This window comes from Clostridium sp. AM43-3BH (genome assembly GCF_003479985.1).
Classification (GTDB): Bacteria; Bacillota; Clostridia; order Lachnospirales; family Lachnospiraceae; genus Otoolea; species Otoolea fessa.
On record NZ_QUIH01000001.1, the window covers coordinates 403701 to 461371 of the forward strand.

Below are 57671 nucleotides of genomic sequence, written 5' to 3' on the forward strand. Positions count from 1 at the left end.
CCTTTACGGCAAGTTTGGTCAGCTCTTTTGCTTCCACGGGGATTATCCTCCTCATTATTTTATTTAAATCCTGTTAATGTGTCTATTGATGAACATGACGTTCATGATAGTATTCCCAGGTCTGTTCGGTTGTATCATCCTCTGCCGTGCCCGTTTCCTTTAAATAATTGCGGGTGCTGTCCAGAATCTGATACAGCGCTTCGTCCAGATCTTCAAATGCAAGACGGCGGAGCTTCGGCAGATTTGGCGCCTTATCACGGCGCGGTTCGATGTAATCGGCTACGTACAGGATCTTGTCTAACAGGGACATCGCCGGTTTTCCGGTCGTATGGCAGGCGATTGCAGATAAGACCTCTGGATCGGTAATACCATACTTGTGTTCTGCCATCCATGCGCCTAATTTTGCATGAATCACAGCCGGAGCCCGCAGTTCACCTTCAGTCAGTTCAATGCCATGCTCCTGGCATTTGCAGATGATAGTCGCATCATCATAGCGCTTTGCACAGTCGTGGAGAAGTCCAGCCATCTCCGCCTGATCCAGATTGGCACTGTAACGCATTGCCAGAGCCATACATGTGTATGAAACACCCAGCGTATGTTCATAGCGCATCGGGTTCAATTTCTTTTTCAAATGCTTCCGTATCTCTGTAATTCTTTCGTCCATTACACATTTACCTCCTGATACAAGCCGTGCTGTTCGATATATTGACAGACTTCCTTCGGCACCAGGGAACGAACGTCTGCTGCGTGTCCTGCCCGGAAAGCCGCGCGGATCTCCGCCGAAGCGACATCCATTTCACGGCAGTGAAGACGCAGAATATGCGCCTGATATTTCTGGTTTAAATAGGAAATCTGCTCATCCAGCGAACGATCCGCCTCCTCATGCTCTCTTGCTGCCGCCAAAAATGTGACGGCTGGAAGAACATATTCGGGATGATACCATTTTTCAATGTCCATAATTGAGTCTGCGCCCGCGATAAAGAAAAATTCAACATCCGGATATTCTTCTTTCAATAAGCGAAGCGTGTCTGCTGTGTAGGTATTTCCGCCGGTTCTGCGAAGTTCAAAATCAGACAGCTTAAAATAAGGATACGGCGCGATCGCAGCTGCAGTCATTGCCAAACGGTCCTTTGCCGCTGTGATCGTATGATCCTTTTTATGCGGCGGGATCCTGGAGGGCATATACCAGATGCAGTCAAGATCATATTCTTCATACGCCTGTCTTCCCAACATGATATGTCCATTATGGATCGGGTCAAATGTTCCCCCCATAATACCGATCTTTTTCATCGTCATCCGTATCCTTTCTGTCAGAGATTCATTCGCAGAATGCAGCTCCTTTATTTTGGCAGAACGATCTTACGTTTCTTCTCGTCCTTTGCCTCTTTATAAAGAACAATTTTCTTGCCGATTACCTGTACTACCTGTGCGTGGGTACGCTCAGCCAGAACGGCTGCCAGCTCATTGCCGTCATCGACGCAGTTCTTCAGAATATTCAGTTTAATTAACTCGCGGGCCTCCAGCGCCTCTGCCACAGCAGCGGTCAGTTCTGGCGTCAGGCTGGATTTGCCGATCTGGAAGATCGGATCCATGGTCATCGCGAGACCTTTTAAATAAGCTCTCTGTTTGCTTGTCATAAAATCTATCTCCTGTTAAAATTCAAACTCAGATCCAGTGTGGATTTCTGAGTTTGAAATATTGTAAATGTGTAACTATTCAGTAGATCTGCGCATTTACTGCGCTGACCGTACGAAAACATGGGCCAGCAGGCAAAAATCCCATTGCCGTAGGCAATTTTTAATGGATTTTTGCTCGTGACTGTGAAGGTACTGAACAGTTACGTAAATGTCAATTATTTATAGTAATCAAATTCAAGACCATACATACGAACTGTATCGCCCTCTTCGATGCCAGCTTCTTCCAGCTCAGCCAGAATACCGCTGTCCTTTAAGAATTTCTGGAAGAACTGGAAGCCCTTCTCAGAATCAAGGTTTGTGTAACCGAGCATCTTCTCGATCTTCGGTCCTTCTACCACATAAATACCATCTTCATTGCGTTCCACGGTATACGGAAGATTCTCGCCCTGATACTGGTATTCAAATTCTTTTTCGAAAATAACTGGCTTGCGGTCAACCGTTTTCAGCAGATCATTTACATGGTAAAGGAGCTCTTTTACACCCTGCCCGGTAACTGCAGAAATGGCAAATACCTGGATGCCTTCCGGCTCAAATTCGCGTTTTAAGCGCTCTACCGGGTCTTCCCAGTCCTCTTCGCCAGTATTGTAAATCGAATCTACCTTGTTGGCAGCAATCACCTGCGGACGCTCTAAAAGCGACGGATTATATGCTTTTAACTCCGCATTGATGGTGCGGATATCCTCAACCGGATCACGCCCCTCGACGGATGCCGCATCCACAACATGCACGAGAACCTTGGTTCTCTCGATATGGCGCAGGAAATCATGTCCCAGACCGATTCCTTGGGAAGCACCCTCGATGAGTCCCGGAATATCTGCCATGACAAAGCCTTGTCCATCCTGTAGATCAACCACACCAAGATGCGGGTTCAGCGTCGTGAAATGGTAATTGGCGATCTTCGGACGCGCATTGGAAACGCGTGAAAGCAAGGTCGATTTACCGACGTTCGGGAAACCAACCAGACCAACATCGGCAATTACCTTTAATTCCAGCTGTACCCAGAGTTCCTGTGCCGGCTGTCCCGGCTGTGCATACTTCGGAACCTGCATCGTCGAGGTCGCAAAGTGCATATTTCCAAGACCGCCCTTGCCGCCTTTTAAAATCACTTCTCGGCGGTTCTCGCCGGACATATCCGCGACTACCTTACCGGATTCAAAATCCTTGATAACGGTTCCTTCCGGAACCTTGACAATCAGATCCTCGCCGTCTGCTCCGTGACAGCGGCGCTTTCCGCCCTGCTCTCCGTCGCCAGCCACATATTTGCGGACATGACGGAAATCGGTCAGGGTATTCAGTCCGTCGTCCACTTCAAAAATGACATCGCCGCCGCGACCGCCATCGCCGCCGTCCGGACCGCCAGCAGCTACGAAAAGTTCCCGGCGGAAGCTGACATGACCGTCGCCGCCTTTTCCGGATCTGATATAAATTTTTGCACTGTCGGCAAACATAAATACCTCCTTCTGATCTGAAAAAAGCTCCATACAATCCGTATGGAGCTTCTTTATAATTATTCGTTAATTGTTCTCGGGTAAACAGAAACCTGCTTTTTGTCTCTGCCCTTTCTTTCAAACTTTACGACGCCGTCAACCATAGCGAATAATGTATCATCTCCACCGCGTCCTACGTTCACACCTGGATGAATCTTGGTTCCGCGCTGTCTGTAAAGAATGTTGCCAGCTAATACGAACTGTCCGTCTGCTCTCTTCGCACCAAGTCTCTTGGACTCAGAATCACGACCGTTCTTTGTGGAACCAACACCTTTTTTATGAGCGAATAACTGAAGGTTCATTTTAAACATGCGTTACACCTCCCTGAATCGAATTTTAATGTATTTATCTCCATAACTCTCCGCGATATCGGTAAGTCCAAGTATCAGCGAATCCATCAGGAGTTTTGATTCCGCACTTACAGTACCGGTAAAATGAAAAATAAACTGACCTGTCTTTTCATCCACACTGCCCTTAAAACCGTCATCGGTAAATTTCTCCACCGAATTAGCCATATTGACAGTCAGAACGGATACAGCTGCACAGACAATATCTTTGCCGTACTCATCATATCCAGCATGTCCCTTTACTTCCACTCCCGTGGTACATCCCTTGGAATCGGAGTATACGTCTACTTGAATCATTTCAATTAAGCGTTGATCTTTTCGATCTTAACTTCTGTAAAGAGCTGTCTGTGACCATTTTTCTTATGGTAGCCAGTTTTTCTCTTATACTTGTAAACGATAACTTTTTTGCCTTTGCCTTCTTTAACAACTGTTGCGGATACAGTAGCACCCTCTACAGTCGGGCATCCGATCTTCATCTCACCGTTGTTAACAGCCAGAACCTGATCGAAAGTAACAGCTTCACCTGCAGCAGCACCGAGTCTCTCAACTTTGATTACATCGCCCTCGGCAACCTTATACTGCTTACCACCTGTTGCAATAATCGCGTACATCTGATGGCACCTCCTATTATCATTACTCGCCAGCTATGGCGGCTTGCGCACTTTTAGCCTCGCTGTGCGGCACACTTAGATATTCTATCATCGGAATATGGATCTGTCAACGGTTTTTTCTTGAATTTGGGAGAAAATTTCAAACCAGTGTTACGGATAAAGCTGCTTTTTCCAAGTCCTCATAAGTACCGCCAAATTGTTCAACCCTTTTGCCTCTGTAAAATAAGCAGAAAAAAAGCTGGAAGTCCTGATCAACTTCATTTTTCAGTATTTACCAGAAAGAATGGTGAGGATCTCCTTTTACTATTTATTTCACTCAGCCAGAGCTGCAAACTGCTTTCCAATCTCCACCAGTATCTCCGCCGTCTTCTGAAGCGAATCCACCGGAATAAATTCATATTTTCCATGATAGTTATATCCGCCGGTGCAGAGATTCGGGCACGGGAGCCCCATGTAGGAGAGGCGGGCGCCGTCGGTGCCGCCGCGGATCGGAACGACCTCCGGCTCGATGCCGCAGGCTGCCATCGCCTCTTTGGCGGTATCGATCAGGTACATGCACGGCTCAATTTTTTCTTTCATGTTGTAGTAGCTGTCCGTTACTTCGGCGATCACGGTGCCCTTACCGTATTTGCGGTTCAGAAAATCGGCGGCTTCGGCGAAAAATTTCTTTTTCTGTTCAAATTTTTCATGGTCGTGATCGCGGATGATATAATTTAACTGCGCCTCTTCTACATTTCCGCTCATTTCATCCAGATGATAGAATCCCTCGTAACCCTCTGTGTACATCGGATTTTCGAAGACCGGCAGCAGGCTTTGAAATTCCATTCCGATGAGAATGGCATTTTTCATCTTGAGCTTCGCATCGCCCGGATGGATGCTGGCTCCCTGAATCCGGACTTTGCCGGAAGCGGCGTTGAAATTTTCATATTCGATCTCGCCGATCGGACCGCCGTCTACCGTATAAGCAACCGCTGCACCGAAGTCTTTCACATCGAAACGATCCGCGCCGCGTCCGATCTCCTCGTCCGGCGTAAATCCAATGCAGATCTCGCCGTGCGGGATCTCCGGGTGGCTCAGGAAATATTCTGCCATCGTCATGATCTCCGCCACGCCTGCCTTATCGTCGGCGCCCAGAAGCGTGGTTCCATCGGTTACGATCAGATCCTGACCTTTTAAGTCGGCTAAAAACGGAAATTCTGAAACTTTCATGACAATTTGTTTTTCTGCATTTAATACGATATCTTTGCCGTCATATGCCTGGACGATGCGCGGCTTTACGTTTGTTCCGGTTAAGGACGGCGCGGTGTCCATGTGGGAAATGAAGCCAAGTGCCGGGATGGTAGCTTTCTGCCCAACGTCGGATGCACCGTGAGCAGACGCAGTGCTAAAAGAAGCTTCCGCTTCTTGCGGTGCAGAGGTACTGTCAGTATTATCCGGAATGCGTGCAAACAAGTATCCGTACTTGCTCATCCGCACATCGGATGCACCCATTTCTTCCAGCTCGCGTTTCAGCTCATTGGCTAACAGAAGCTGTTTTTTTGTGCTCGGGCAGGTGTCATATGCCTCGTCTGACTGCGTATCATATGATACATATTTCAAAAAACGTTCTACGGCTGTTGTCATGAAAAATCATCCTCTCTTTCTCCTAAATCCCGGCTCAGCGGTTCCAGATAATGGACTAATATATCCCGGTGGCTTTTGATGCGCCACGTTTTATCCATTTCCTCATATGTAAAACTCTTTCGTCCGCCCTGCTGCATCCGCTCCCAGTATGCGTCCAGATGGAAAAATGGCAGGTAGTAAAGTTCATCCCTCTGTGAAAAATATATAATTAAGAAAGCAATCCCGCCCTGCTCTTCAAATTCCCGCATAAATGCGACCTGATGCGGATGGACGTTCTGCAGTGGAAATGTATCTGCCGCGCATTCTTTCGCATCAAAGCAGACCGGGACGCCCTGAATCGCGCCGATGTAATCGACGGTACTCTTCTGGTCGAAATACGCCAGCGTGATATGGCGGCTGGTTTTATCGATCGAAACGGGTGTGATCGGCGTCGGGATTTTCTGGATCAATGCCAGCTTTTTCTCACGGTAAAGATCGTTTGTGTGGTTTATCATATCCTCCAGGGTTGAACCACGAAGTCCCCGGCTGTTCCAAGTCCCCATGTTGTTGCTCCTCCACTTATTTTTTTGATTTTTCGCACAATTTAAAATTTACAGGCGATGATTGGCTGGGCGTTTTGGAGCTGATTTCATCATCTCTTCCATCCGTTTCATCTCCGCCGGCATAGGCGCGGTAAATTCTTTGCCCGCCAGATATGAAAGCGGCTCGGAGATCGTTTCCGGCATTACCAGCCGCCACGCATGAAGCATCTGCGAACGGACGCCGAAGCGTTTCTTCACTTCCTCATTGACCCGGGGATCGCCGTACTTCGGATCCCCGGCGATCGGGTGTCCGATGGAAGCCAGGTGGGCGCGGATCTGGTGGGAGCGTCCGGTGATCAGATGAACCTCCAGAAGGGTATATCCATTTCCAGATACCAGCGGTCTGTATGCAGTCCGGATCGGCAGACTTCCAGGGGTCTCCTCTTTTCGGATCGACACCTGATTCGTCTTTTCATTTTTCGTCAGCCATCCCTCGATCCGGGCTTCGCCTTTTACGATTCCCCGCACGACGCAGACATAATATTTTCCCAGACTCCGGTCCTTGATGACCTCAGACATGATCTGCAGTCCCGGCAGGGAACGTCCAGCTGCCACGATGCCGCTTGTGTTGCGGTCGAGGCGGTTGCAGACGGACGGGCGGAAGCACGCCAGTTCCTCTTTCTTTAATTTGCCGGAATCCAGCAGATAGTCAATCAGGTATTCAACCAGCGATTCATCCGTCTCTTTCGCTTTCTGGGACAGCATTCCAGATGGCTTATTGATCAGTAAAATATGTTCGTCCTCGTAGACGATATCGAGCTTTTTCTTTTGAACCTTCTGAATCTTCACTTCCGAAAATTTCTCGATCGTCTCCTCTGCCAGAAACAGCTTGATCTCATCGCCCTCGGTCAGATGTTCGGAACCGTCGCATTTTTTTCCGTTCAGGGTAATATTTTTCTTCCGCATCATTTTATAAATGAAGCTTTTTCCCGCCAGATTCAGATATTTTGCCAGCAGCTTGTCCAGGCGCTGCCCCGCCTCATTTTTAGATACTGTCAGCATCCGCATGGCTGCCGCCTCCCTTTTTTACATCGATAATCCTTTTATTACGCGCACACCGTACTCTACAGTTCCATCGTCCTCATACTCTGACGCCGGTTTCAGGCTGTGAATCCGCTTGTCAAAGGTGCTGCGTGAGGTCACGATTTTCAGGTTCGGATCCAGTTTGTTAGCCTTTAACAGTTCATTTAAACCTGCCTCCGCGCGCTTTACATTCAGCTTTGGATTAATGCAGTACACATAGATGCCGGTCGGGTGAACGACGGTCACATCGGACGGAATCACATCTTCCGGTGTCGTCAGAACCAGATCATAGAGAACTTCAAATTTTTCCTCATACGGCATATATGCCTCATGAAACGCCTGCTCCGGTGTATGGTATTTGAAAATGGCAATCAGCGGGGAAGCGAGATTCGCCGCCGGAAGTACCGTGACGATCGCCATGACCGTCAGAATTTTTTTGACGGAATCATTGTCTGTAAAAGACCGTCCAACCAGCTGTGCGATGATAAATAATGCCAGAAGTGCGATGATAAAAAGCTGTTTCCGCTTGAAATGATTGCGGTAGCCGTAATCGCCTTTTTTTATCTTTTTCACGGTGTAAAAATCCTTTCTATCATGTTTTTATTGAATGATACTAGCTTTTTGTCTGATTTAATGGTTTAACGCCTGCATCGCGCGCAGAATCCACTCATGCGGAACTATCTTGCAGAGCACAAAGAATGCCTTCATCCATACGCCGTAAATCGACACGCTTTTTCCCGCCATACAGTCGCGGATGGCAAGTTTTACAACTTTGTGCGGATCTGCCATCACCAGACGCTTATAAAGAGGAATCTCCCCGGTTGTCTCGGCAATGTCGAAAAATTCGGTTTTGACCGGTCCGGGGCAGACCGCCGTCACGCCGATTCTGCGCGGGCGGAGTTCTTCCCGCAGGGCGCGGCTGTAGCTTAAGACAAATGCCTTGGTTGCCGCATAGATGGCAAATCCCGGCTGCGGCAGAAAGGAGGCTGCTGACGCGAACTGGAGAATCCGGCTGTTTTCGCTCATATAGGGAAGCACCATATGCGTGACCGCGCACAGCGCCTCGCAGTTGAGCTCTACCATTCCCGTTTCATCGTCAAGCGGCAGGTTCCCGACCGTTCCGATTTTACCAAAGCCGGAAGCATTTACTAAAAGCTTTACGTTGGGCTTGCGCGCCGCCAGCTCGTTTTCCAGCGTCTCCCGCTGGGATGCATCCGTCAGATCGATGGCGAAACACCGCGCCGGGATCGGCAGCGTCCGTTCCAGCTCCTGCATCCGGTCCATCCGGCGGGCAATCAGCCAGACTTCCTGAAGTCCCGAAAAGCGATCCGCCAGCTGTCTGGCTGCCTCGCGCCCCATGCCGGAAGAGGCACCTGTAATTATCGCAATTTTCATGAGAAATTCCTCCCGTCTCAAGTATGTACGCTCGGAGTCGTTCCTGCATTCCGAGCGTACATACGTTTTATTTCTTCTTGTGCACGTTCCGGATGGTTTTTTTCTTTCCGCTTCCGCTGCTCTTTCCACCTACAGCGCCGCCAAATCCCCCCGCATTTCGTCCATTTTCATTTACGCCGGTCTGTTTGTGCCCGGTCATACCGCCCACAGCCGGTCTTTTGGCGTCTTTTGCACGATTGGCAGCAGCCGGTTTTGCCGTCTGGGTGCCATGATGCGCCCCTTTATATCCGCCAGCCGCGAAATCGCGGCCTTTGATCTGCCGCGGACGGATCAGGCATTTCTTATCAAAACCGATCAGATCCGTTCTGCCTGCCAGACGGAGTGCTTCCAGCACCAGATCATAGTTTTTCGGATTGCGGTACTGGATTAACGCACGCTGCATCGCTTTCTCATGCGGGTTGGTCGGCACGTACACTTTTTCCATCGTGCGCGGATCATATCCCGTGTAATACATACACGTAGACAGTGTGGATGGTGTCGGATAGAAATCCTGCACCTGCTCCGGCATGTAGCCGAGGTCCCGCAGATATTCTGCCAGTTCGATCGCCTCCTTGAGCGTGGAACCCGGATGGGAGGACATCAGGTACGGAACGAGGTACTGCTTCATTCCCAGCGAGTCATTCATCGCTGCATATTCCTTCATGAACTGGCGGTAAACCTTATTCTCCGGTTTTCCCATCCGCTTTAATACATTATCCGATATATGTTCCGGCGCTACCTTGAGCTGTCCGCTGACATGGTACTGACAAAGCTCCCGCAAGAATGCCCTGTTTTTCTCCGCCAGCAGATAATCGAAACGGATACCCGAACGGATGAAAACTTTTTTTACCTTCGGAATCGCCCGCAGCTTCTTTAACAGGGAAATATAGTCGCTGTGATCGGCATTCATGTTTTTACACGGCTGCGGGAACAGGCACTGTTTGTGCGGACAGGCGCCGTAGGTCATCTGTTTTTCGCATGCCGGATGACGGAAGTTTGCGGTCGGACCGCCGACATCGTGGATGTACCCCTTGAAATCTGGTTCCTGGGTCAAAAGTTCTGCTTCCTGAATAATTGATTCATGGCTGCGGGTCTGCACGATGCGTCCCTGATGGAAGGTCAGCGCACAGAAGCTGCATCCGCCGAAGCATCCGCGGTTGCTGATGAGGCTGAATTTTACTTCCGTGATCGCTGGAATACCACCCGCTGCATCGTAACACGGATGCCAGGTTCTCATGTATGGAAGTGCGTAGACATCGTCCATCTCTTCCTGGGTCAGCGGTTTCGCCGCCGGATTCTGCACCACATAGAGGCGGTCGCTGTACGGCTCAACGAGGCGTTTTCCCGAAAATGGATCGGTGTTGCTGTACTGGGTGTAAAAGCTCTCCGCATACGTCTTTTTATCGGAGGAAACCTCGCGGTAAGACGGCAGACGGATTTCGTCGTAAACAGAATCCAGGTTTTCCGCCTTATAAACAGTTCCCTCGATGAAGGTGATATCCTTTGCCTCGATGCCGCTGGCCAGTGCATCCGCGATCTCCACGATCGAGCGCTCGCCCATTCCGTAGGAAATCAGATCTGCCTGGGAATCCAGCAGAATGGACCGTTTCATTTTTCCAGACCAGTAATCATAATGTGCCAGACGCCGCAGGCTGGCTTCGATACCGCCGAGAATGATTGGCTTTTTCGACCAGGTGCGGATCAGGTTAGAATAGACGATCGTCGCATAATCCGGACGTTTTCCCATCTCGCCGCCCGGTGTGTAGGAATCCTTTGCGCGGCGCTTTTTCGAAACCGAATAATGGTTTACCATAGAGTCCATATTTCCGGCGCTCACAAGCCATCCGAGACGCGGTTCGCCCAGAATCTGAATGGATTTCTGATTCTTCCAGTCCGGCTGGGCGATGATGCCTACTTTATAGCCGTGCGCTTCGAGCATACGGCTGATGATCGCGTGGCCGAATGACGGGTGATCGACATACGCATCCCCGCACACGTAGACAAAATCGCAGCTCTCCCAGCCGCGCTTGTCCATATCCGCCCGGCAGATCGGTAAAAAATCATGTATCATTTTATCTTGCCCCCTGTATCAGTTCCCGGTAGTCCCGGATATAAAAATCAGCTAATTCTTTCTTTTCTTCGGTCATGGAAAGTGAAAATACGTCCTCGACCGCGCCAACGCGCATACCAGCCCGTTTTCCAGCCAGAATCCCCGCCGGGACGTCCTCAAATACCAGACATTTTTCCGGCTGTACGCCCAGATCCGCCGCTACTTTCAGATAGATATCCGGCGCCGGTTTTCCTGCTGCCACCTCACAGGCAGTTGCCACCACACCGAAATAGGAACGGATATCCAGAGAATCCAGCACGGCTGCTACCATATCCTGTGCGTTGCTCGTTGCAATTCCCATGCGGATTCCTTTTTTCTTTAAAAATGAAAGAAATTCCGCAACACCCGATTTCAGCGGTACCTCATGGCGGTATTTATCGATCGACATTTCAATCCAGATGGCCTTTATCTCATCCAGGGTCATCGGCAGCTGGAAGCGATCTTTAAAATAGATTGCTGTCTCGGAAAAGCTCATGCCCTCGATCACCTTCTCAAGATCTTCCGGACAGTCATAGCCGTAACGCTTTAAAAATTCCACATCGATCGCTTTCCACATCCACATGGAATCGACCAGGGTGCCGTCGAGATCGAAGAGGACGGCGTCTACTGTGTTCCAGTTGATTTCAGGAGGTGTGTTATTTGGGGTGTCTGACAAATTTTCGTCATTTGATACACAATTTTGTGAGGTTAGCGTTCTTTCTTTTAATGCTCTAATTTCATCTTCCCTCAGCGCCCGGTACTCTCCCGTCGCCAGTGCCTCATCCAGGGCAAGCGGTCCCATCGAAAGGCGTTTCAGGTAAATAACTTCGCCGCCCTCTGCCTCAAACATCCGCTTTACCTGATGAAATTTTCCTTCATGGATGGTCAGGCGCGCCTCGCAGAGGTCTTCTCCTGCGTCGTTCCATTTTTTCTCGATCACAAGCTCTGCCGGCCGTACCGGTGTGCCATCCGTCAGCGTCAGTCCCGCCTGAAAGCGCGCTTCGATTCCTTCTTTCAGTGTTCCCTTTACGCGTGCAAAATAGACCTTATCCACGTGTTTTTTCGGTGCCAGAAGCTCATGCGCCAGCGCACCGTCGTTCGTGATGAGAAGCAGTCCTTCCGTATCAATATCGAGGCGTCCGACCGGGAAGAGGTCTTTTCGCTTTGCTTCATCAATAAGGTCAATGACAGTCTGATAGCGCCCGTCTTCCGTTGCGGAAACGACGCCCTGCGGTTTATTTAACATATAATATTCCGTGTCTGCCCAGCCAACCGGCTGTCCATCCAGTGTAACCCGGGTTTCGTCCGGGAATATTTTCCGGTCAGACTCGCGGCAGACGGTTCCATCGACCAGAACCCGCCCTTTGCGGATCATCTCTTTTACCTGACTGCGCGTTCCCTGCTTCATCTCTGCCAGGAAACGGTCTAAACGTATACTTTTACCCTGTCCCATCACTGCCACCTCCATCCGGGATTGTATTTATTTTTAAGCTGACCGCCCCGTTTCTGCGCCCAGCCAAGTGGAAATCCATCCACACAGATTAGTACAAGACCATCTGCTGCCTCTTCCTCTGCGGCTGTCAATGTCTCGCCCTTTAAATAGCGGATCGTGCGCTCATCCGAGGCATTAAAATTTAAGTAATTTACAAATTCCTGCATCCGCAGGTTCATTGCCAGCGCCTGGGATGGTTCAAACCGCCCTTTTTTCAGTTCTCCGAGCAGAAGTCCGGTACGCAGACAGCGGAGCGGCTTAAAATAACGTGTATTGTCGCCTGCCAGCGCTGCCGGGAGGTAATAGATGCGCTCGCCGTCACGGTAGAATTGCTCCGGATTCCAGGTTCTTACCGGAAGCTGGCGCAGAAGCTCAAACAGGGGGGAAAAATCCTCGGCGGTCTGGTTTTGCGCCACGTTTTTTCCCTTTCCAAACATTTTCCATTTCGCTTTTCCGGAAACCATCTGTCTGGACTTACCGTCTTCCGCCACACGGCACAACCGCGCTTCTATTTCCTCTACCAAAAGTGGATCGCTCAATGCTTTCTCACCGGCATTTTCCAAATCCTTGACATTTGCGTCTGGTTTCTCCGTCCGCTTCTCCAACAGCGCAACAAAATGTCCTTCGCCCTCCAGACGGTGCGGAAACAATCTCAGACAGCCCTCAATGCCACGGCTTCCCTCAAAGCCATATTCCGGTTTCTGCGGCACGACCGCCATCTGCGGATATTTCTCCAGAATATACTCGATCGTTCCCTCGTCCTCGTCCCTGTCAAAGGTACAAGTCGAATAAACCAGTTTCCCGCCCGGCGCAAGCATCTGCACGGCACAGTCGAGAATCTGGCGCTGCAGCGGCGCATAATAATCGGGACCTTTTTCGTTCCAGCTCTTTACCATCGACGGATCGCGGCGGAACATACCTTCGCCGGAGCACGGCGCATCGACCAGAATTTTATCAAAAAACTCCGGCAGGATACCAGCCATTTTTTCCGGTGCCTCGCTCGTTACACAGATATTTCCCGCTCCGAACATTTCCAGATTTTTAAGAAGCGCTTTTGCGCGCGAATTGCTGATATCATTGGAAAACAGGACACCTGTACCGGTTAATTTCGCCGCCAGTTCCGTACTTTTACCGCCCGGTGCCGCGCACAAATCCAGAACCCGGTCGCCCGGCTTGATCGGCAGCCATGCCGCCGGTGCCATCGCACTCGGTTCCTGCAAATAGTAGAGTCCCGCGTAGTACCACGGATGCCTGGATGGGCGTTCGCCCTGATAATAAAAACCGTTCTTCGTCCACGGCACTGGTTTCAAATTCCAGTCCGCCGTCTGTGCCATCTCTAAAAACTGTTCCGGTGTCAGCCTGCCCGTGTTGACGCGCAGCCCTGAACGCGGCTCTTCCTCATACGAAGCCAGATACTCCGGGTATTCCTCCCCCAGAAATTGTTTCATTTTTTCAAGAAATTCTTCCGGCAGTTCTCGGTAATCCAATCGTTTTCCTCCTGTTTTTGTCTATTGCTCTGTATATCCATTTATAATCGTGATTCTAAAGACTTTTTCTTGGCGCTCATTCGTTCTTTCTTTGTTCGGTATGCCGGTTTTCAGGCTTCCAAAAGGAATGAGCCATTTTCTGTCTACATATATATAATCTATCTTTATATTACTTTTTAATGATAGAAAGGCGCTCCCATGCCATATATAAAAAAAATATTATCCGCCCTGTTCCCAGCACTTATCCTGGCGCTTCTGCTCTCGCATCCGCGTCTCTCTGCGGATGGGGCACAGAAAGGACTTCTTTTATGGTTCAATACGGTCTTTCCGACGTTATTTCCCTTTATGCTCTTCTCAAAGCTTTTAGCTGAACACGGCGGCGTCCGGCTGCTTCTAGCGCCATTTCACCCGGTTTTGAAACATCTTGGGATGTCTGTCTACAGCGGCTATGCCCTGCTTGCCGGGCTGCTCTGCGGTTACCCGATGGGAATGAAAACTGCCGCCGATTTTAACCGGAAATCGCTGCTTTCGGCACATGAAAAACGGCTTCTGACCGCCATCAGCGCTTCGCCAAGCCCCATGTTTATCGCCGGATATGCTGCACCTAGGCTGAACCCGGCAGTTCCGCCAAACTATCTGGTTCTGGCACTATATACGCCGCTTTTATTGGTTGGAAGTCTCCTATGCATTTATAATAAAGTAACTTCTTTTACCCTTCAAAACCGATTTTTTTCGAAACAAACCGGCTCTGTCAAGCCCGCCCGCACAAAATCCACATCCGTTTCCGTTCCCGCTTCCTTCGACACCATCCTGATGGACTGCATCGAACTGCAGGTCCGCATCGGCGGTTTGATCATGCTGTATTCGATCCTCGCTGCCTTTGCCGACGCCTTCTGTTCCGGCACGCTGCGTCTGGTTCTGATCGGGACGGCTGAAATGACAACCGGCATCGATGCGATCGCCCGTTCTGGTGCCATATTCAGTATCCCGGTTCAATCCGGCGCGATGGCGGCATGTGCTGCGTTCGGCGGGTTATCCGGGATCGCCCAGACAAATTCAGTCATACGGGACAGCCGAAAAGACAGAGAAAAAAATGCCGGACTTTCCATCCGGCATTATGTACTGTGGAAACTGGTTCACGCCAGTCTCTCGTTCGTTCTCTTTATTCTGCTGCTTCGCCGGATGCCGCCTGTGTAGCGGCCACTGCTGCCTCGGCGCCTGTGTTCTCCTCCGGCTCGGTCACGACACTGCCAGCCAGCTCATTACGGTTGGAAGATACGACATCGTAGCTGGACTGCATCGAACTCATGTAAGACTCGAAACGGCTCTGCGCGCCCTCCATCGAATGCTTGATGATGGTCTGCAGGCTGCGGAGCATGTCGTCCGTGTACTGAACGGAACCCTGGCGGATATTGTTTGCCTCTGTGACAGCGTTGTCCACGATCTGCTGTGCCTGTGCATTTGCCTGCTCAATAATGCTGTTTGCTTCTGCATATGCACGCTGCATGATCTCATGCTCATTAACCAGCTCATTGGTCTGGGCGGTCGCCTCGGCTACCATCGCGTCTGCCTGGGAACGTGCCTCCTGCAGAATCGCATCCTGGTTGCTGATGATCTTCTGATATTTCTTGATCTCCTCCGGAATGCGAAGACGCAGTTCCACGAGCAGTTCTTCAATCTCTTCTTTATTTACTAAAATCTTCGTGTTGGACAGCGGCTGAAACTTGCAGCTGTCGATATAATCTTCAATTTCTGTGATGATCTGTTCAATTCTGCTCATAGCTTTTCTCCTTACTTACATTCCCTGTCTTCCTGAAGCGCCTGGTATTTCTCCTGTACTTGTTTTGCAATGACCGGATCGAGAAATTCGGAAATGTCTCCGCCGTACATCGCAACCTCTTTTGCCATACTGGAACTTAAATACGCGTATTTAAGGTTCGTTGTCAGAAACAGGGTATCTATTTCGGGTGCAATCACCCGGTTCATCTGCGCGAGCTGCAACTCATATTCGAAATCCGTGATCGCACGCAGACCACGCACGATGACCTTTGCGTGATTCTGGCGCATGAAATCGACCAGAAGTCCGTCAAACGACTGCACCTCCACGTTAGGAATGTCTTTTGTCACTTCCTCTAACATCTTAACACGTTCTTCGACAGAAAACAACGGAGATTTTGCGTTATTACACAAAACTCCCACGATGACCTGATCAAAAATTTCGGAGGATCGCTTTATAATATCAAAATGTCCGAGCGTCACCGGATCAAAGCTGCCCGGATAAATGGCTGTTTTCATCTTTTTTTCTCCTTTGGTATTCAAGCTTTTCGGATAAACAGATGTTTATTCGTCTTATATATCTTCTCTTTTTCGAGATGGTATCCCAGTTCTGAAAGGTAGCTGCACCCGGTCTCTTTCGATGCCTCTGTGATGATCATCGTATGTTCATCTGCCAGGGACGAATGCGCCAGATAAGTAAGCACTTCTTTCTCCCAAAGATGGTTATACGGAGGATCCATAAAAATGAAATCAAACGCACTCTTCCGGTTTTCTATCCGTTTCAATGCATCCGAAATATCACAGTTTAACAGCGTCGCCTTATCAGCTAGGCGGGCCGCTTTCAGATTGTCACGGATGCAGTCCGCCGCTTTCGGATTCTTCTCCACAAAAACAGCTTCTTTTGCCCCGCGGCTTAAAGCTTCGATCCCGATCGCCCCGCTTCCGCTGAATAAATCGAGAAATGTGCATCCATAGATATCATTCTGAATCATATTAAAAAGAGTTTCTTTGATACGGTCCGTCGTCGGTCTCGTATCCATTCCCTCGATCGTCTTTAAAGTAAGCCTTCTGGCACTTCCTGCTATTACCCGCATGGATTTTTCTCCATCTTACTAGAAATATTAATGTATTTTGAACTGCAACCGTAAAATTCACCAAACAGTTTGCGTATTTTTTAACACTACATCTGTTCTATTATAGTATGAGTTTTACTGATATACAAGCATAAAATCGGATCAATACTAACTTTTTTCCCTACATTGTGGGTGTTTTGCCCCAAAATGTCAATTTGCACAAAACCTTCTAGTGTATTTCACTTTTAAGATCCGCATACTGAGAATGTAACAAAAAGAGACACCCGGACAAACGAAAGTTTGAAGGGGCACACGCAAAAAAGGAGGCGTCTGTTATGTCTAGTTCCAACAACACTAACAAAACCAATGTACCGGAAGCCAAGGAAGCGATGAACCGCTTTAAGATGGAGGTTGCCAATGAGATTGGCGTTCCGTTAAGCGAGGGCTACAATGGTAACCTGACCTCCGCACAGGCTGGTTCCGTCGGCGGCTATATGGTCAAAAAGATGATTGAGGAACAGGAAAAAAAGATGGCTGGTAAATAAGGCATCGTAGGGCTCTTCTGAATCTTCGCTGAAACGGCGAAAAAAACGGCAGCAGCATGATTGACAAAACCGGACTTGAACGACCGATTTTCAATCATGCTGCTGTTCTTTTCTGCAAAACATTCATTCACTTGTTTGACAGACAGATTGTATACTTACTTTAGCGATAAAAATGCCGCCAGATTCCCCCTCTTATCTCCCATCACGCGGTGTGAATATAAAAGATCCGGATTGCATTTCGTACATACATTCGTCACAGCCAGATGCTCCGGCAAAATTCCGGCATCCAGAAGCACCAGGCGGTTCGCGCCCCAGAGGTCAAGCTGGTACTTGCCATTCCCCTTATTCATGAGAATCGATTTCCCATTCCAGGAATAACAGGATGTTGAATCATCCTGACTGATTTCTGCTCCAAATTCTTCTTTAAATGCATCTGCCACATCCTCACTGACCTCATAACAGTCCCGGCAGATGCTCGGTCCGATGCAGACGCACAGATCCTCCGGCTTCGTGCCGAACGCCTCTCCCATCGCCTCGATCGTTTTCTGTCCCATCCGGTGAACGGTTCCCTTCCAGCCGGAATGCGACAGTCCGATCGCACGATGCACCGGATCTACAAAATATAATGGTACACAGTCCGCAAAAAATGTAACCAGCGTCAGCCCCGACACGTTTGTGATAAGCCCGTCGATGTTTTCATAATCGCGTTCCCGCCAGATTCCTTTTCCAGCGTCCGCTTCCGTAACAAGACGGATATTCGTCGTGTGTGTCTGATGGCTGAGCACCATCTTTGACACATCCGTTCCCAGAATCCGCGCCATTTTCCGGTAATTTTCAAGCACATCGTCCCGGTTGTCGCCGCGCGTCAGCGAAAAGTTCATCGTACTGAAATACCCCTTGCTCGCTCCGCCAAGCCGGGTAGAAAATGCGTGGCGCACTATCCTGGTCTGCTCTAAAAGCGGAAAGGTAAAATAAGCCACTCCGTTTGACTCATGAAGGGTAATTGGTGCCGGATGAACTGTTTTTTGTATATAGGTAAGGGCCATGATTGTCACATCCTTTTTCTGTCTCTTGCTCAAATCTGATTGTGCAGTTTTTGAATTCTCTCATTTGTAATTATCCGCACCAGAACGCGTCCCGAATTAATCTCACGTTACTGCCAAGCACCGCCACCACATCAAACCGGCACGGCGTGTCCTCGGAAATATGATAACGCGTCATATAATACCGGGCGGTATGAAGAATCCTCGCCTGCTTGCGGGCATCCACTGCCTCCGCCGGATCGCCTTCGTGTTCATCGCGGCGGTATTTGACCTCGATAAAAACCAGGTAGTCTCTATCTCTTGCGATAATATCAATCTCACCCTGGCGACAGCGGAAATTCCGGCAGAGAATCTGGTAACCGTGCCGGGTGAGATATTCACACGCCAGGGTTTCATATTCAGTTCCGATGGCACGGCGGTTGAATGAATTTCCATGAAGATGAAAGTTTCTTTCTCCCATTCAGCTCCTTTTCTGTTATTTCATCCCCTGCATCGCGGCTTCCTCGCCCAGCAGCTTCTTCAAAAAGGTTCTCCGGTGGATCGGGCATGGACCATAGGTTAAAATTGCCTCGTTATGCATCTTGGTTCCGTATCCTTTATGCTTCGCAAACCCGTATTCCGGATAGATTTTATCATACTCCATCATCATATGATCCCTCGTCACTTTTGCCAGGATACTGGCTGCCGCGATCGAGACACTTTTTGCATCGCCCTTGATAATCTTAATCTGCTTTTCCTCCGAAATCCCCGGAATGATGACCGCGTCATTTAAAAAGATATCCGGCTCCTGCGGAAGCTGTGCGACTGCCTGACGCATTGCTTCATAGGTCGCCTGCAAAATATTGATGGAATCGATCACCTCCGGGCTTACAATTCCAATTCCGTAGGCAGCTGCCTTTTCTTTGATTTCCAGAAATAATTCTTCCCGGCATTTTTCCGACAATTTTTTGGAATCGTTCAGCCGCATAATCGTACAGTCTTTCGGAAGTACCGCGACCGCCGCCACCACCGGACCGGCTAATGGACCTCTGCCCGCCTCATCAATGCCGCAGACGATCCCTGCACTTTCGTACTGATGTTCATAGGCGCGCATTCCTTCGAGACGCGCCAGTTCTGCTTCCAGTTTTTCTCCTGTTAGTTTTCTCATGTTTTCCTATACCTCCGGCACTTCCAGCGTCACGCGCCCCAGTTTGCCGCTGCGGAAGTCATCTAATAGGAAGCCAGCCGCTTTTTTCGTATCCAGCTCGCTGCCCTTTAAAAGACAGGAACGTGCCCTTGCGATTTCACGCAGAATTTCCCAGGCTTTTTTTGTATCTTCGCCGTCCCCAGCCGTATTCTCAACCAGCGTCACACCATACCGCTCTTCCAGGCGCTTTCCGTAACGTCCGGACATATTTTTGATCAGCTCGGCTGCCAGCTCTTCCTTATCCAGAATCTCATCGTTGATCGAGCCGATAAATGCAAGGCACAGTCCCACATTCGGATCTTCAAATTTCGGCCAGAGGATTCCCGGCGTATCGAGAAGTTCCAGTGTCTTATTTAAGCGGATCCACTGGTTTCCCTTGGTAACACCCGGTTTATTTCCAGTCTTGGCGCAGGCTTTTCCGGCAAAGGAATTGATAAAGGTCGATTTTCCGACATTCGGAATGCCGACTACCATCGTCCGCACCGGGCGGTTTTTGATACCGCGGCGGCGGTCACGCTCAATTTTCTCCTTGCATGCCTCCTGCACCAGCGGCTGGATCTGCTTCATTCCCATGCCGCTGCGCGCGTTGATGCGGAGTGCATGGATGCCCTGCTCCTTAAACCATGCGATCCAGCGCTCTGTACAGCCGTCGTCCGCCAGATCCGCCTTATTTAAAAGGACAATCCGTCCCTTTCCCTTCGCAAGCTCATCAATATCCGGGTTGCGGCTGCCGAGCGGCACGCGCGCATCCACCAGCTCAATCACCAGATCGATCAGCTTGATATCTTCCTTCATGGCTCTTTTCGCCTTTGTCATATGTCCAGGGTACCATTGTATCTGCATGAAATTTTCTTCCTTTCTTAGAACCTATCTCGACGAAATCAACCCAAACCGGCTAACCGGCTGGATCCGCAGCCAGACCTTTCCTTTGATCTGCCGGAACTTCACATTTCCCACATTGGAAAAGCGGCTGTCCTCACTGCCGGAGCGGTTGTCACCCAGCAGAAAATATTCGTTTTTATCCAGACTAATCGGATATTCCGCCAGTCCAGCCAGAGCCGCCTTACCCAAGTCGTTCGGGGCGTCTAATTTTTCATTATTAATGTAAATATAACCGTCCTTGATCTGCACCGTCTCACCTGGCAGTCCAATGACGCGTTTTATATTGTAATTTCCCGTTTCTTTTTCAAATACAATAATGTCATAGCGCTTTGGGCGCATCACGCGGTAACTCAGGCGGTTCATCAGAACCTTTTCGTTCTGCGACAACACCGGTTCCATTGATTGACCGCTCACCCGTATCTGTGTCCCCATCGCAAACACGGCGAACCACGCGATCGAAATTACCACCGCGATATCCACGATCCATCCAACCACCAGACGGATGCGGTTTTTATCCTCTTTCAGCTCCATATGTCACTCCCTCTCTATCCGTTCCCCATGAATCATCGCTCATGTCGCAAGCGACCGCGCTCGGCGCGAGAATGTGCCAGGACACATTCTTTTTTATAATAGGGAATCACAAGGAATTTCCTATTACACGAAAAAAAGCTGCTGCACAGCTCCTCCCGCCGCGCCGGACACACATAACCGCATATCCGGATGCACAGCAGGCTGGCCTGTACAGCAGCCCCATCCGCTTCAGAAATTATTTTACTAACTCTTTTACCTTCGCTGCCTTGCCGATTCTGGATCTCAGGTAGTTCAGTTTTGCTCTTCTTACTTTACCTCTTCTTACTACTTCAACGTTCTCTACAGACGGAGAATGTAACGGCCAGGTCTTCTCTACACCAACACCGTTGGAGCTCTTTCTAACAGTGAAAGTCTCGCGAACGCCGCCGTTCTGTCTCTTAATAACAGTTCCCTCGAAAACCTGAATTCTCTCGCGGTTTCCCTCTTTGATCTTAGCAGATACACGTACTGTATCGCCTACGTTGAAACTCGGAACGGTTTCCTTTAACTGAGCTGCTTCAATGTTCTTAATAATCTCGTTCATCTTTGTGAACCTCCTTTAAAATCTTTGATGTTCTTAATACGATCTTTTATCCCGTAAAAACGTGCTTCCTGTAACAGCGGAACATCTCTTTATTTCACAGAATATGATTTTATCATAGAAATCCTTGATTTGCAAGGACTTTCTGCTCTCTTTTTTAGAGTTTTTTTGTTTCTTTTTCCTCTTTCTGACGAATCAGCTCTTCCAGATATTTCTTCTCTTTCTTATCCAGAACCGCATCCTTTAAAAGGTCCGGGCGGCGTTCCAGCGTCCGTTCGATCGATTTCTGACGGCGCCAGGTCTCGATATTTTTGTGATGCCCGGTCAGAAGTACGTCCGGGACCGCCTTATCCATAAATACAACCGGGCGGGTGTACTGTGGATATTCCAGCAGATTGTCGTGAAATGACTCAAATTCCGCGGATACGTCATTATTTAACACACCAGGCACCAGACGGGAAATGCAGTCGATCATAACCATCGCCGGAAGCTCACCGCCCGTCAGGACATAATCGCCGATGGAGAGATAGTCGGTCACAACCAGCTCTAACGCGCGCTCATCGATCCCCTCATAATGCCCGCAGAGGAACACCAGATCCTCTTCTTTCGCCAGTTCTTCTGCGATTTTCTGGTTGAAAACCTGCCCCTGCGGAGTCAGATAGATCACGCGCGGACGTTTTCCGGTGCGCGCCGCCAGGGCTTCATATGCATCGTAAATCGGTTCCGGCTGCATCACCATACCGGCGCCGCCGCCATAGGGCGCATCGTCTACATGGTGGTGTTTGTCCTTCGAGTAATCGCGGATATTGATCGCCTCGACCGAGATCAGCCCTTTGTCAATCGCACGCCCCGTAATACTTGTGTTCAGTCCCCCCATTACCATCTCCGGAAACAGGGTCAGAATATGAAAATTCATCCGTTTCTCCTATATTTATACAGCACTTTCACAACGGTACTTTCATTTTAGGATTTTCATTCCATTTACAGATCCAGCAGACCGTCCATGATATGAACCGTTACAGTGCCAGCCTCCAGATCCACATTCAGGATGCATTCCTTGATGGATGGGAAAAGGTATTCTTTGCCCTCAGGTCCTTCGATCACGTACACGTCGTTAGCCGCTGTCTGAAGGATATCTTTCACCGTACCGAACTCCTCGCCCTCGTCCGTCAGCACTTTCAGACCAATCAGATCGGCAATGAAATTCTCATCTGGATTCAGTTTCACCGCCTGATCGCGGGTGATCAGAATATCCTTATTACGAAACGGCTCGCAGTCCTCAATCCGATTCATCTCTTTAAATTTAAGAATGACCATATTTTTGAAAAAACGCACCTGTTCCACGGTCACCGGCATTTTTTCTTTTCCAGTGTCGATATACGCTTTTTTTAATTTTTTAAAACGATTCACATCATCGGTGGTAGGAAATACTTTCACATCTCCGCGCAGGCCATGCGGGGATGTAATTACACCAACTCTCAGATAATCAACCATTCTATAATCCTCCTGTATGAAATAGAACGTGCCTTGCATTCCCGCGCCGGGGTGCGGTTGCGTTGGCATCCTCTTGAATTTCCTGTGATATAAAAAAGCCGGACACCCTTTCAGGCAGCCGGCTTTTCAGCTTCGTCTGTATTACTGAATCTCTACAATAACTTTCTTGTCTTCCTTGGATGAAGCCGCCTTGACAACCGAGCGAATCGCTTTCGCGATACGACCCTGTTTTCCAATTACCTTACCCATATCGGCCGGTGCAACGGAAAGCTCGATTACAGTCTCGTCGTCTTTGACCGATTCTGTAACCACTACCTCGTCCGGGTTCTCAACCAGTGCTTTCGCGATAACTTCTACTAATTCTTTCATACCTTTGCACCTCACAGGTCAGTATGCTTGATTTACTGGATACCAGCGATCTTTAAGAGTTTACCAACAGTCTCTGTCGGCTGAGCGCCTGTTGCTAACCATTTCTTAGCAGCTTCCTCATCGAATTTCAGAGTGCTCGGCTCTGTGTTCGGATCGTAGATACCGATCTCCTCGATGAATCTGCCATCTCTCGGGGATCTGGAATCTGCAACAACGATTCTATAGAAAGGAGCTTTCTTCTGACCCATTCTTCTTAATCTCATCTTTACCATTTTAAATTACCTCCTGAAATTTTCCTTATTTCCTTGAATTATAAAATATAGCTAATGCACACTGCATCTACTAACACTTGTTTAAAACGGCAGCTTCATCTTGCCAAGCATACCGCCGAGTCCGCCAAGACCCTTGCGTTTTCCGCCGCCTGCCATGCCCGGAAGCTGTTTCATCAGCTTTTTCATATCTCCGAACTGTTTTACCAGGCGGTTGACTTCTGCGATATCCACGCCTGCGCCCTGTGCGATTCGTTTCTTGCGGGACGGATTCATCAGATCCGGGTTGCGCCGCTCTTCGGCTGTCATCGAGAGGATGATCGCCTCTACGCGCCCCATCGTCTTCTCATTTTCATCTAAATCCAGACCCTTAAGCTGTCCCATGCCCGGCATCATGCTCATGATGCTAGCCATGCCGCCCATCTTCTTGATCTGGTTCATCTGATCGAGGAAGTCGTTGTAATCAAATTCTGCCTTCTTAATCTTGCGGCCGAGTTCTTTTGCCTTCTCCTCGTCGATCACAGCAGATGCTTTGTCGATAATGGAAAGAACATCGCCCATGCCCAAGATCCGGGAAGCCATACGGTCCGGGTAAAACTGTTCCAAATCGGAAAGTTTCTCGCCCATACCGACATAGAGAATCGGTTTTCCGGTTACCGCCTTGATAGAAAGAGCCGCACCGCCTCGCGTATCGCCATCCATCTTTGTCAGAACCACACCGTCAATGCCGATTTTGTCGTTAAACATGCTCGCTACATTGACTGCATCCTGACCAGTCATGGCATCTACAACGAGAAGTGTCTGATAAACATCCACATTCTCTTTGATCTCAACCAGCTCATCCATCATCGCTTCATCGATGTGGAGACGACCGGCTGTATCGATGATAACCACATTGTTGCCATTTTTCGCCGCGTGCTCAAGCGCTGCCTTTGCGATATTGACCGGTTTGTGGTTCGTTCCCATCGCAAATACGGGAACACCCTGTTTTTCACCATTTTTCTGCAGCTGTTCGATTGCCGCCGGTCGGTAGACATCACATGCTACCAGCAATGGATTTTTTCCCTTTGCCTTGAGCTTTCCGGCAATCTTTGCCGTCGTGGTCGTCTTACCAGCACCCTGGAGACCTGCCATCATGATGACGGTAATCTCATTGCCCGGTTTTAACGCAATCTCTGTCATTTCGGAGCCCATCAGCTTGACCAGCTCGTCGTTGACAATCTTTATTACCATCTGTCCTGGATTCAGACCATTTAAAACATCGGTTCCAATTGCCCGCTCCTGTACAGAATTGATAAACTGTTTTACTACCTTGAAGCTTACATCCGCTTCCAGAAGGGCCATCTTGACTTCTTTGAGTCCGGCTTTTACGTCGCTCTCGCTGAGTCGTCCCTTGCCTGTCAGGTTTTTAAACACATTCTGCAGTTTGTCTGCCAAGCTTTCAAATGCCATCAAAAACCTCCTGCATTATAAATCCAATATCTCGTTTGAGATTCTCCCGATTGCCTCAATCAGCGCCTGATTCTGTGTCTGGCTGAATTCTTCCGTCAACCGATGAATCTCAGTTACTTTTTCCTTGGTTTTCTGGAATTTGGCAATCAGTCCAAGCTTTTCCTCATAACCAAGAAGTGTACGGTCACAGCGCCGGATCAGATCATGCACACCCTGACGGGTAATGCCCTGTTCGTCTGCAATCTCGCTGAGGGACAGATCGTTAAATACCACATCCTCATATACACTTTGCTGATGCTTTGTCAGGAGTTCTCCGTAGAAATCATACAAAAGACCCTGTTCAACAATTTTTTCCATTCCTCATCACCTGTGTTATCATACACGATAATCTAATTGGTGTCAAGTATTTTTTCTTTACACTAATCAGATTATCAAACGAATTATTTTTTTTGCTGCTCTGTCTGTGTTTTCTTTCAAAAACAAGCAGCTTAATGATCGCATTACATCGTTTCAAATTCTATCCCCGCACCGGATGGCCATCTTCCTTCGGCATCTTCTTCGCCGCCCGCCAGAAACAGATCATATGTGCCGTCGCTGTGACCGCCCAGGAGATTGGGTACGACAGATACAGAATTGCCAGCGACCGCTGCGCTGCAAATATGGTAAAGATCCAAATCACTCGCAGTCCGCAGGCGCCGGTCAGAGAGACAAGCGTCGGCAGGATCGAATACCCAAGTCCCCGGATGCTTCCGACCATCGTATCCATCACGCCGCACAGGAAATACGTCGTACAGATGATCGACATCCGGAGCAGTCCATAGGAAATAACGTCGGCGTCTTCTGAATATACCTGCAACAGCCACGGACCGCCGAGGTATGCTGCAAATCCAAGCACCAGTCCTACTGTCACAACGACGCCTTGGCAGGTGGCAAGAATCTTTTTGATCCGCGTATATTTCTCCGCTCCGATATTCTGGCTCGTAAAGCTTAAATTGGTCTGATACAGCGCATTCATCGAGGTATACACAAATCCCTCGATATTCTGCGACGCCGTGTTGCCTGCCATCGCGATCGAACCGAAGGAATTGACGGACGACTGAATCAGTACGTTGGAGATCGCAAAAATCGCACCCTGGATACCAGCCGGAAGACCTACCTTTATAATAAGAAGAAGTTTTCTACGGTTGACTCCCAGCTTGGAAAGCGACAGCTTCATCGCGCCATCTGAACGCATCAGGCAGCGGATAACCAGAAATGCGGAAATACACTGGGAAATCACGGTTGCCAGCGCGACACCCGCTACATCCATCTGGAGCTGGGTAACAAAGAATACGTTCAGTGCCGCATTGATAACACCTGCCACGGTCAGGAAATACAGCGGACGTTTCGTATCGCCGATCGCGCGCAGGATTGCACTTCCGAAATTGTACACCATCGTTGCCGGCATACCGGCAAAATAAATCCGCATGTAGATCGTCGATTTATCGATGACATCGTCCGGCGTCCCCATCAGTTCCAGCCAGAAACGTGAGGTAAACAAACCCAAAAAGACCAGAAACAGCCCGCTCATCAGGCTGACCGTGATCGCCGTATGGATTGTCTCGCTCATGTCACGGTCATTCTTCGCACCATAATAGCGCGCTACCAGGACGTTCGCGCCGATCGACAGACCGATAAAGACGTTAATGAGAAGATTAATAAGGGAACTGGTCGAGCCGACTGCTGCCAGAGACTGGCTGCCTGCAAAACGTCCCACCACAATCACATCCGCCGCATTAAAAAGAAGCTGAAGCACGCCAGAAAGCATCAACGGAATGGAGTATGTAAGTACCTTTCTGAGAATCGGGCCATTGCACATATCCATTTCATAGGATTTCGCCATGTTTTTTTCCTTTCGTATCCAAAAAAAGTCCTTTCATTTTCAAAGGCTGGTCAGTTGATACTATTCTACCCCCTTTCCATGCGCTTTTCAAGCGTTCTTTTAATCGTTGACTTTTTCCCGGCGCGTTTTATAATAAGGGTAGATAATTTACGGCGTAAACTGTCTGGCATCTTCACAGTTACAGCCACTTTACTTATAAGGAGGACATCATGATGAACACACAGCGACTTGAGAAAGTTTTAAAGAAAATGGAAACAGAAGGACTCGAGCAGATGATTATTTCCGATCCTTATGCGATCTATTATCTGACGGGTCGTTTTATTGATCCGGGTGAACGTCTGCTGGCACTTTACATTAACCAGTCCGGCAAGAATAAGATCTTTATCAATAACCTCTTTACCGTTCCGGAAGATCTGGGCGTAGAGAAATTCCGTTTCTCGGATACAGACGATTACCTGACTCCTCTGTGCGACTGTGTTGAGCCAGGCAAACCGCTCGGTATTGATAAAACATTTGCTGCCCGTTTCCTGATTCCGGTCATCGATCATTCGGGCGCTTCCTCCTACAAGGTCAGCTCCATCTGCATCGATGAGGTCCGTGCGTGCAAGGATGACGAAGAACGTGAAAAAATGCGTGCGGTTTCCGCAATCAATGATAAGGCGATGGCACAGTTCCGAGGTCTGATCCATGAGGGCGTGACTGAGGAAGAGATCGCTTCCAAGATGTTAGATATTTATAAGAGTCTCGGTGCAGACGGATATTCCTTTGAACCACTGGTTGGCTTCGGTGCAAACTGCGCGCTTGGACACCACGGTCCGGACAACACGGTTCTGAAAGAGGGCGACACCGTCCTGTTTGATGTTGGATGCAGGAAGGATGGCTATTGTGCCGATATGACACGTACTTTCTTCTATAAAAAAGTACCGTCTGAGAAGCACCGCGCTATTTATGAGACCGTCCGCCGCGCAAATGCTGCCGCAGAAGCAATTCTGAAACCGGGCGTTCCGCTCTGCGAAGTCGATAAAGCTGCCCGCCAGATCATCGAGGATGCCGGATATGGTCCGAACTTTACCCATCGGCTGGGACATTTCATCGGTCTAGAAGTACATGAGTACGGCGATGTTTCTTCTGCGAACACCAAGGTCGCTGAGGTTGGCAATATCTTCTCCATTGAACCAGGTATTTATGTAGAAGGCGAAGTTGGCGTGAGAATCGAGGATCTGGTGCTGATTACTGAGGATGGATGCGAGATTCTAAACTCCTTCAGCAAGGAGCTGGATATTTTAGAGTAATCACATCGCATCATTTATAACACGATTATAAAAAAGAAACTGTTACAGATGGTATTTCTGGTAATTCCGATTACAAATCACGAATCATCCAGAAAGCCAGCATCTGTAGACAGTTTCTTTTTAGTTTTCTTTAAAAGCTAATTATAATTTTCATTTATAAAAAGGCGTTTTTACGCGTTCAGCTTCTCCGTCATCATTTCATTCACTTTACCCGGATTTGCCTTGCCCTTCATCGCTTTCATCACCTGACCAACCAGAAATCCAAGTACCTTTGTCTTTCCACTCTTATACTCTTCCACCGTCTTCGGGTTTGCGGCGAGCACATCGGAAACTGCCTGTTCCAAGGCACTGTCGTCATTGACCATGCCAAGTCCGTGTGCTTCGACATAGGCGGACGGATCGACATCTTGCTCGAAAATAGCTGTAAATACTTCTTTTGCCGTGTTGTTATTGATCGTTCCGGCATCGACCAGATCGATGAGCTGTGCCAGATGCATCGGGGAGAACCACAGGCTTTCAGCGTCCTGTCCTTTTTCCTTGAGCAGGCGGCTTGCCTCGCCGATCAGCCAGTTTGCCGCTTTCTTCGGTTTCTGGCAGATGGTAGTGGTCTTTTCAAACATATCCGCCATCTTCTTAGACTCAGTCAGAATGCGGCTGTCATATTCAGACAGACCATATTCACTCTGGTAACGTGCCATTTTTTCCGGCTGCAATTCCGGCAGGGCGGCGCGGACGGATTCCAGCCATTCATCGCTGATGCAGACCGGCGGAAGATCCGGATCCGGGAAATAACGGTAATCTTTCGCATCCTCTTTAGAACGCATCGCATAGGAGTATTCCTTGTTGTCATCCCAGCGTCTCGTCTCCTGGATGACCTTCCTGCCCTCTTCCAGCAGCTCAATCTGGCGGGCGCGCTCTCCGTCGATCGCACGGGCAATCGCCTTGAAAGAGTTCAAGTTCTTCATCTCAGTTCTCGTACCAAATGTTTCACTTCCCACCTCACGGACCGATAAGTTGACATCGGCACGCATCGAACCTTCCTGTAACTTACAATCGGATGCGCCCAGATACTGTACCAGCAGGCGCAGGCGTTCGAGGTAGGCAATAACCTCATCAGCACTCCGCATATCCGGCTCAGAAACGATCTCGATCAGCGGCACGCCGCTTCGGTTGTAATCAACCAGCGAGCAGTCTTCCCACTCGTCGTGGATCAGCTTTCCGGCATCTTCCTCCATGTGAATTTCATGAATACGAATTTTCTTTTCACCGACAGGCGTATCGATCGGGATATATCCGTCGTGGCAGATCGGGAGATACAGCTGGGAAATCTGGTAGTTCTGCGGGTTGTCCGGGTAAAAATAGTTTTTCCGGTCAAATTTACAGAACTGGTTGATACCACAGTTTGCCGCCAGACCGACAGACATCGCGTATTCAACGACCTTCTTATTTAAAACCGGCAGAGAACCCGGCATACCGGTACAAACCGGGCAGGTATGAGTATTTGGTTTTGCTCCAAATTCGGTGGAGCAGCCGCAGAAAATCTTGGTTTTCGTCGCCAGCTCTACGTGTACCTCCAAGCCGATGACTGTCTCATATTCTTTCTTCATCTTATCTGCCCTCCTTGTCTGTCATAACCGGAAGCTTCCATGCACCTCTCGCCTTTTCGTATGCAGATGCCGCGCCAAACAGCTTCTTTTCCTGAAAGCAGTCTGCAATCATCTGAAGCCCGATCGGAAGTCCCTTCGAATCCAGCCCGCACGGAACTGAAATGCCCGGAAGACCTGCCAGGTTGACCGAAACAGTATAAATATCGCCCAGATACATCTTCATCGGATCGGAAAGGCTGTCGCCCAGCAGCGGTGCCGTGGACGGCGCTGCCGGTCCCAGAATGACATCGTATTTCTCAAACGCCTTGTCAAATGCCTGTTTAATCAATGCTTTTGTGCGGAGTGCTTTCAGATAATATGCATCGTAGTAGCCGGAACTCAAAACGAACGAACCAAGCATGATACGGCGTTTTACCTCTGGTCCAAAGCCCTCGGAACGGCTCTTTTTATACATTTCATGTAAATCTTCATATTCCGGTGTGCGGTAACCGTACTTCACACCGTCAAACCGGGACAGGTTGGAGCTTGCCTCCGCCGATGCAATGACGTAATATGCTGGAATCGCATACTCAACCATGCCTAAATCAAAAAACTCTACTTCTGCCCCGCGTTCTTTTAACGCATCAGCTGCCGCCAGAACAGCTTTTTTTACATCTTCATCGAGTCCTTCGCCCAGATAATCGGACGGGATTCCAATCTTCATCCCTTTTACCTCTCCGGTCAGGGCAGCGGTAAAATTGTACGCCTCTCGCTTGACAGAGGTGCTGTCCTTTTTATCATAGGAAGCGATCGTTTCCAGAATTGCCGTGCAGTCTGCGGTATCTTTCGCAATCGGTCCAATCTGATCCAGCGAGGAACCATAGGCGATCAGACCATACCGGGAAACCGTTCCATAGGTCGGTTTGATGCCGGTCACGCCGCAGAAGGAACTTGGCTGGCGGATGGAACCGCCCGTATCTGAACCAAGAGCAAAAAAGGTCTCTCCCGCTGCGACAGCCGCACACGAGCCACCGGAAGATCCGCCCGGTACATGCTCTGTATTCCACGGGTTTTTCGTCGGTCCAAACCAGGATGTCTCGGTCGTACTTCCCATCGCAAATTCATCCATATTTGTCTTGCCAAGCAGGATCGTACCGGCTTTTTTGAGGTTCAGCGCTGCTTCCGCTGAGTACGGAGGTACAAATCCCCTTAAAATTTTGGAACTGCACGTTGTCTCAATTCCCTCTGTACAAATATTATCCTTGATCGCCATTGGAACGCCCGCCAGCGGTCCGGTCAGGGTGCCATCGTCAATCTGTTTCTGGATCTCATCCGCCTGTGCCAGTGCTGCCTCCTCGGTCAGCGTTACATAAGCATGAACTGTATCTTCATATTTATGAATCCGTTCCAGAGATGCCTGTACCGCCTCCCGGACGGAGATTCGTTTTTCTTTAATTTCTTTTCCCAGCTCCAGCGCTGTTAATTCTGAAATTCCCATCCTGATTTCCTCCATATTGCTGCCTGTATCTCTACTTCTTTTTACTCCACTGTCCTAGGCACCTTGTACTGTTTTTCTTTCTGCTCCGGTGCATTCGAAAGCATCGCATCTGATTCATCTCCATTTTCCACGACATCTTCGCGGAACACATTGTGAATGTCAAAGACATGCGACATCGGTTCTACCTCCGAAGTATCAAGCTGATTCAGCATATCGATATACTCAAGCATCCGGCTCATGTCGCTTTTCGCTGCCTCCTTTTCCTCCGGGGAAAGGGAAAGCTTTGCTAAAATACCAACATAATCAATCATTTCATCGTCTATTTTCACTGCCATAAGTTCTGTTCCTTCCTATTATAATGTGTGTTATGGACAAACTCTTTGTTTCATAGGAAATTGCGTCCTGTCACGTTACGGTACCAGACGGCTCATATCTCTCGGGAAGAGCGATACCTCACGGACATTCTCCTCTTCAAGCAGCTGCATCGTCATACGTTCCAGACCGATGCCGAGTCCGCCGTGAGGCGGCATACCGTGTTTGAAGGTGCTTAAATACTGTTCCATTCCCTCGGTATCCATACCGCGTTTTTCAATCTTCTCCATCAACTCGGTGTAGCTGTGGATACGCTGTCCGCCGGTTGTGACTTCCAGTCCACGGAATAAAAGGTCAAAGCTGAGTGTTACTTTCGGGTCTGTCGGGTCATCCATCGCATAGAATGGGCGCTTCTTGGATGGATAATGGGTGACAAACACGAAATCGGCGCCGTACTCTTCTTTAAAGTAGCGTCCAATCAGGTGTTCTTCCTCCGGCTCCAGATCGTATGGGTTTTTGATCTGGGTTCCATATTTTTCGGAGGCAAGGCGTTTCGCCTCGGTAAAGGTCACTGCCGGAATCTTCTCTACTTCCGGAAGTTTGACTTTAAGGATTTCCAGCTCCGTGGAATATTCCTTCTTTAAAATTTCCACCATATGCTGAAGAAATCCGGTTTCCATCGCCATGATATCGGTAAAATCATCGATATATCCCATCTCAAAATCCAGTCCGGTATATTCGTTTAAATGGCGTTTCGTGTTATGCTTCTCCGCACGGAACACCGGACCAACCTCCATCACACGGTCAAACACGCCGACCATCATCTGTTTGTAAAACTGCGGACTCTGCGCTAACACCGCCGGGCGGTGAAAATAATCGAGTTTAAAGACGTTTGCTCCGCCCTCGGCTCCTTTTGCTCCGATCTTCGGGGAATGAATTTCCGTAAATCCTTCTCCATGCAGGTACTCCCGGAATGCCCGTGCGATTCCTTCCTGGATTCTGAAACGTGCGCGCTCCCGAAGGTTTCGGAGTGTCAGAGAACGCATATCCAGTTTGGCTTCCAGGGATGCACTCATTTTCCATTTTGATACGGCAATCGGCATCGGTTCTTCCGGTTTCGAGAGGATCCGAACACTCTTTAAACGAAGTTCCATGCCTCTCGGCGCCCGCTCTTCTTTTCGGAGGACACCGGAAACTTCTACGAATGTTTCTTCTCTTAATTCAGCAAAATCCGCGTCGGTCACACCTTTTTCATAGACAGTCTGCAGCACGCCGTCACGTTTCCGGAGAATCACAAATGCGATATCGCCCATGTTGCGGACACTCATGATCGCGCCGTTTACCTTTACTTCCCGTCCTTCCATACCGTCTGCAAACACGGCTGCCAGATCCAGCACTTCTTTTTCCTTTTTACCTGTCATAAATTCCATCGCTGTTTCCTCTCTTTCTCTGCTTTTTGATATGTCCGGGACGGGAATAATGAAAAAGAATGTGCCTTGGCACATTCTCGCGCCGAGCGCGGTCGCTTGCGACAAACTACATCTTCGCGCGAGTACACATCATTGGCACGTTAGTGCCTTTTTGTGTAATAGGGGATTCCAAGGAATTTCCTATTACACAAAAAGTCCCGGAATGACGTTCACTCACATCATTCCGGGACGGGATATTCCCGCGGTACCACCCGCATTTAAAAAGAAACGATTGTTTTTCTTTTTACTCTTTCGCTGCTTAACGCGCAGTCACGTGATGACCTACCTGCGGCGGCTGGCGGGGTGTCCAGTGTCGCTCTCAGTCATCCGGCTCCGGAGTGTTCCCTATTGTTCCGCTCCCTCCTGACACGGCTCTCAGCCGGTGACCGCGTCTTTCTGTCGGATTCTTCGAAACAGAGTCTCCATCTTTGCCTTTTAAAAAAGTGGGCACGAATACCATGATTATCATGGCATCCTTGCCCACCCCGTTGGATTCAATTTTTTATGTTCAAACTATAAACTATTTTTCTGAGTTTGTAAAGAGGTTTTTTGATTTTTTTTCACGCAGTAATTCTGTATGGAATATGTCAGCTTCGCTGACCAGTATCACGCGCCAAGTCTCACAGATGTTCGACTTAAATAGAAGAAATCTTGTACAATATCCTCCCTTGAAACATTTTTTCAAAATTCGTGTGCAAATTGTATTGACATTCAGAATTTTTCGTGTATACTACTACACATAAAAGCAAGGGCGCTTCGAGATGATCGAGGTGCCCTTGCTTTTATGTAATAGGAAATTCCTTGGAATTCCTTATTACACCAAAAGGCACTAACGTGCCAATGATACGCACTCGCGCGAAGATGTAAGCTGTCGCAAGCGACCGCGCCCGGCGTGAGAATGTGTCAGAGCACATTCATCTTACGTGGATTTAATCATCACAAAATCGCAGACATAAAACCTGAAAGGAGACATGAGTTATGAAAAAAAACATCCCTGAACTGTATGGAAGTCTTGTATTCAACGACAAAGTCATGAAAAGCAAATTGCCGCGAGATGTTTATAAGGCACTCCGCAAAACGATTGAAAATGGCAGCCATCTGGATCTCGATATTGCAAATGCAGTCGCAGTTGCAATGAAGGAATGGGCAGTTGAAAATGGTGCAACTCACTTCACACACTGGTTCCAGCCGATGACCGGCATCACTGCTGAGAAGCACGACAGTTTCATCAACCCGGTTGGCAATGGCGAAGTTATCATGGATTTCTCCGGCAAAGAGCTGGTAAAGGGCGAACCGGATGCATCCAGTTTCCCATCCGGCGGACTTCGTGCCACCTTTGAGGCAAGAGGTTATACAGCCTGGGATCCAACCTCCCCGGCATTTATTAAAGACGATACACTCTGCATCCCGACCGCATTCTGTTCCTACAGCGGCGAGGCACTTGATACCAAAACCCCTCTTCTGCGTTCGATGGAAACCATCAACCGCGAGGCGCTGCGTGTCCTGAAACTCTTCGGAAATGAAGATGTGACCCGCGTTGTCTCCACCGTTGGTCCGGAACAGGAGTATTTCCTGGTTGATAAAGAACTGTTTAATAAGAGAAGCGATTTGAAGTTCTGCGGAAGAACTCTGTTTGGCGCACCAGCTCCGAAAGGTCAGGAAATGGATGACCACTATTTCGGCGCTCTCCGTCCGAGAGTTTCCGCTTTCATGAAAGAACTGGATGAAGAGCTCTGGAAGCTCGGTATTCCGGCAAAAACCAAACACAACGAGGTAGCTCCGGCGCAGCATGAACTTGCCACCATCTACACGACTACCAATGTGGCAGTTGACAACAACCAGCTCACTATGGAAATCATGAAACGTGTGGCAGAGAAACATGGCCTTGTGTGCCTGCTCCATGAGAAACCATTTGAGGGCATCAACGGAAGCGGTAAACACAACAACTGGTCTTTATCGACCAACACCGGCGAAAACCTTCTTGATCCGGATCGCGATCCGGCAAAGAACTTACAGTTCCTTCTCTTCCTGTTCGCAACGATCAAGGCAGTCGATGTCTACGGCGATCTGCTCCGCGTATCAGTTGCAACTGCCGGAAATGACCACCGTCTGGGCGGCAACGAGGCGCCGCCAGCTATCGTGTCTATGTTTATCGGCGATGATCTGGAAGCAGTTCTCAATATTGTGGAAAAAGATCTGGAGTCTGAGGCAAAAGAAATCCAGACGATGAAGCCGGGCGCAAAGGTTCTGCCACACTTTATCAAAGATACGACCGACCGCAACCGCACTTCTCCGTTTGCCTTTACCGGCAATAAATTCGAGTTCCGTATGCCAGGTTCCGCTCTCTCTGTATCGGAACCGAACATTGTCATCAATACAGCCGTAGCTGAAGTTTTAGGCGAATTTGCAGACCGTCTGGAAGGTCTTTCAGGCAAGGCTCTGGAGGCAGAAATCCATCTGCTCTTAAAGGAAGTGCTGCGTGATCACCGCCACATCGTATTCAACGGCAACGGTTACACCAGCGAATGGGTAGAGGAAGCTCACAAACGCGGACTCTTCGACCTGCCGAGCTGCGCAGAGGCATTTCCGCGCCTGATTGCTGAGAAAAACGTAGAACTGTTCCTGAAACACGGCATCTACACCAAGGAGGAACTCTTCTCCCGCTACGAAATCAAGGAAGAGAACTACATCAAGACCATCAACATCGAGGCAAAGACGATGCTTTCGATGATGAAGAAGACCTTCCTGCCGTCCGTCCTCTCCTACTGCAAGGAGCTGGCTGAAACCGCCGCAAAGACAAAGGCAATCCTGCCGGACGCACCGATCAGCGCCGAGAGCAAACTGCTTGAGAAGCTGTCCAGTCTCTACACCGAGATTTCCGAGAAAACCGAAGCACTGGCAGAGGCTGAAAAAGCGGCAGAATCCATGGAAGATAATATCGAGAAGGTTGCATATTTCCACTATACGATTCTTGCCAAGATGGATGACTTGAGAAGCAGCGTTGATACCGCAGAAGCCCTGATTCCAGATTCCTTCCTGCCGTATCCGACTTACGATGAACTGCTGTTCTCCGTATAATCTGACATGTCAATATTATGACTTGATTGAAAAATCGAGAAAAATGTGTTATGATTTGGCTGCAAAATATTGGTATATTGTCTTTTATACTGATATTTTGCAGTCAATTTTGGGTTCTTATCCCTGTTATTTTCTTATCATTCAGGTATCTTGAATACAAAGGAGGTTTATATCATGAGGGAGTCACTCACATACGAAACCGGGCTTCGTGAGGAATGCGGCGTATTTGGAATGTTTGACCTGGAGGGCGGCGATGTTGCCAGAGATATGTACTACGGACTCAGCGCACTCCAGCACCGCGGTCAGGAGTCATGCGGCATCGCAGTCTGTGACACGAACGGCCCAAAGGGCGTTGTCAACTGCTACAAAGGGCTGGGACTTGTCAATGAGGTATTTCATGATGAGACGTTAAAACGCCTCGGCGGCAATCTGGGAGTTGGTCATGTTCGCTACTCCACAACCGGTTCTTCTACCATCGAAAACACACAGCCACTGGTACTTAAGTATTTTAAGGGAACACTCTGTCTGGCGCACAACGGAAACCTGGTAAATGCGTTTGAGATGCGCCGCCAGCTTGAAGAAACCGGCGCAATCTTCCAGACGACGATGGATTCAGAGGTAATCGCGTTCCACATCGCCAGAGAACGTCTGGCTGCCCCGACCGCTGAAGAGGCAATCAAACGGACCGCGGCAAAAACACGTGGCGCTTATGCCCTGATTATCTCCAGCCCGCGCAAGCTGATCGGTGTTCGTGACCCGTTTGGTCTGCGTCCTCTCTGCCTCGGCAAAAAGGGAAATGTCTGGATCATGGCATCGGAAAGCTGTGCCATCACCTCGGTCGGCGGCGAATTTATCCGTGATATCGAACCGGGTGAAATCGTGACCATCACCCGCGACGGCGTTTTTTCTGATAAAAGCCTGCAGCAGGAAAAACGGGCGCACTGCGTTTTCGAATACATCTATTTTGCCCGCCTCGACAGCCACATCGATGATGTGAGCGTCTATGAGGCTAGGCTGCGCGGCGGCGCGGCTCTCGCACATTCCTTCCCTGCCGATGCCGACCTCGTCGCCGGTGTACCGGATTCCGGCCTGACCGCCGCGATGGGATATGCGAAGGCATCCGGCATTCCATATGAGATTATTTTCCATAAAAATAGCTATGTCGGCAGAACCTTCATCAAACCGACCCAGGAAGAACGCGAAAATAGCGTCCGTATCAAGCTTAATATTCTGGAACCGGCTGTCAGGGGAAAACGCATTGTCCTCGTCGATGACTCTATCGTGCGCGGTACGACGATGAAAAACCTGATCCGCATGCTCAAAAAAGCCGGGGCGAAGGAAGTCCATGTGCGCGTCAGCTCTCCGCCATTCCTCTTCCCCTGCTATTTCGGTACCGATGTCCCATCCAATAAACAGCTCATCGCCAGCAGCCATTCCGTCGAAGAAATCTGCCGGGAGATCGGTGCGGATTCGCTTGGATATATGCCGATTGAAGATCTTGAGGAGATGGCAGGCGGACTGCCGCTCTGTACGGCATGTTTTACCGGAAACTATCCGATGGATGTGCCGGATGGGGAGATTAAGGATGCATTAGAATAAATATTTCGCAAATGAAAAAGAATGTGCCTTGGCACATTCTCGCGCCGAGCGCGGTCGCTTGCGACATGATTCTGCTTCGCGCGAGTGCGCATCATTGGCACGTTAGTGCCTTTTTGTGTAATAGGGAATTCCAAGGAATTTCCTATTACATAAAAAAGGGCTCTTACCGAGTCCTTTTTTATCCCTCACACTTTTTCACGTTTTGTCAAAACTTTTGTTTTTGTTTAAAATGTCTTATATGTTTTTATACATTGGATGACGGACGGTTGTTCTGCGCTTTTAACGCTTTCAACTCGTCAAATACAACATCGTTCAGAACCTTAATGTAGGTTCCCTTCATACCGGACGAACGGGACTCAATAACGCCTGCACTTTCAAACTTGCGGAGTGCATTGACGATAACGGAACGGGTAATGCCGACTCTGTCTGCAATCTTGCTGGCTACCAGAATGCCCTCGTTGCCTTCCAGCTCATCGAAGATGTGGGTAATTGCTTCCAGTTCGGAGAAGGACAGGGTGCTGATCGCTGATTTAACGATCTGGATCTTTCTTGTCTCCTCTGCATTCTCCTCGTTGACAGAACGCATCATCTCAAGTCCGACAACAGTGGTTCCGTACTCACTCAGGATGATATCGTCGATGTCGTACTGTGCATCTGATTTGTAGATGAACAGAGTACCCAGTCTCTCACCGGATATATCAATAGGCGTGATGATCGCCTGATACTTCTTCACGTTCTCCTCGGCGAATCCCAATGTGGCAAGGTTGACATTTTCCTTCGTTGACAAAACGCTTAAAAGGCGTTCATTCAACATACGGTCAACAAAACCGCCGACCTGATCCTTGATCAACTCTTCGATCTCATCCACACCCTCATGAATCGCAACTCCGAGTACTTTACCTTTCTTGCTGATTACGAGAATATTGGATTCCAGTATGTCACTGAGGACTTCACAAATGTCATTGAACACAACCTTATGAGAATGGTTGTTGTGCAATAACTTATTAATTTTTCTAGTTTTGTCCAGTAATTGAACGCTCATTTTACCAGTTACCTCCTTTGCCTTTATCGTAAATTAGAATTCGATCCTAACCTGTAAGAATTGTAACACGATTTTCGTATAATAGCAAGAGTTTTTCTGTATTTTTCATTTTTTTTAATAATTAATATCTATTTCAAGAGTTTTTATGAGTTTTTTACAAAACCGCAGGCTTCGTTAGAACAAAGAAGCTTATTTCCCTTTTCGAGCATAATATGTCCACATTTCGGACACATTTCTTTTGACGGTTTCTGCCAGGTCATAAAATCGCAGTCCGGGTTATTTTCGCAGCCGTAATATCTTCTGCCCTTTTTCGATTTACGGATGACAATCTCACCACCACATTTCGGGCACTTCACGCCGATCTTTTCCAGATACGGCTTCGTGTTTTTACAGTCTGGGAATCCCGGGCAGGCAAGGAATTTGCCGTGCGGGCCATACTTAATTACCATGTTGCGCCCGCACTGGTCACAGATCACATCCGTCACCTCGTCAGCAATCTTGACGCTCTCAAGCGTCTTCTCCGCTTCTTTAACCGCCTTGTCAAGATCCGGATAAAAGTTTTCGATAACAGTCTTCCAGCCGATCGTGCCGTCCCCGATGCTGTCGAGCAGGTACTCCATATTTGCCGTAAACTGCAAATCAACGATGGATGGGAACGCCTTCTTCATCATCCGGTTGACTACCTCGCCAAGCTCCGTCACATAGAGGTTCTTATTTTCCTTCGCTACATAACGGCGCGCGATGATTGTCGTGATGGTCGGTGCATAGGTACTTGGCCGTCCGATGCCCTGCTCTTCCAGCGCCTTGACGAGCGACGCCTCTGTATAATGTGCCGGTGGCTGTGTAAAATGCTGTGCCGGTTCTAACTGGTTTAAATCCAGCTTCATGCCTGCTTCCAGCGACTCGTTCAGAACGCCGTCGGTCTCCTTATCCTCGTCCTGTGAATAGACGGACATGAAGCCGTCAAATTTGATTTTGGACGCCGACAGGGTGAAAAGCTCCTCTCCGGCTGCTACCTTGACGGAGGTTGTCTCGTAAACCGCCGGGCGCATCCGGCTCGCCGTAAAGCGCTTCCAGATAAGCTGGTACAGACGGAACTGGTCTCTGGAAAGCTGTTCTTTTACCTGTACCGGCGTCAGTGTAATGTCGGTCGGACGGATCGCCTCGTGTGCGTCCTGGATCTTGGCATCTGATTTTGCCGCCGCCGGCGCCTCGGACACGTAACTTGCCCCAAACTGGTCGCCGATATAGCTTCTCGCCGCCGCATCTGCCTCTGCCGCGATGCGGGTGGAATCGGTACGCAGGTAGGTGATCAGACCGATTGTGCCGCGTCCCTTGATATCCACGCCCTCATAGAGCTGCTGGGCAAGGCGCATCGTCTTCTGCGTTGAGAAATTCAGCGTCTTGGATGCCTCCTGCTGCAGCGTACTGGTCGTAAACGGGATCGGCGCCTTCTTCACGCGCTCGCCCAGCTTCACATCGCGCACTTCGTACTCACAGCCCTCCAGACGCTTCATAAGCGCCTCCACTTCCTCTTTGCTGTGAATTGCCTTCCTGCCGTCCTTATCGCCGTAATAATGGGCGGTCAGCTTCTTTCTGGAGCCATGTACGTGGAGCTGTGCATCCAGCGTCCAGTATTCTTCCGGTATAAACGCATTGATCTCTTCCTCACGGTCACAGATCATACGCAGCGCGACCGACTGCACACGACCGGCGCTGAGTCCTCTCTTGACCTTCGCCCAGAGAAGCGGGCTGATGAGGTAACCCACCATACGGTCGAGCATACGTCTCGCCTGCTGTGCATCCACCAGATTTTCATCGATGGCACGCGGCTCTTTTAAAGATGCCTTGACGGCGTTTTTTGTAATCTCATTGAAACTGATACGGTAAACCTTTTTATCTTTCTGTTCATCCAGCTTTAATGCTTTCATCAGGTGCCAGGAGATCGCCTCTCCCTCGCGGTCCGGGTCAGTTGCGAGATAAATCTTATCTGCTTTTTTAACCTCTTTCCGCAGACGCGCCAACACATCGCCCTTTCCCCGGATGGTGATATACTTCGGCTCATATCCATGCTCTACGTCCACTCCCAGCGTACTCTTAGGGAGGTCGCGCACATGACCGCCGGAGGCGTCCACCTCATAGTTGGAACCCAAAAATTTTTTAATTGTCTTGACTTTCGCCGGAGACTCTACAATAACCAGATTTTTTGCCATAACAGACCTCTATACAATCTTCCTAACGTAATATTGATTCATTGGCTGCAGGATCACTCCCTGCATTTCCAGATTTAAAAGCGCAGTCATGCATTCCCCTGCTGTCAACCCACAGCTTTTCATGACCGCTTCCAGATGTTTCGGTTGTGAATCTAGGCAACTATACACCATTTTTTCCGACTTGGCAAGTGCATTTACTGATTTTATTGTTTTTTTACAAGAATTTTTACATTTTATATGGAAGAAATCCAACACATCCTCCGGTTTCGTCACGATCCCCGCTCCCTGCGCAATCAGCCGGTTGCAGCCCTCACTGAGCGGATCAATGCGCCGTCCCGGCAGCGCAAATACCTCTTTTCCCTGCTCCAGCGCCAGATCCGCCGTAATCAGGGAGCCGCTTCTTTTTCGTGCTTCCACGACCAGCACCAGGTCGGAAAGTCCGCTGATGATCCGGTTCCGGATTGGAAAATGGGATGCCGTCGGCGGTACACCCGGTCCATATTCTGACAATATGCCGCCTTGTTCACGGATGCGCGCATGCAGTCGGATGCCGGATGGCGGATAACAGGTGTCAATCCCACAGCCCATCACGGCATACGTCAGTCCGCCGCCATCCATCGCGCCCTTATGCCCCGCCTGATCGATCCCCAGCGCCATGCCGCTCACTACCTGCACGCCGTTTTCTGCCAGAATCCGACCGAAATACTCTGCCTCCTGTCGTCCATACGGCGTACAGCTGCGCGCCCCGATGACTGCCGCGGATGGTTTCGCATCTTCTGGAAGCATTCCACGCACAAACAGCCACATCGGTTTATCATAGATATGCATCAGGCGCTTCGGATATGCCGCCTCACCGCACAGAATGAAACGTACCCCCTGCTCCTCCAGCCTATCGTATTCTTCCACGCGCTGTTTGAAGAGCAGAACCGCTTCCTCCAGCCCCTTTTTCACAGCCTTTCCGAGAAAGGAACATATAAACGGATCCAGTTTCTTCCTATTATATAAAACCCGCTCATAGATTCCCTCAAAACTGCCGCACGATTCATATAATTTAGCCGCCGTCACCGCGCCGATTCCATCCACTCGCGATAGCCAGTAGGCATGGATGCGCTCACGGTCGGAATACTGCATATTTTCTGTCAGAGGCACTTTTTTATGCGGCGGTTCCTGTGTTTTTCCATATAGTTCCTGCATAGAAAGCTGAGCATTCTGTACATTGCTCTCTTCTTTTCCTATTTCCATATCTTTCCCCCTATATATGTCAGATCGGCTGCCTTTTACCTTATAACAATTACAACCCTTGTTAAACTTTTTATTCTTTCAATCTTTTAGACATGCTTCTTTTCAGAGACTCCCCCAATATTTTTTTTCAAAACTCCGGAATCCTATCGCCTCCGCTAACTGCGTCCGCCCGATCTCCGCCTGTCCATCCAGATCGGCAAGTGTGCGCGCTACTTTTAAAATCTTTCCGTGTCCCCTGGCACTGATTCCCTGCTGCCGTTCGACCTTTTCCAGAAATACCGCCTCTTCCCCGGATAGACGGCAATACTCTTCGATCTGGCGGCGGGTCATCTGGCTATTGTAGGAGATCGATTCGTCTGCAAACCTCTTTTCCTGTCGAGCGCGCGCCTCCATGACGCGGGCGCGCATGACAGCGGAGGAATTCCTCTGCTCTGTCTGTGGAAAACTCCCCTCATCTATACTCTTCTCTGCAGCCATCATCCCCAAATCCTGCCGCGGTACTTCCACCCCAATATCGATTCGATCTAAAAATGGTCCCGAAACGCGGTTCAGATACCGGCGGATCTGGGTTGGAGTACAACGGCATTTTCCCAAATCTGGGAAAAAACCGCATTTGCAGGGATTCATCGCCGCCGCAATCATCGTTTTTGCCGGAAATACAACCGTCTGGTTGAGACGGGAAACCGTGATGCTTCCTTCCTCCATCGGCTGACGCAGCAGATCCAAGATTTTCGGCTGAAACTCCGTTAACTCATCTAAAAAAAGGGTTCCATAACTGGCGAGTGAGATCTCCCCGGGCTTCGGATTTCGTCCTCCGCCTGCCATCGCCTGGGCGGTCGTGCTGTGATGCGGGCTGCGGAACGGACGCTGCAAAACCAGCGGTGTGTCTGGCTTCAGGAGACCGCAGATACTGTATATCTTCGAAACTTCAATGCTTTCCTCCAGCGTAAGCGGCGGCAAAATTGTCGGAATACGCCGAGCTGCCATCGTTTTTCCCGTTCCAGCCGGCCCGATATAGAGAATGTTGTGACGCCCCGCTGCTGCCGCCTCGGTTGCCTGCCGCACCAGCGGAAGTCCGACGATCTCATCAAAATCGACGTCAAATTCTTCCTGTCCCGCCTGAAACAGATCTGGTGTGAACCATTGTCCGTGAATCTGTTCCGGATGCTGCAGGCAAGCCGTCAGCGCTTTCACATCCCGGACTCCGACGATCTCGATCCCATCCACAGCCCGTCCCTCCTGTACATTCTCTTCGGATAGAAAAACCCGTTTCATTCCGCAGCGGCGCGCTTCATAGACCATCGAGAGAACACCGGTCAACGGCTTGATGCTGCCGTCCAAACCCAGTTCACCGATAAACGCCCATTGGTCCCAATCCGGTGCAGAATTGTTCTCCTCATCTTCCATCCCATCCATTTCCGGGCAGGTTTCATCCATCTTTCTTATTTTTGCCTTTTCACCCTGTTCCCACAAGCACCTCAAAATTCCTGCCGCGATCGCCAGATCACACCCCGTTCCCTCTTTCCGCACCCCGGCTGGCGATAAATTGACCGTGATCCGCTTCGGCGGCAGACAAAACCCCGCATTCCGAAGTGCGGTCCGAACGCGCTCCTGCGCCTCCCGCACCTCCTCCGCCAGGTAGCCCACCATGACAAAACTCGGCAATCCGTTGCTCACATCAACTTCCACCGTGATCCGGTAGCCATCGATGCCGCGGGTGCTGAAACTGTTTATTTTACTGAACATATATTTCCCCCTATTATTGATTTTTTACCTTGCCTTGTATTTTTCATATCATACAGGCTTAAAATTTGGATACTTTTAATGATATTTTGAATTTTTAGAATTAAAAATATATTATAACAATCTTATCTTCTCTGAAATTGATATCACCCAAAAGAGGTAGGGTCTTCTCAACTGAGATAAAAGAGATTCTACTTGAATTTGATTTGAAATTAAAATAAATAGATTTGAATCATGAAATCAGATTTACCAGACCTAAAATAGATATTCACTCTTTCATTATATATAGACCTGCGGCAGAATGCAAGCCAAAACAGCTTAGAACTATGACACTAATTAATTGACATTGTGCGCACACAAAAACAAAACGCTGCAGCAAAATGCTAACATATAACATTCTGCTGCAGCTTTTTGTTTTTGATCTATCTCTTTAAATAAAATCTTCTCCCAGCTTCTCTGCCGCCGCGCGTGCAATCTGCTCCGGCGTGATCGGAAGCTCATAGAATCGTTTTCCGACTGCATTGTACACCGCATCAGCAATCGCCGGAAGCGGCGTGTTGATAACAATCTCGCCGATCGACTTTGCTCCGAACGGACCAGATGGCTCATAACTGCTCTCAAATTCAACGTTTAAATGTCCATAGTCAATCCGGGTCGGAATCTTATACTGCATCAGGGAATTTTCACGCACACCACCCTGTGCATTGCGGGTAATATTTTCCGTCAGCGCCATGCCGATTCCCTGCATCAGACCGCCCTCAACCTGCAGGCGGGACAGATTCGGATTGATCGGTGTACCGCAGTCTACCGCTGCCGCATAATTAATAACGCTGGTTTCGCCTGTCTCCATATCAATCTCAAGCTCAACCGCACCTGCCATAAACGGAGGCGGGGAAATGTGGGCGGTTCTCGACTCAGTTACCTCCAGCGGAATTTCATGCCCGTACATGGATGCCGTTGCGATATCAGCCAGAGCGATCTTCTTCGTCTCATCCCCGGCTTTTTCGGTTGTGAATACCTCTTTTCCGTCAAATTCCACTGCATCCGCCGGGACGCCCAGAAGCTCTGCACCCAGTTTACAGATCTGCTCACGCAGGCGCAGCGCACACCGTTCGGTCGCTTTTCCGGTCAGATAGGTCGTACTCGATGCATAAGAACCTGAGTCATACGGGGATGAATCCGTGTCCGCGCCCAGCACCGTGATCGCGTCGATTGGGCATTCCAGCACTTCCGCCGCAATCTGCGCCAGAATCGTGTCACAGCCGGTTCCCATATCTGCCGCTCCGAGCGACAATGTATAGAACCCTTCGTCGTTGACTTTGAGACGGGCACTTCCGACATCCATCGCCGTGATTGCCGATCCCTGCATCGCCATACCCATGCCGACGCTGCGGACCTTGCCATTGCCCATGTCACGCACCGGATATTTGTCTTCCCAGCCGATCATCTCACGCACTTTTTTTACACAACGGTCGAGTGCGCAGCTTGTATTAACCTGATTATAATATGCTGGCATCAGATCGCCCTCTTTAACCATGTTTTTCAGGCGGATCTCAAAGCGATCCATCTGAATCTGGTCTGCCAGCTCATTGACCGCCGACTCGATCGCGAAAAGTCCCTGTGTCGCACCATAGCCACGGTACGCGCCTGCCGACATGATATTCGTATAGACAACATCGCTGATAAAGCGGAATGCTTCAACACTTCCATACAACGGGATCGATTTGTGTCCTGACAGTCCAACGGTTGTCGGTCCATGCTCGCCGTAAGCACCGGTATTGGACAATGTGTAAAGATCGATGCCGCGGATCGTGCCGTCCTTCATCGCGCCCAGACGCACATGCATCTCCATCTCATGGCGCGGCGAAGACGCCGTCTGTGCCTCCATCCGGCTATAAATCAGCTTCGACGGTTTTTTCGTCATCCAGGTAACGAATGCCGGATAGACTTCACAGACCGCCGTCTGCTTTGCACCAAAACCCCCGCCGATTCTCGGCTTGCTCACGCGCACCATCGACTTCGGGATATGAAGCGCATTTGCCACGATTCTGCGGCAGTGGAACACGATCTGCGTGGAACTTAAAATATTTAATCTTCCGTAGGTATCGATCGAACAATAGGTACGGAATGTCTCCATCATCGTCTGCTGGCACGGCTTTGTGTGGTATACATGATCAATCACGATGTCGCAGTCCTTTAAAACCGCCTCGACATCCCCGTTGCCGCACTCATCGTGCGCGCAGAGGTTGCGCTTGTTGTCTGCGCCGACCGGAGCAAGACTCTCCCAGTTGTCCTCTGGGTGAACCAGGATCGGGTTGTCCTTTGACGTATGGAAATCCAGAACCGGCTCTAAGACTTCGTACTGTACCTTGATCAGGCGGAGTGCTTTATCGACACATTTTTCATCTTTTCCTGCTACAATCGCCACGATATCGCCCTGAAAACGAACATGGCGGTCGATCAGGAGACGGTCATACGGGCTCGCCTCCGGGTATGTCTGCCCCGCCTGTGTGTAGCGCTTTGCATCCTGCGGCACATCCTCCCAGGTATAAATTGCCTCGATGCCCGGAACTTTCATTGCGATCGCGGTGTTGATCGTTTTTACCATCGCATTCGCATACGGGGAACGCAGAAGTTTGACGATCAGGCAGTCCTGCGGCGCCAGATCATCCACGTAAACCGGCTGTCCGGTTACCAGCTGCATCGCATCTTTTTTTCGTACAGAAGTATTGACCACTCTCATTCTGCCGCCTCCTTCTGTTTTTCTCTCTTCCAGTCTAAAAATGCCAGAATGCCGCGAAGCTGTCCTTCATAACCGGAACAGCGGCACAGGTTTCCTGCCAGATATTCGCGGATTTCATCCTCCTCCGGGAACTCTTTTTCCCGGAACAGCGCCAGCGCATTCATGATAAAGCCCGGATTACAGAAGCCGCACTGTTCGGCTCCCTGATCGGCAATGAATGCGCCAAATTCTTTTGCCTCCTCCTGGAGTCCTTCCAGCGTCGTCACGCTGTGACCGTCCGCCCGCGCCGCCAGCACGGAACAGGAAAGCACTGGTTTTTCATCCAGGAATACGGTACAGAGTCCGCAGTTTGCCGTCTCGCAGCCGCGCTTGACACTGTAACAGCCCTGACTGCGTACCAGATCAATCAGAAGCGTATCCGGTTCAATCTCCGGGGAAATCTTCGTTCCATTTAGAGTAATCGTTATCTGCATCATATGTGAATCTCCTAATATTCATACTGTTATACGATCATTTTATTGCCCTATTTCGTTTAGCACTCTTCCAGCACACGCACCGCCCGCTTTATCAGAACACCGGTTAAATGTTTCCGGTATTCAGCGCTGCCGCGCATATTTGAAGACGTCTGAACCTGATCACGGATCCACTTTGCAAGACAGGCTGCTTTCTTCCCGGTCTGCGTCTTGTCCTGACTTTCTCTGGTATCGGCATCCGCATCTGCTTTTGTTTCAGCCTTTTGCTTTTCCTCTATAAGCGCCTGTATTGTCTCCGCTGATGCCTCGAACAACACAGCACGCCCCGGACGCGCACCGATGCTAAAACGATATGCTCCATCCGCCCGTTTCGCCGCTGCACAGGTCAGCACTGGAAAATCAGTCTGCGTATTCCGCACGGACTGGTAGTGATATACGGCTTTGTCTTTATGGACAATTAATTTGACTAAAATGTCCCGGCCGCCGATCTGTTTTGCAAATTCCACCAACGGCATCCTTCCAGCTTTGTAAAGTTCCACTTCGGTGTCCATCGCCAGGAACATCGTCAGGACATCTGAAAATCCAAATCTGCCATAGATACTGCCTCCGACTGTCGCCAGGTTCCGAAGCTGCACGCCGACGATATGGCGCACCGACTCGCGCATGGCACCGTCTGTGTATGCCGCCAATCCCGGATGTTCTTCCAGCTGGCGCAGGGTAACCATCGCGCCAATCTCAAACGCATCCTCTGTCTCCTCTATCTGATCCAGCCCCAGCCCTGAAATATCAATCGCGGTTCCTACATTGCCCCGGCTCATCTTCAGCCAGATCATACCGCCTATCACCCGGTTCGCTTTTTTCTGATTCAGCTCCCAGGCTTCCTCCAGGCTTTCTACCCGTTTATATTCTCGAATCGTCATCATAGGTTTTTCCTCTTTTTCATCTATTTCTTAAATAACAAAATTATCCATCTTTTATTATAGCATAAAACATGGTATAATTCCGTTGTTATTTTTAAAATACAACGAGACCCCTTTTTCCAGAAAAGATTAGGAGGATTTGACAAAAACTATGAAACCATCCATCCGTACCTACCTCTGCAACGACGAAAACCATCGTTTCTTTGGCGAAGGTCCTCGTCAGCTTCTTCATGCCATCGATGAAACCGGATCGCTCCGCTCCGCCGCTCTGTCCATGAATATGGCGTATACAAAAGCACTTCGGATTATCTGCTCCGCCGAAGCCACGCTTGGATTTCCACTGACCGTCCGCACCACCGGCGGAAAAGGCGGCGGAGGCAGCCAGATGACGGCGGAGGCGAGGGAGTTTCTAGCTAAGTATGAGGCATATCGGGATGCATGTACGGAGAGTGGGAAACAGTTATATGAAGAATTTTTTTGCAGGCGGAAATCTGTTTTTTTCTCTTCTGGAACACAAACGTCCTCTTTCACTTGTTTGCAAAATTCAAACGATGTTCGGGTCGCCTGCATCATCATGGCCTCCGGTCTTGGAAAACGTTTCGGCTCGAACAAGCTCATGGCTTCGTTCCACGGTACTCCGCTCATCCACTCGGTTCTGAATGTGACCGGTTCTGTTCCGCTCTTTGCCGATCGTCTCGTTGTAACGCGCTCCCGGGAGGTTCACGATTACTGTCAGTCCCTGGGGATTCCGGTGCTGATTCATACACTTCCCAATCGGAACGAGGCGCTCTGCCTGGGACTTACACACATGTTAAAAAGGCACCCGGATTTATCAGGCTGTCTCTTTGCACTCGGCGATCAGCCGCTTCTGCGTCCACGGACACTGGAACGGATATGCCGGCGCTATCTCGAATGCAGAATATCACCAAGTCACTCAAAATCTGTTTTCCCAGATTCTGATTTTTCCATTTTGAAATCAAAATTGCCTCAGAATTCAGGAATTGCAGAAAAATCACCGATTGTACAGCTCTGCAGCGTCCAAATGACGGCTTCTCCCGAACCTTCCGTCTCAACCACCGTCGGAAGCCCGATTCTCTTCGACCGGGCATATTTTGACGAACTGCTCCATCTGCCGGAAAAAGCTGGCGGAAGCCATGTTCTCCGCCAGCATCTGGACGTTGTCCAGTATGTGACTGCCGAAGTGCCGGAGGAATTGATGGATGTAGACACGCCGGAGGAGCTCAAACGCCTGGAGAATCTGGTAACAATCGAATAAAACTATAAGGACTGACATCGCACATGCAGCATGATGCCAGTCCCTTTTTATCAATCTACGTATCACTTTCAGCCATACATTCCATATTTTATAGATGGATCTTATATTTTTATGTACCTATGACCTTTTTCTAATCTTCCTATTTCTTACGCCTCTTCCTTCGGCAGCAGCACATTCAGGATAATCGCCATGAAAGCTGCCGGAACGATACCAGATCCGCCGAATACAAGCTGAATTGCTTCCGGCATCTTGGAAAGGATGGTTGCATGTGCACCCATGCCGTAACCAACACCCAGTGCAACAGAGACGATGGTCAGGTTGCGTGAAGTCATCTTCTCTTTCGTGATAAGCTGAATACCGCTAACTACGATCGAAGAGAACATCATAACCGCTGCGCCTCCCAGTACCGACTGCGGCATGATCGAAACGATCGCACCCAGCTTCGGAATCAGACCGCACAGAATCAGGAATACCGCGCCGGTTGCAAGTGCCATGCGATTGACTACCTTTGTCATCGTAACCAGACCTACGTTCTGGCTGAACGAAGTGTTCGGAAGAACACCGAACAGCGCCGCAATACTGGAACCAAGTCCATCGCAGATAACGCCGCCGGAAAGCTCTTTATCGGTCGCCTCACGGTCCATACCGCCCTCAACGACACCGGAAATATCTCCGACCGTCTCAACAGCGGTTACAATAAACATGATAAGAACCGGCAAAATCGCGCGCATATCAAAGACAATTTTAACCGGGACGATCGGCGGAATGCTGATCCAGCTCGCCTGTGCTACCTTATCCCAGTTTAATACCCATGCTTTGGTATATTCGGTTCCGTCCGCTGCAATACCCGTGTGCGGAAGCACCAGACCCATGATGAATGCTACAGCATAACCGGCAATAATTCCGACCAGAATCGAGGAAGAACTTAAATATCCCTTCGTTCCGTGCTTCACTGCCAGAATCACAATCAGGACAAAAATAGCAAGCAGCATATTTTCCATGGAACCAAAGTCCTGCGCCGAGCTGCCGCCGCCGAAGGAATTGACGCCGACCCCGATCAATGACAGACCAATCGAAAGAACGACCGTACCTGTTACGACCGACGGGAAAAATCGGCGAAGCGGCTTTAAGAAGCATCCAAGCACACTCTCGAACAGACCGCCGATGATCGAAGCACCCATAATGGCGCCGTACGCTAAAATACCGCCGCCCATCGTAGCCGCCACGCTGTTGAATACACCGATGAAACCAGAGCTGGTTCCCATGATAATCGGAACCTTGCCGCCAACCGGACCAACCGAAAATAACTGCAGCAGCGTGATCAGTCCCGCCACCAGCATCGCATTCTGCAGAAGCTCGATCTGCAGCTGTGCCAGATCGTTTCCGCCCGTGATACCACAGGCGCCTGTGATGATCAGAAGTGGTGTCAGGTTACCGACAAACATCGCAAGCACGTGCTGCAGTCCCAGCGGAATCGCCTGTTTTAACGGCATCTTCGCCTCAAACTCATAGGCAGGTCCCGTAAATTTCTTTTCATTTTCCATAGATTTTCTCTCCCTGTACCCAATTTAAAACTACCTTTTTACACAGTTTCCAAAACATTCTCAATTATAAAAAAAAGCATATGAACTGTAAAGATTGTTTTTTCATTTGTATATTATTTTTCATTAAGTAAGTTATAAGTATTACTTATAATTTGCTTACCCAGTCCACAATATCACCAAATACCTCTTCCCGGTTGATCTCATGAAACAGTTCATGCCTTGCCCCCGGATAAAGTTGCATCGCCACATTGGTACATCCGGTTTCTTGCAGATCTTCCATCGCGCGACGCACACCGCGTCCGCCTTCTCCGACCGGGTCCTCCTCTCCCGATATCAGCAGAATCGGCAGATTTTTCGGAATTCCATCAAAGCCTCTCTTCCGCTTCAAATCCAGCATGACCTGGAAAAAATCGACGAATGCCCCATCGGTAAATAAAAACTGGCAGTATGGATCCGCCTCGTATTTTTCATCCTCCTCCGTCACGCGCGACAGCCATTGATGTTCCGTTTTTCCTTTTTCAAAATAGCGGTTATAGCTTCCAAGAACCAGCTGGTGCAGCCGCTCATTTCGTCCATTTCTTCCTTCCAGCCACGCTGCCGCTGCCACGACGGTTCCGCCCAGCCACAAAAGTGGTTCCGGCTGGCTTCCGGTTCCCATGAAAATTGCGCCGTCCAGCCATTCTCCATAATGCGTGATAAAACGGCGTCCAAAAAACGAACCCATGCTGTGCCCCAGAAGAATATGCGGAATGCCCTGAAACTTGTGTTTCGCAAAACGTGCCACCTGCGCCATCGCACCGTTCACGCGGCGGACACCATTTTTCTCCGCGAACTCGCCCAATTCCCCTGGTTTTGCTGTCCGTCCATGTCCCGGATGATCGTGCCCGATGACCGCAATCCCCGCCCGGTTCATCGCCTGTGCAAATTCTTCGTATCTGCCAATGTGCTCGATCATACCGTGCGCCACCTGAATGACCGCCCACGGTGTTTCCTCCGGCTCCCAGCAGATGCCATGGATTCTGCCGCTCCCATCCTGAAATGGAATATAAAAATCTTTGCCCTGTGCCATCCTGATTTCCCCGCTTTCTAAATGCTATATCGAATTATCTCTCTCAACATTGCCTGAAATATTTTTTATTTTCCTGTTTTATTGAAGCATATAATTTTCAGATCCTTTTCATATACAGGATACCACAAAAACACTCTATTATACAATTTTCCCCCCTAAAAAAGAATGTGCCTTGTTGTGTAATAGGGAATTCCCTATTACACAACAAAAGCTCCATCTTTCGACGGAGCTTCTGCAGTCATACGTTTTATATATCGTATGTCATATATTCATGAATCAGTGATTCATTAGTTGTTTGTATACAGAGTAACGAGCTTGTTCAGGTACTGGTATCTAGCCTTTGCCTCTTCCTCGTTCTTTGCATCCAGCGCGCCGGCTCTATCCGGATTCTTCAGAGCCAGAGATGCGTAACGAACCTCACCCTTTAAGAATGCCTGGTAGTCACCTGTCGGTGCCTTGCTGTCCAGAGTGAACTTCTTGTCCTCTGCAGCCGGATTGTAACGGAAGTTGTGCCAGTAACCGCACTCTACCGCCAGTTTCTCCTCGGTCTGAGCCTTGTCCATACCTTTTTTGATACCGTGGTTGATACACGGAGCATAAGCAATGACTAAGGACGGACCCGGATATGCCTCTGCCTCAGCGATTGCCTTAACAGTCTGAGCATAATCAGCACCCATGGAGATCTGGGCAACGTATACATAGCCGTAGCTCATAGCGATGGAAGCAAGATCTTTCTTCTTCACATCTTTACCACCTGCTGCAAACTGTGCAACTGCACCGGTCGGAGTTGCCTTAGAGGACTGTCCGCCTGTGTTGGAGTAAACCTCGGTATCATATACCATGATGTTGATATCCTTGCCGGAAGCAAGTACGTGGTCAACACCGCCGAAACCGATATCGTAAGCCCAACCGTCGCCACCGAATACCCACTGGGATTTCTTAGCGAGGAAGTCTTTGTTCTTCACAATATCCTTGCAGTTCGGGCAGTCGATGCCGTCCAGAGCCTCTACCAGCTTGTCGGTAGCTGCGCCGTTCAATGCACCGATTCCGTAAGTATCCAGCCACTCTTTGCAAGCTGCTTTCACTTCATCGGTCGCCTGTTCTGCCGCCATCACAGCCTCAACCTTACCCTTTAAGCCGTCACGGATTGCGTTCTGAGCCAAAAGCATACCATAACCGAACTCTGCGTTGTCCTCGAACAGGGAGTTGTCCCAAGCCGGACCCTTGCCAGCCTTGTTCATGGTGTAAGGTGTGGACGGTGAAGAGTTGCCCCAGATAGAAGAGCATCCGGTTGCGTTGGCAATGTACATACGATCGCCGAACAGCTGAGTAATCAGTTTTGCGTACGGAGTCTCGCCGCATCCTGCACAAGCGCCGGAGAACTCAAGTAACGGCTGTTTGAACTGGCTTCCCTTAACGGTTGTCTCTTTATATTTATCAATGACATCCTGTTTGATCGGAAGTGTCTGACCGTAGTCATAACCCTTCTGAGCCTCCAGATTCTTGTCAAGACTTACCATCGTAAGTGCTTTCTCACCCTTCTTGCCCGGGCAGACATTTGCACAGGAACCACATCCGGTACAATCCAAGGAAGAAATAGTCATCACGAACTTGTACTGCGGCATACCTGTAAGCGGCAGTGTCTTTGTTCCTTCCGGAGCGGCAGCAGCCTCTTCCTCGGTCATCGCGATCGGGCGGATAACTGCGTGCGGGCACACATAAGAACAGAAGTTACACTGGATACAGTTGTCCGGATTCCAAACCGGTACATTGACTGCGATACCACGTTTCTCGTATGCAGCGGAACCAGACGGAGTTGTACCATCTACATAATCGGTAAATGCAGATACCGGCAGGTTGTTACCCTCCTGAGCATTAACAGCAGCCTGAACGGTGTTGACAAACTTAACAACATCTGCTCTTCCCTCGGTTGCGTGAGTCATCTCAAGTCCCTCGTCCTCGCCGTTCTTCCAGCTTTCCGGAACCTGAATCTCTACAACGTTCTGAGCGCCTGCATCGATAGCAGCCCAGTTTTTCTTAACAACATCTTCGCCCTTACGACCGTAGGTTGCCTTTGCAGCAGCCTTCATCAGTTCGATCGCTCTCTCCTCCGGAATAATATTTGCCAGCTTGAAGAATGCGGACTGAAGGATGGTATTGATACGGGTCGGGCCCATACCGGTCTCGATACCCAGTTTAACACCGTCGATGGTGTAGAATTTAATCTTGTGGTCAGCGATGAACTTCTTAACCTGTCCCGGTAAGTGCTGCTCCAGCTCTTCCATGTTCCACGGGCAGTTTAACAGGAATGTACCGCCGTCAACCAGTTCCTGAACCATGTTGTACTTACGGATGTAAGCCGGGTTGTGACAGGCAACAAAGTTTGCCTTGTGGATCAGGTAGGTGGATTTGATCGGTTTATGACCAAAACGAAGGTGGGACATTGTAACACCACCAGATTTCTTGGAGTCATAATCGAAGTAAGCCTGTGCGTACATATCGGTATTATCGCCGATGATCTTGATAGAGTTCTTGTTTGCACCTACAGTACCGTCAGCACCAAGACCCCAGAACTTACAGTTTACAGTTCCTTCCGGAGTGGTAACAAGCGGTGCGCCAAGCTCCAGGGAAAGGTTGGTAACATCATCTACGATACCGATGGTGAACTGTTTCTTGGTTGTGTTCTCATATACAGCTACGATCTGAGCCGGTGTGGTATCCTTGGAACCAAGTCCGTAACGACCTGTGAAGATCGGAGTCTGATCGAATTTTGTACCCTTTAATGCTGCTACTACATCAAGGTAAAGCGGCTCGCCAAGGGAACCCGGCTCTTTGGTGCGGTCTAATACGGAAATCTGCTTAACAGTATCCGGAATAGCGTCTACCAGTGCGCTGGCTACGAACGGACGGTACAGGCGAACCTTTACAACGCCGACTTTCTTTCCAGCTGCTACGAGGTAATCGATCGTCTCCTCGATGGTATCGTTGACAGAACCCATTGCAATGATAACGTGCTCTGCATCCGGAGCGCCATAGTAGTTGAACAGCTTGTAGTCTGTGCCAATCTTCTCATTGACCTTGTCCATGTATTCCTGAACAATCGCCGGAAGTGCATCGTAGTACGGGTTGCAAGCCTCTCTTACCTGGAAGAAGATATCCGGGTTCTGAGCGGAACCGCGCTGACACGGGTGGTTCGGGTTCAGTGCATTCTTACGGAATGCATCGATTGCATCCATATCTGCCATATCTTTCAGATCTTCATAATCCCAGGTCTCGATCTTCTGAATCTCATGGGATGTACGGAAACCATCGAAGAAGTTAATGAACGGAATCTTGCCCTTGATGGATGCCAGATGTGCAACCGGGGTTAAATCCATAACTTCCTGTACGCTGGATTCACACAGCATCGCGCAGCCTGTCTGACGGCACGCATAAATATCAGAATGGTCACCGAAGATGGATAACGCATGGCTGGCCAGTGCACGAGCAGAAACATTAAATACGCCCGGGAGCTGCTCACCTGCAATCTTGTATAAGTTCGGGATCATCAGAAGCAGACCCTGGGAAGCGGTGTACGTGGTTGTCAGCGCACCTGCTGCCAGAGATCCGTGCACTGCACCTGCTGCACCTGCCTCAGACTGCATCTCTGTAATCTGAACTGTGTGGCCGAAAATATTGGTTCTTCCGTCTGTTGCCCATTCATCGGTAGCCTCAGCCATCGGAGAAGAAGGGGTAATCGGATAGATAGCTGCCACGTCGGTGTATGCGTAAGAAGCATGCGCTGCTGCGTGGTTTCCATCCATGGTTTTCATCTTTCTTGCCATAATGAATATTCCTCCTATTGATAGTGAATGTATTCAGTAATAAATCTCCCCAAATAGATTGTCCTGGAAATTTACCTGATAATATTATAACAAATTCTCGTCAAAATGCAAATAATTTTGATTTATATCCGGTATTATTTTTCGAACAATTACAAAAAAGCTGTCTACTGTTTTTTCAGATAGTCGATAAAACCACAAAATATGAAAAAAAGCGCCGCCAGATGAAGAAAGCCTCTCCATCCAGCGGTGCTTTTCATTCAAATGCCGCTTGAATGCCCTTTTATCATTCATTTTTGCAATCTATCTTACAGCACTTTCTATATTTCACCTTAGTTTTGCCTTGGTTTTAATTGCTTCCAGGTCCATTTGCTTCCACAACCGGGTTCGTTTCCTCTGGCTCTGGAGTTGTCTCCTGTGGTCCTTCGTTGGATTCCGCCGCTGTCGTGGTCGGAGCTTTTGTCTCGCCGCCAGGGCTGGACGGTGCCGCTGTGGTTGTCTCATGTGCCGCTGTGCTCTCATTAGCTGCATTTGTCTCAGCCGCAGTGCTCTCTGCTGCCGCCGTTGCCTCCGTTGCGTTGGTCGCTACAGTAGCGGAACTGTTACGTTTGATCTGCGCTGCCTTTCCACGATAGCTGCTATTGTGAAAAAATTCACGACTCACTTCTTTATCATTCTCATAGGTAACCAGATCCGTGGACCAGCGGCTGCCCGGAGTCGCTGCCTTTGTCTGCACTTCCTGATTCGGCTGCAGGGAACCATCCTCGGTATAAACCGCAGACGGCGGATCAATCTCGCCTGTCTTCTCAGAAGACATACGGATCTTGACACCCTCTTTCAGAATCGGAACTCCATACAGTGCGATCGTCAGTTTTCGATCAGATGCGCTGAAGCTTGCCTTGATAGCCAGCGGATATTCCGAGTTGTTGACGAACTTGAAGTCCGGTCCGCCGTAGCTGACTGCCGCATCCTCGCCCGGTGTAACGTAGGACGGCTCGTAGCTGTGTGCGTGGCGCTCCGTACTCTTCAGCCCCGCAAATACAACCGCATTGTATAAGGTCGAAGATACCTGGCAGACGCCGCCGCCTGGCTCCTGGACAACCTCGCCATTTAAGTATGCGGTTGCCGGCTTGTAGCCTTTTTCTTCGGTTCTCGCACCGGTCGTATTGTTAAAGGAAAATTCCTGTCCTGGTTTGACAATCGTTCCGTTTAACGCTGCGACCGCCAGACGGATATTCTCGTTTCGGTTGCTGTTGGAGGTCGTCGTGGTTGTGTAGGTGGACATTGTCTTGTACTTATCCTGTACCGACGAATCCGCTGCGACTTCCTTCGTCTCTGCGGTCAGGACGGCATCAAACTCTTTCTTGTCAATCGCATCGACCATCGCCTGTGCCAGCTTATCCTGATCAATGACAAGTCCCTTGGTGCCCTCGCTGAACTCAAACTTACCCGTTTCCTTATTGTAACCGGAGATACCGCCGCTCTTGGCTGCCATGTTCCAGTTTCCGGCAATCAGTGCTGCCTCTGCCTTGGCATCCTCGATCATATTTTCCGTGTTGACTTCATATGTCTCACCCGGTTTCAGATCACTTGCATAGATCTCCTCGAGAAGCTGATCAACTTTATCCGCCATCAGATTGGTAACGTCGGTCTCTTTGTCCTCGTATTTGGCCTTCATCTTCCAGTCAAATGAATCAAGGATCGCCTTGCGCGCCTCCTCCTGCGTCATTCCGTAAATATTGACGCCGTTGACGGTCACCGCTCCATCTGCCACGGTACTCTCCTGTACGATATCCGA

General features: G+C 49.4%; 54 protein-coding genes (2 of these 54 cut by a window edge). 6 read left to right on the top strand and 48 right to left on the bottom strand.

The window, feature by feature from the left end:
- The 16 genes from rsfS to DW931_RS01840 all read right to left on the bottom strand — a co-directional run.
- Nucleotides 1–55, bottom strand: partial view of a ribosome silencing factor gene (gene rsfS, locus DW931_RS01765; protein WP_106999903.1) — the 5' end (the start) only. It extends 314 nt beyond the left edge of the window; only the first 55 of its 369 coding nucleotides appear in the window; the start codon lies at nt 53–55; the stop codon falls past the left edge of the window.
- A gap of 27 nt (nt 56–82) precedes the next feature.
- Nucleotides 83–664 carry a bis(5'-nucleosyl)-tetraphosphatase (symmetrical) YqeK gene (gene yqeK / locus DW931_RS01770; protein WP_022359429.1) on the bottom strand — a complete coding sequence of 194 codons (582 nt, stop codon included), beginning with the start codon at nt 662–664 and terminating at the stop codon, nt 83–85.
- Nucleotides 664–1296, bottom strand: coding sequence for a nicotinate-nucleotide adenylyltransferase (gene nadD, locus DW931_RS01775; RefSeq protein ID WP_333489805.1), 633 nt, complete (start codon nt 1294–1296; stop codon nt 664–666). The genes yqeK and nadD overlap by 1 nt, the downstream gene beginning before the upstream one ends.
- A gap of 44 nt (nt 1297–1340) precedes the next feature.
- Entirely contained in the window at nt 1341–1637 is a 297-nt protein-coding gene (gene yhbY / locus DW931_RS01780; protein ID WP_022359431.1) for a ribosome assembly RNA-binding protein YhbY, read from the bottom strand.
- Nucleotides 1638–1852: 215 nt separating this feature from the next.
- Nucleotides 1853–3145, bottom strand: coding sequence for a GTPase ObgE (gene obgE / locus DW931_RS01785; protein ID WP_118467791.1), 1293 nt, complete (start codon nt 3143–3145; stop codon nt 1853–1855).
- Nucleotides 3146–3204: 59 nt separating this feature from the next.
- On the bottom strand, nt 3205–3495 hold the full coding sequence (gene rpmA, locus DW931_RS01790; protein WP_022359433.1) for a 50S ribosomal protein L27: 291 nt from the start codon (nt 3493–3495) through the stop codon (nt 3205–3207).
- Nucleotides 3496–3498: 3 nt separating this feature from the next.
- Nucleotides 3499–3828, bottom strand: coding sequence for a ribosomal-processing cysteine protease Prp (locus DW931_RS01795; RefSeq protein WP_022359434.1), 330 nt, complete (start codon nt 3826–3828; stop codon nt 3499–3501).
- A 5-nt stretch (nt 3829–3833) separates the two neighbouring features.
- A complete protein-coding gene (gene rplU / locus DW931_RS01800; protein WP_106999905.1) occupies nt 3834–4142 on the bottom strand; it encodes a 50S ribosomal protein L21 in 309 nt (102 codons plus the stop codon).
- Nucleotides 4143–4454: 312 nt separating this feature from the next.
- Nucleotides 4455–5765: a peptidase T gene (gene pepT / locus DW931_RS01805; RefSeq protein ID WP_118482379.1), complete on the bottom strand. Its 1311-nt coding sequence runs from the start codon at nt 5763–5765 to the stop codon at nt 4455–4457.
- On the bottom strand, nt 5762–6307 hold the full coding sequence (locus tag DW931_RS01810; RefSeq protein ID WP_022358599.1) for a Holliday junction resolvase RecU: 546 nt from the start codon (nt 6305–6307) through the stop codon (nt 5762–5764). Before DW931_RS01810 ends, pepT begins: the two co-directional genes overlap by 4 nt.
- A gap of 48 nt (nt 6308–6355) precedes the next feature.
- The gene (locus tag DW931_RS01815) at nt 6356–7354 is read right to left on the bottom strand and encodes an RluA family pseudouridine synthase (RefSeq protein WP_118482380.1); all 999 of its coding nucleotides are present in this window, start codon (nt 7352–7354) and stop codon (nt 6356–6358) included.
- Nucleotides 7355–7372: 18 nt separating this feature from the next.
- Complete coding sequence (locus DW931_RS01820; protein WP_022358597.1) at nt 7373–7942, bottom strand: hypothetical protein; 570 nt, start codon at nt 7940–7942, stop codon at nt 7373–7375.
- Between the two features lie 57 nt (nt 7943–7999).
- On the bottom strand, nt 8000–8764 hold the full coding sequence (locus DW931_RS01825; protein WP_118293503.1) for an SDR family NAD(P)-dependent oxidoreductase: 765 nt from the start codon (nt 8762–8764) through the stop codon (nt 8000–8002).
- 67 nt (nt 8765–8831) lie between these two features.
- Nucleotides 8832–10874: a YgiQ family radical SAM protein gene (locus DW931_RS01830; protein WP_118626845.1), complete on the bottom strand. Its 2043-nt coding sequence runs from the start codon at nt 10872–10874 to the stop codon at nt 8832–8834.
- 1 nt (nt 10875) lies between these two features.
- Nucleotides 10876–12345 (bottom strand): pseudouridine synthase, encoded by a 1470-nt coding sequence (locus DW931_RS16440; protein ID WP_118482382.1) that lies wholly within the window; start codon nt 12343–12345, stop codon nt 10876–10878.
- Nucleotides 12345–13871, bottom strand: a complete 1527-nt coding sequence (locus tag DW931_RS01840) for an RsmB/NOP family class I SAM-dependent RNA methyltransferase (RefSeq protein ID WP_270252288.1) — start codon at nt 13869–13871, stop codon at nt 12345–12347. Before DW931_RS01840 ends, DW931_RS16440 begins: the two co-directional genes overlap by 1 nt.
- Before the next feature lie 198 nt (nt 13872–14069).
- Here DW931_RS01840 and DW931_RS01845 point away from each other — a divergent pair, with 198 nt between their 5' ends.
- Nucleotides 14070–15068, top strand: coding sequence for a nucleoside recognition protein (locus DW931_RS01845; protein ID WP_243015350.1), 999 nt, complete (start codon nt 14070–14072; stop codon nt 15066–15068).
- On the opposite strand, the gene DW931_RS01850 is transcribed toward DW931_RS01845, so the two are convergent.
- From DW931_RS01850 to rsmD, 3 genes are read right to left on the bottom strand one after another with little or no spacing between them, the layout of a single operon-like run.
- Nucleotides 15034–15651: a vacuolar family H+-ATPase subunit H gene (locus tag DW931_RS01850; RefSeq protein ID WP_118482383.1), complete on the bottom strand. Its 618-nt coding sequence runs from the start codon at nt 15649–15651 to the stop codon at nt 15034–15036. The two genes, DW931_RS01845 and DW931_RS01850, sit on opposite strands and share 35 nt — an antisense overlap.
- A gap of 11 nt (nt 15652–15662) precedes the next feature.
- Nucleotides 15663–16166 carry a pantetheine-phosphate adenylyltransferase gene (gene coaD, locus DW931_RS01855; RefSeq protein WP_022358775.1) on the bottom strand — a complete coding sequence of 168 codons (504 nt, stop codon included), beginning with the start codon at nt 16164–16166 and terminating at the stop codon, nt 15663–15665.
- A gap of 20 nt (nt 16167–16186) precedes the next feature.
- Nucleotides 16187–16741: a 16S rRNA (guanine(966)-N(2))-methyltransferase RsmD gene (rsmD, locus tag DW931_RS01860; protein ID WP_022358774.1), complete on the bottom strand. Its 555-nt coding sequence runs from the start codon at nt 16739–16741 to the stop codon at nt 16187–16189.
- A 314-nt stretch (nt 16742–17055) separates the two neighbouring features.
- On the opposite strand from rsmD, the gene DW931_RS01865 reads away from it, so the two are divergent.
- Complete coding sequence (locus DW931_RS01865) at nt 17056–17265, top strand: alpha/beta-type small acid-soluble spore protein (RefSeq protein WP_022358773.1); 210 nt, start codon at nt 17056–17058, stop codon at nt 17263–17265.
- A gap of 155 nt (nt 17266–17420) precedes the next feature.
- Here the strand turns inward: DW931_RS01865 and pgeF are convergent, their stop codons facing one another.
- The 13 genes from pgeF to DW931_RS01930 form a co-directional block, all read right to left on the bottom strand.
- The gene (gene pgeF, locus DW931_RS01870) at nt 17421–18311 is read right to left on the bottom strand and encodes a peptidoglycan editing factor PgeF (protein WP_118482384.1); all 891 of its coding nucleotides are present in this window, start codon (nt 18309–18311) and stop codon (nt 17421–17423) included.
- A gap of 70 nt (nt 18312–18381) precedes the next feature.
- Nucleotides 18382–18768: a YraN family protein gene (locus DW931_RS01875; protein ID WP_118482385.1), complete on the bottom strand. Its 387-nt coding sequence runs from the start codon at nt 18766–18768 to the stop codon at nt 18382–18384.
- A 15-nt stretch (nt 18769–18783) separates the two neighbouring features.
- Nucleotides 18784–19455 carry a ribonuclease HII gene (locus DW931_RS01880; protein WP_118482386.1) on the bottom strand — a complete coding sequence of 224 codons (672 nt, stop codon included), beginning with the start codon at nt 19453–19455 and terminating at the stop codon, nt 18784–18786.
- A 6-nt stretch (nt 19456–19461) separates the two neighbouring features.
- Nucleotides 19462–20337, bottom strand: a complete 876-nt coding sequence (gene ylqF / locus DW931_RS01885) for a ribosome biogenesis GTPase YlqF (RefSeq protein WP_022358769.1) — start codon at nt 20335–20337, stop codon at nt 19462–19464.
- A gap of 24 nt (nt 20338–20361) precedes the next feature.
- Nucleotides 20362–20907, bottom strand: coding sequence for a signal peptidase I (gene lepB / locus DW931_RS01890; protein WP_106999916.1), 546 nt, complete (start codon nt 20905–20907; stop codon nt 20362–20364).
- A gap of 235 nt (nt 20908–21142) precedes the next feature.
- Nucleotides 21143–21490, bottom strand: a complete 348-nt coding sequence (gene rplS, locus DW931_RS01895) for a 50S ribosomal protein L19 (RefSeq protein WP_022360232.1) — start codon at nt 21488–21490, stop codon at nt 21143–21145.
- 154 nt (nt 21491–21644) lie between these two features.
- Nucleotides 21645–22403 (bottom strand): tRNA (guanosine(37)-N1)-methyltransferase TrmD, encoded by a 759-nt coding sequence (gene trmD / locus DW931_RS01900; protein ID WP_106999917.1) that lies wholly within the window; start codon nt 22401–22403, stop codon nt 21645–21647.
- Between the two features lie 65 nt (nt 22404–22468).
- Nucleotides 22469–22981: a ribosome maturation factor RimM gene (gene rimM / locus DW931_RS01905; RefSeq protein WP_106999918.1), complete on the bottom strand. Its 513-nt coding sequence runs from the start codon at nt 22979–22981 to the stop codon at nt 22469–22471.
- Between the two features lie 141 nt (nt 22982–23122).
- A complete protein-coding gene (locus DW931_RS01910) occupies nt 23123–23350 on the bottom strand; it encodes a KH domain-containing protein (protein WP_022360235.1) in 228 nt (75 codons plus the stop codon).
- Nucleotides 23351–23382: 32 nt separating this feature from the next.
- Nucleotides 23383–23622, bottom strand: coding sequence for a 30S ribosomal protein S16 (rpsP, locus tag DW931_RS01915; RefSeq protein WP_106999919.1), 240 nt, complete (start codon nt 23620–23622; stop codon nt 23383–23385).
- 81 nt (nt 23623–23703) lie between these two features.
- On the bottom strand, nt 23704–25071 hold the full coding sequence (gene ffh / locus DW931_RS01920) for a signal recognition particle protein (protein WP_106999920.1): 1368 nt from the start codon (nt 25069–25071) through the stop codon (nt 23704–23706).
- Between the two features lie 15 nt (nt 25072–25086).
- Complete coding sequence (ylxM, locus tag DW931_RS01925; RefSeq protein ID WP_118482387.1) at nt 25087–25428, bottom strand: YlxM family DNA-binding protein; 342 nt, start codon at nt 25426–25428, stop codon at nt 25087–25089.
- A 160-nt stretch (nt 25429–25588) separates the two neighbouring features.
- Nucleotides 25589–26953 carry an MATE family efflux transporter gene (locus tag DW931_RS01930; protein WP_118482388.1) on the bottom strand — a complete coding sequence of 455 codons (1365 nt, stop codon included), beginning with the start codon at nt 26951–26953 and terminating at the stop codon, nt 25589–25591.
- Nucleotides 26954–27165: 212 nt separating this feature from the next.
- On the opposite strand from DW931_RS01930, the gene DW931_RS01935 reads away from it, so the two are divergent.
- Nucleotides 27166–28245: a Xaa-Pro peptidase family protein gene (locus DW931_RS01935; RefSeq protein ID WP_118482389.1), complete on the top strand. Its 1080-nt coding sequence runs from the start codon at nt 27166–27168 to the stop codon at nt 28243–28245.
- 170 nt (nt 28246–28415) lie between these two features.
- On the opposite strand, the gene gatB is transcribed toward DW931_RS01935, so the two are convergent.
- The 4 genes from gatB to aspS all read right to left on the bottom strand — a co-directional run bounded on the left by gatB (nt 28416) and on the right by aspS (nt 33071).
- Nucleotides 28416–29852, bottom strand: coding sequence for an Asp-tRNA(Asn)/Glu-tRNA(Gln) amidotransferase subunit GatB (gatB, locus tag DW931_RS01940; RefSeq protein ID WP_118626846.1), 1437 nt, complete (start codon nt 29850–29852; stop codon nt 28416–28418).
- Between the two features lies 1 nt (nt 29853).
- The gene (gene gatA, locus DW931_RS01945; protein WP_118482390.1) at nt 29854–31329 is read right to left on the bottom strand and encodes an Asp-tRNA(Asn)/Glu-tRNA(Gln) amidotransferase subunit GatA; all 1476 of its coding nucleotides are present in this window, start codon (nt 31327–31329) and stop codon (nt 29854–29856) included.
- A gap of 41 nt (nt 31330–31370) precedes the next feature.
- Nucleotides 31371–31664, bottom strand: coding sequence for an Asp-tRNA(Asn)/Glu-tRNA(Gln) amidotransferase subunit GatC (gatC, locus tag DW931_RS01950; protein ID WP_106999925.1), 294 nt, complete (start codon nt 31662–31664; stop codon nt 31371–31373).
- A gap of 75 nt (nt 31665–31739) precedes the next feature.
- The gene (gene aspS / locus DW931_RS01955; protein ID WP_022360244.1) at nt 31740–33071 is read right to left on the bottom strand and encodes an aspartate--tRNA(Asn) ligase; all 1332 of its coding nucleotides are present in this window, start codon (nt 33069–33071) and stop codon (nt 31740–31742) included.
- A 1017-nt stretch (nt 33072–34088) separates the two neighbouring features.
- Here aspS and DW931_RS01960 point away from each other — a divergent pair.
- The gene (locus DW931_RS01960; protein ID WP_118482391.1) at nt 34089–36188 is read left to right on the top strand and encodes a glutamine synthetase III; all 2100 of its coding nucleotides are present in this window, start codon (nt 34089–34091) and stop codon (nt 36186–36188) included.
- Between the two features lie 174 nt (nt 36189–36362).
- Nucleotides 36363–37787, top strand: coding sequence for an amidophosphoribosyltransferase (gene purF, locus DW931_RS01965; RefSeq protein WP_118626847.1), 1425 nt, complete (start codon nt 36363–36365; stop codon nt 37785–37787).
- A 244-nt stretch (nt 37788–38031) separates the two neighbouring features.
- Here the strand turns inward: purF and codY are convergent, their stop codons facing one another.
- The 7 genes from codY to DW931_RS02000 form a co-directional block, all read right to left on the bottom strand.
- The gene (gene codY / locus DW931_RS01970; RefSeq protein ID WP_022360247.1) at nt 38032–38829 is read right to left on the bottom strand and encodes a GTP-sensing pleiotropic transcriptional regulator CodY; all 798 of its coding nucleotides are present in this window, start codon (nt 38827–38829) and stop codon (nt 38032–38034) included.
- 143 nt (nt 38830–38972) lie between these two features.
- On the bottom strand, nt 38973–41042 hold the full coding sequence (gene topA, locus DW931_RS01975; protein WP_106999929.1) for a type I DNA topoisomerase: 2070 nt from the start codon (nt 41040–41042) through the stop codon (nt 38973–38975).
- Between the two features lie 9 nt (nt 41043–41051).
- Nucleotides 41052–42284, bottom strand: coding sequence for a DNA-processing protein DprA (dprA, locus tag DW931_RS01980; protein WP_347559415.1), 1233 nt, complete (start codon nt 42282–42284; stop codon nt 41052–41054).
- A 102-nt stretch (nt 42285–42386) separates the two neighbouring features.
- Complete coding sequence (locus DW931_RS01985; RefSeq protein WP_118626848.1) at nt 42387–44030, bottom strand: YifB family Mg chelatase-like AAA ATPase; 1644 nt, start codon at nt 44028–44030, stop codon at nt 42387–42389.
- Between the two features lie 427 nt (nt 44031–44457).
- The gene (locus DW931_RS01990) at nt 44458–46770 is read right to left on the bottom strand and encodes a molybdopterin cofactor-binding domain-containing protein (protein ID WP_118468604.1); all 2313 of its coding nucleotides are present in this window, start codon (nt 46768–46770) and stop codon (nt 44458–44460) included.
- Entirely contained in the window at nt 46767–47243 is a 477-nt protein-coding gene (locus DW931_RS01995) for a (2Fe-2S)-binding protein (protein WP_107000403.1), read from the bottom strand. The genes DW931_RS01990 and DW931_RS01995 overlap by 4 nt, the downstream gene beginning before the upstream one ends.
- Nucleotides 47244–47302: 59 nt before the next feature.
- The gene (locus DW931_RS02000; protein WP_117795471.1) at nt 47303–48166 is read right to left on the bottom strand and encodes an FAD binding domain-containing protein; all 864 of its coding nucleotides are present in this window, start codon (nt 48164–48166) and stop codon (nt 47303–47305) included.
- A gap of 148 nt (nt 48167–48314) precedes the next feature.
- Here DW931_RS02000 and DW931_RS15815 point away from each other — a divergent pair, with 148 nt between their 5' ends.
- Nucleotides 48315–49439, top strand: coding sequence for an NTP transferase domain-containing protein (locus DW931_RS15815; RefSeq protein WP_182429167.1), 1125 nt, complete (start codon nt 48315–48317; stop codon nt 49437–49439).
- Between the two features lie 146 nt (nt 49440–49585).
- Here DW931_RS15815 and DW931_RS02010 read toward each other — a convergent pair whose 3' ends face one another.
- From DW931_RS02010 to DW931_RS02025, 5 genes are all read right to left on the bottom strand, one after another.
- Nucleotides 49586–50983 (bottom strand): nucleobase:cation symporter-2 family protein, encoded by a 1398-nt coding sequence (locus tag DW931_RS02010; RefSeq protein ID WP_118522484.1) that lies wholly within the window; start codon nt 50981–50983, stop codon nt 49586–49588.
- A 145-nt stretch (nt 50984–51128) separates the two neighbouring features.
- Nucleotides 51129–52052: an alpha/beta hydrolase gene (locus DW931_RS02015; RefSeq protein ID WP_106999934.1), complete on the bottom strand. Its 924-nt coding sequence runs from the start codon at nt 52050–52052 to the stop codon at nt 51129–51131.
- A 287-nt stretch (nt 52053–52339) separates the two neighbouring features.
- Nucleotides 52340–55876, bottom strand: a complete 3537-nt coding sequence (nifJ, locus tag DW931_RS02020; RefSeq protein ID WP_106999935.1) for a pyruvate:ferredoxin (flavodoxin) oxidoreductase — start codon at nt 55874–55876, stop codon at nt 52340–52342.
- An 84-nt stretch (nt 55877–55960) separates the two neighbouring features.
- The gene (locus DW931_RS16040; RefSeq protein WP_147353608.1) at nt 55961–56167 is read right to left on the bottom strand and encodes a hypothetical protein; all 207 of its coding nucleotides are present in this window, start codon (nt 56165–56167) and stop codon (nt 55961–55963) included.
- Between the two features lie 55 nt (nt 56168–56222).
- Nucleotides 56223–57671, bottom strand: partial view of a VanW family protein gene (locus tag DW931_RS02025; protein ID WP_243036885.1) — the 3' portion only. 312 nt of this gene lie beyond the right edge of the window; 1449 of the gene's 1761 nt are visible here — the last part of the coding sequence; its start codon lies off the right edge, out of view; its stop codon occupies nt 56223–56225.

What these genes read in the sequence shown, in the direction of transcription:
- yqeK (WP_022359429.1), bottom strand. Translation starts at nt 664, where the DNA reads ATGGACGAAAGAATTACAGAGATACGGAAGCATTTGAAAAAGAAATTG.
- nadD (WP_333489805.1), bottom strand. Translation starts at nt 1,296, where the DNA reads ATGACGATGAAAAAGATCGGTATTATGGGGGGAACATTTGACCCGATC.
- yhbY (WP_022359431.1), bottom strand. Translation starts at nt 1,637, where the DNA reads ATGACAAGCAAACAGAGAGCTTATTTAAAAGGTCTCGCGATGACCATG.
- obgE (WP_118467791.1), bottom strand. Translation starts at nt 3,145, where the DNA reads ATGTTTGCCGACAGTGCAAAAATTTATATCAGATCCGGAAAAGGCGGC.
- rpmA (WP_022359433.1), bottom strand. Translation starts at nt 3,495, where the DNA reads ATGTTTAAAATGAACCTTCAGTTATTCGCTCATAAAAAAGGTGTTGGT.
- DW931_RS01795 (WP_022359434.1), bottom strand. Translation starts at nt 3,828, where the DNA reads ATGATTCAAGTAGACGTATACTCCGATTCCAAGGGATGTACCACGGGA.
- rplU (WP_106999905.1), bottom strand. Translation starts at nt 4,142, where the DNA reads ATGTACGCGATTATTGCAACAGGTGGTAAGCAGTATAAGGTTGCCGAG.
- pepT (WP_118482379.1), bottom strand. Translation starts at nt 5,765, where the DNA reads ATGACAACAGCCGTAGAACGTTTTTTGAAATATGTATCATATGATACG.
- DW931_RS01810 (WP_022358599.1), bottom strand. Translation starts at nt 6,307, where the DNA reads ATGGGGACTTGGAACAGCCGGGGACTTCGTGGTTCAACCCTGGAGGAT.
- DW931_RS01815 (WP_118482380.1), bottom strand. Translation starts at nt 7,354, where the DNA reads ATGCGGATGCTGACAGTATCTAAAAATGAGGCGGGGCAGCGCCTGGAC.
- DW931_RS01825 (WP_118293503.1), bottom strand. Translation starts at nt 8,764, where the DNA reads ATGAAAATTGCGATAATTACAGGTGCCTCTTCCGGCATGGGGCGCGAG.
- DW931_RS01830 (WP_118626845.1), bottom strand. Translation starts at nt 10,874, where the DNA reads ATGATACATGATTTTTTACCGATCTGCCGGGCGGATATGGACAAGCGC.
- DW931_RS16440 (WP_118482382.1), bottom strand. Translation starts at nt 12,345, where the DNA reads ATGGGACAGGGTAAAAGTATACGTTTAGACCGTTTCCTGGCAGAGATG.
- DW931_RS01845 (WP_243015350.1), top strand. Translation starts at nt 14,070, where the DNA reads ATGCCATATATAAAAAAAATATTATCCGCCCTGTTCCCAGCACTTATC.
- DW931_RS01850 (WP_118482383.1), bottom strand. Translation starts at nt 15,651, where the DNA reads ATGAGCAGAATTGAACAGATCATCACAGAAATTGAAGATTATATCGAC.
- coaD (WP_022358775.1), bottom strand. Translation starts at nt 16,166, where the DNA reads ATGAAAACAGCCATTTATCCGGGCAGCTTTGATCCGGTGACGCTCGGA.
- rsmD (WP_022358774.1), bottom strand. Translation starts at nt 16,741, where the DNA reads ATGCGGGTAATAGCAGGAAGTGCCAGAAGGCTTACTTTAAAGACGATC.
- DW931_RS01865 (WP_022358773.1), top strand. Translation starts at nt 17,056, where the DNA reads ATGTCTAGTTCCAACAACACTAACAAAACCAATGTACCGGAAGCCAAG.
- pgeF (WP_118482384.1), bottom strand. Translation starts at nt 18,311, where the DNA reads ATGGCCCTTACCTATATACAAAAAACAGTTCATCCGGCACCAATTACC.
- DW931_RS01875 (WP_118482385.1), bottom strand. Translation starts at nt 18,768, where the DNA reads ATGGGAGAAAGAAACTTTCATCTTCATGGAAATTCATTCAACCGCCGT.
- DW931_RS01880 (WP_118482386.1), bottom strand. Translation starts at nt 19,455, where the DNA reads ATGAGAAAACTAACAGGAGAAAAACTGGAAGCAGAACTGGCGCGTCTC.
- ylqF (WP_022358769.1), bottom strand. Translation starts at nt 20,337, where the DNA reads ATGCAGATACAATGGTACCCTGGACATATGACAAAGGCGAAAAGAGCC.
- lepB (WP_106999916.1), bottom strand. Translation starts at nt 20,907, where the DNA reads ATGGAGCTGAAAGAGGATAAAAACCGCATCCGTCTGGTGGTTGGATGG.
- rplS (WP_022360232.1), bottom strand. Translation starts at nt 21,490, where the DNA reads ATGAACGAGATTATTAAGAACATTGAAGCAGCTCAGTTAAAGGAAACC.
- trmD (WP_106999917.1), bottom strand. Translation starts at nt 22,403, where the DNA reads ATGAATTTTCATATTCTGACCCTGTTTCCGGAGATGGTAATGGGGGGA.
- rimM (WP_106999918.1), bottom strand. Translation starts at nt 22,981, where the DNA reads ATGGTTGATTATCTGAGAGTTGGTGTAATTACATCCCCGCATGGCCTG.
- DW931_RS01910 (WP_022360235.1), bottom strand. Translation starts at nt 23,350, where the DNA reads ATGAAAGAATTAGTAGAAGTTATCGCGAAAGCACTGGTTGAGAACCCG.
- rpsP (WP_106999919.1), bottom strand. Translation starts at nt 23,622, where the DNA reads ATGGTAAAGATGAGATTAAGAAGAATGGGTCAGAAGAAAGCTCCTTTC.
- ffh (WP_106999920.1), bottom strand. Translation starts at nt 25,071, where the DNA reads ATGGCATTTGAAAGCTTGGCAGACAAACTGCAGAATGTGTTTAAAAAC.
- ylxM (WP_118482387.1), bottom strand. Translation starts at nt 25,428, where the DNA reads ATGGAAAAAATTGTTGAACAGGGTCTTTTGTATGATTTCTACGGAGAA.
- DW931_RS01930 (WP_118482388.1), bottom strand. Translation starts at nt 26,953, where the DNA reads ATGGCGAAATCCTATGAAATGGATATGTGCAATGGCCCGATTCTCAGA.
- DW931_RS01935 (WP_118482389.1), top strand. Translation starts at nt 27,166, where the DNA reads ATGAACACACAGCGACTTGAGAAAGTTTTAAAGAAAATGGAAACAGAA.
- gatB (WP_118626846.1), bottom strand. Translation starts at nt 29,852, where the DNA reads ATGAAGAAAGAATATGAGACAGTCATCGGCTTGGAGGTACACGTAGAG.
- gatA (WP_118482390.1), bottom strand. Translation starts at nt 31,329, where the DNA reads ATGGGAATTTCAGAATTAACAGCGCTGGAGCTGGGAAAAGAAATTAAA.
- gatC (WP_106999925.1), bottom strand. Translation starts at nt 31,664, where the DNA reads ATGGCAGTGAAAATAGACGATGAAATGATTGATTATGTTGGTATTTTA.
- aspS (WP_022360244.1), bottom strand. Translation starts at nt 33,071, where the DNA reads ATGGAATTTATGACAGGTAAAAAGGAAAAAGAAGTGCTGGATCTGGCA.
- DW931_RS01960 (WP_118482391.1), top strand. Translation starts at nt 34,089, where the DNA reads ATGAAAAAAAACATCCCTGAACTGTATGGAAGTCTTGTATTCAACGAC.
- purF (WP_118626847.1), top strand. Translation starts at nt 36,363, where the DNA reads ATGAGGGAGTCACTCACATACGAAACCGGGCTTCGTGAGGAATGCGGC.
- codY (WP_022360247.1), bottom strand. Translation starts at nt 38,829, where the DNA reads ATGAGCGTTCAATTACTGGACAAAACTAGAAAAATTAATAAGTTATTG.
- topA (WP_106999929.1), bottom strand. Translation starts at nt 41,042, where the DNA reads ATGGCAAAAAATCTGGTTATTGTAGAGTCTCCGGCGAAAGTCAAGACA.
- dprA (WP_347559415.1), bottom strand. Translation starts at nt 42,284, where the DNA reads ATGGAAATAGGAAAAGAAGAGAGCAATGTACAGAATGCTCAGCTTTCT.
- DW931_RS01985 (WP_118626848.1), bottom strand. Translation starts at nt 44,030, where the DNA reads ATGTTCAGTAAAATAAACAGTTTCAGCACCCGCGGCATCGATGGCTAC.
- DW931_RS01990 (WP_118468604.1), bottom strand. Translation starts at nt 46,770, where the DNA reads ATGAGAGTGGTCAATACTTCTGTACGAAAAAAAGATGCGATGCAGCTG.
- DW931_RS01995 (WP_107000403.1), bottom strand. Translation starts at nt 47,243, where the DNA reads ATGCAGATAACGATTACTCTAAATGGAACGAAGATTTCCCCGGAGATT.
- DW931_RS02000 (WP_117795471.1), bottom strand. Translation starts at nt 48,166, where the DNA reads ATGATGACGATTCGAGAATATAAACGGGTAGAAAGCCTGGAGGAAGCC.
- DW931_RS15815 (WP_182429167.1), top strand. Translation starts at nt 48,315, where the DNA reads ATGAAACCATCCATCCGTACCTACCTCTGCAACGACGAAAACCATCGT.
- DW931_RS02010 (WP_118522484.1), bottom strand. Translation starts at nt 50,983, where the DNA reads ATGGAAAATGAAAAGAAATTTACGGGACCTGCCTATGAGTTTGAGGCG.
- DW931_RS02015 (WP_106999934.1), bottom strand. Translation starts at nt 52,052, where the DNA reads ATGGCACAGGGCAAAGATTTTTATATTCCATTTCAGGATGGGAGCGGC.
- nifJ (WP_106999935.1), bottom strand. Translation starts at nt 55,876, where the DNA reads ATGGCAAGAAAGATGAAAACCATGGATGGAAACCACGCAGCAGCGCAT.
- DW931_RS16040 (WP_147353608.1), bottom strand. Translation starts at nt 56,167, where the DNA reads ATGAATGATAAAAGGGCATTCAAGCGGCATTTGAATGAAAAGCACCGC.